This window comes from Ruegeria sp. K5 (genome assembly GCF_056531805.1).
This window is the reverse complement of sequence record NZ_JBQFML010000001.1, coordinates 387,259-442,298: the sequence shown is the minus strand read 5'-3', so window position 1 is coordinate 442,298 and position 55,040 is coordinate 387,259. Positions and strand designations below refer to the sequence as shown.

Below are 55,040 nucleotides of genomic sequence, written 5' to 3'. Positions count from 1 at the left end.
ATAGAAGCCCCCTGCCCGCTATATCCCCTGGTTTTCGCGCCCTTTCCGACATGTCAGCATAAATGAAATCATATGTCATCAGCCTTGGCCCGGGATCACGGTTGCACAAAACCCATCTGCGGCATTGTGTATTTGTGATCCTTTGATGACAGGCGCGTTCTAAGGCATTATGTGGGGGCCAACCCGCCACGGAATCGGAGCTGCCGGTCTTGTTCTTTGTGTTTTCATCTGCGTGCGCCGCATCGATGATTGGCCATCTGGCTTTGGAAACACACCCAATCCCGCGTCTGGCGCAGGCCATCCGATCCTACATGCCGGTCAAACCTCTCGTCACAACGTCATAGAAATTGGAGCCCGTACATGTGTGGGATTTTGGGGATCGCAAGCCGGACACATGATGTGTTTGCGGAAATCTATGACGGGCTGCTGATGCTGCAGCACCGGGGTCAGGATGCCTCGGGGATCGTCACGTATAATGGTGAGTTTTTTCGCGAGAAAAAGGCCAACGGTCTGGTCAAGGACGTCTTCAACGCAACGGACGCTGAAACCCTGCTGGGCAAGGTTGGCATGGGCCATGTGCGCTATCCGACCGCAGGTTCGCTCAGCGCGGCTGAGGCGCAGCCATTCTTTGTGAATGCGCCCTACGGGATCTATCTGGTCCATAACGGCAACATCACCAACACCGCCGAGCAGCGTGAGAAGGTGACAGGCAAATACAGCCGCCACCTGCGCACCACGTCGGATTCCGAGATTCTGCTGAACGTGCTGGCCGACAAGGTGGCCGATGCGATCAAGGTCAACGGCAATGTCGAACCCATCCGCAACATCTTCGCGGGCGTGAAGATGACGATGGAGCGGGTGCAGGGTGCCTATTCAGTCATCTGCCTGATTGCAGGAGTCGGGATGCTGGCCTTCCGCGATCCGTACGGCATTCGCCCCCTGTCTGTGGCTGTGCGCGAAACCGATGGCGACGGCAACGACTATGCCTTTGCCTCCGAGGATGTGGCCTTTGGCATCAACGGGTTCAAGAAACTGCGCGACCTGCGCGCGGGTGAGGCGATCCTGATCGATCTGGACGGCAACATGCACGAATTCCAGGCGGTCGAAGGCAAGCTGACCCCCTGTATCTTCGAATATGTCTACCTGGCCCGTCCGGATTCTCTGCTGGATGGCGTATCGGTCTACAAAACCCAGATGCGCATGGGTCAAACGTTGGCCAAGCAGATTCAGGATTCCGGGCTTGAGATTGACCGGATCATCCCGGTTCCCGACAGCGCCCGCCCCGTGGCGCTTGAAGCGGCCAAGATCACCGGCATCCCCTATCGCGAAGGTCTGGTGAAGAACCGCTATGTCGGTCGGACATTCATCATGCCCGGTCAGGAGGAACGCCAGAAATCCGTCCGCCGCAAGCTGAACGCCATTCCGCTTGAGTTCAAGGATCACAATGTCCTGCTGATCGACGACTCGATTGTGCGCGGCAATACCATCAAGAAGATCGTGCAGATGTGCCGCGAGGCCGGGGCCAAAAAGGTCTATATCGCCAGCGCGTCGCCTCCGGTGAAATATCCCAATGTCTACGGCATCGACATGCCCACCAAGCATGAGCTGATCGCCAACGGCAAAGAAATCGAAGAAATCCGCGAGGAACTGGGCGCGGATGCCCTGTTCTATCAGCATCTCGACGATCTGGTCTGGGCGGCCAAGGAAGGCAACCCCGAGATCGAAGCCTTCGATTGCTCCTGCTTTGACGGCGATTACATCACGGGCAGTGTCAGCGACGATTACCTCGACAGTCTGGAAAACAGCAGCCGGGTCAGTAAAAAGCGCGAAGATATGGAGGTCGTTGGCGGATCTTGGAACGGGGCCAAGCTGGCCTCGGGCTGAGGTCAGCGGCGAATCAAGTTGAGGCATTCAGGTCCGGGTTTTGCGCGATTTGGTCGATGACGGGCCGATCACGAAAAGTTGCCGCCACACCCCCAAGTTGAACCCTTTGGTTTTGCAAAGGTTTCGGTGGAACGGAATTTTATGCCGAAACCTGCGACGCGGCGGCAGTCTTTTGTTCCCCTTTGGCCTTTGTTAACCACCGTTCTGCTACCACTCACCAAAGGGGTCCGGGTCCTGCCCTGACCGCAGTTCATGTCCAACGCTACCGTCAAAAGCGCGGCCACCCAAAAGGGCGCGCTGAAGAAAAACTCTGTGTCTGTTCTTGGGATCTTTGGCCCCAAGGCCGAATTGCGCGCCCTGATGCGTATGGCGTCGGGTCGTGTCAAAGAGGTCAAGACCGGCAGCCGGGTCGGCTCGGGCACCATTGTTGCCATCGATGAACATGGGATCATGCTGCGACAAAGCGGCCAGACCCGGCGGATCGCGATTCCGGGGGGCTAACCCCCTCTTGACGCCCTGCGCGATGGGGTTCAAACCGCTGCCATGACCGATCAGACCAAAATTGCCCTCATCACCGGGGCCTCACGCGGGTTGGGCGCAGCCCTTGCCGAAGCGCTGGCCCCCGACTATCACATCGTCGCCGTTGCCCGCACCACCGGCGGGCTGGAAGAACTGGACGACCGGATCAAGGCAAAGGGCGGATCCGCCACCCTAGCCCCAATGGACATCACCGATCCAAACGCCATGGCGACCCTGTGTCGGGGCATTCACGATCGCTGGGGCAAGGTTGATCTCTGGTTGCACACGGCCGTTCATACATCGGCCCTGACACCGGCGCATTTCGTTGATCCGAAAGAGTGGACGAAGGCGATGAACACAAACGCCAATGCCACCTCGGTCCTGATCCCTTATGTAACGCCTTTGCTGGGTGAAGCCGGTCACGCAGTGTTCTTTGACGACCCCAAGGCGGGCGAGAAGTTCTATGGCATCTACGGGGCCACTAAGGCTGCACAGATGGCACTGGCCCGCAGTTGGCAGGTCGAGACCGAACGCACCGGCCCACGGGTTTCCATCGTGGAACCTGCGCCGATGCCGACAGCCGTACGCGCGCGGTTTCATCCCGGCGAAGATCGGGATGCACTGACCAGCACAGCAGATGAGGCGGCGCGGATTTTGGCACTGCTATAGGGGAATGGCCCGTTCCGGGCAATGCCTCCGGCGGAGATATTTTTGGCCAGATGAAGCTGGGATCAGGCGATATGGACGCCGTTGCGCCCTGCCAGATCGACGAAGAATTGCCAGGCGACGCGGCCCGAGCGCGCGCCTCGGGTGGCCTGCCATTCGATGGCTTCGGCGCGCAGGGATTCTGGGTCGACTGAAACCCCGTAGGCACCGCAGTAGCGGCCGATCATGGCAAGGTACTCGTCCTGATCGCAGGGGTGGAAGCCCAGCCACAGACCAAACCGGTCGGAGAGCGAGACCTTTTCCTCGACCGCTTCGGACGGGTTTATGGCACTGGAGCGTTCGTTCTCGATCATGTCCCGCGGCATCAGGTGGCGGCGGTTTGAGGTGGCGTAGAAGACCACATTCTCGGGGCGGCCCTCGATACCGCCATCCAGCACGGCCTTGAGCGATTTGTAGTGCTGGTCATCATGGCTGAAGGACAGGTCATCGCAGAACAGGATAAACCTGTACGGCGCGGCCCGCAGATGATTCAGCAGGCGCGCGACCGAGCCCATATCCTCGCGCTGCAATTCCACCAGTTTCAGGTTTGGGTGATCTGCCTGCAGCGTGCCATGCACTGCTTTGACCAAGCTGGATTTCCCCATCCCCCGCGCCCCCCAGAGCAAGGCGTTATTGGCCTTATACCCGTCGGCAAACCGGCGCGTATTGTCCAGCAATGTGTCGCGTGAGCGGTTGATGCCCACAAGCAGATCCAGATCGACCCGGTTGACTTGCGTCACCGGCTCCAGCCGGTCCGGCTCGACATGCCAGACAAAGGCCGGGGCCTGGTTGAAATCCGGGGCGGCCAATGGGGCGGGTGCCATGCGATTCAGCGCGTCGGCGATACGGTTCAGGGCTTGATCGTCCATCGGGGCCTCCGGGTCAGGGTCTGGCGGTTTCAAACCATGATCCGCCCACTACGACAAGAGCCGCCAATGAAAAAGGCGCGCCAACCGAGGCGCGCCTTTGTCCGGGATCAGGGAAGGTTACTTGCCTTCTTCTTCCTGAATGATCTCTTCATCCGCTTCGGCTTCGTCATCATAATAGCCATCGGCACGCAGTTGTTCTTCGCGCTTTTTCTCGACACGGGCGACGAGGAAGATCGACACTTCGTAAAGGCCATAGACGACCACGAACAGGATGACCTGAGTGATCACGTCGGGTGGCGTCACCAGCGCGGCCAACACCAGAATGCCAACAACCGCATATTTGCGCACCGCACCCAACCCTTCGGCGCTGACCAACCCGGCTTTGCCCATCAGGGTCAAAAGGACTGGCAGTTGGAAGCACAACCCAAAGGCCACAATGAATTTGATCGTCAGGTTCAGGTATTCCTGTGCCGAGCCCTGGAACACGACGCTTAGCGGAGCAGCAGTTGCACCATCGACCACAGCCTCACCTTCCGCGCCAAACTGCTGGAAGCCAAGGAAGAAATCGTAAGCCAAAGGCGTGACAACATAGAAGGCAAAGCTAGCACCCAGCAGGAACATGAAGGGTGACGCGACCATAAAGGGCAGAAACGCGTTCTTTTCCGACCGATACAGCCCCGGTGCCACGAACCGCCACATCTGCATTCCGATATAAGGGAAAGCCAGAATGAACCCGCCCAGCAGCGAAACCTTGATGGCGACAAAGAAGCCTTCCTGCGGTGAGATGAAGATCAGCCCGCAATCCTGCCCACGTTCGTTCAGCACCTCACACAGCGGGTGCGTCAGGAAGTTGAAAAGCGGCGTTGCCACGGTGAAGCAGATGATCATCCCGACCAGAAACGCCACAACGCAATGAATGAGCCGCGTACGCAGTTCCGCCAGATGCTCGATCAACGGGGCCGAGCTGTCTTCGATTTCGTCGGTCTTGCTCATGTCTTGTTCTCGGAATTCAGCGCCGCTTCGGCCTCTTCCGCCTTGGCCAGCGCATCAGCGGCTTCCTTGGCCTTGCGCTCGGCCGTGGCGCGGGCGCTCGTGGCCTGAACCTTCTTGGCTTGTTCGGCCCGCTCGGCCGCCAGTTTCCCGGTTGCGCTGTCGGGATCGTATTTGGTTGGGTCGATGCTTTTGGCCATGTCCTGCGCCGCCTGTTTCACACCATCCATGGCCGTGTTCACAGGGTTCGTCGCAGCATTAAGACCCTTCTTGATCTCGTTCACACCCGCCTGATCCGCCGCTTCGTTCATGGCGCTGCTGAATTCGCGCGCCATGCCCCGCGCCTTGCCGACAAAGCGCCCGACATTGCGAAACAGCACCGGCAGGTCCTTGGGCCCCACCACGATCAGCGCAACGATGCCGATGACCAGAAGCTCGGTCCAGCCCAGATCAAACATCTGCGCTTAGACCTTGTCTTTCTCGGTTTCGGGCGTGACATCCTTGGCCAGCTCGGACGCGTCCTGTTCGATCTCTTCCGAACCGTCCTTGACGCCTTTCTTGAACGCGGTGATGCCCTTGCCGACTTCACCCATCAACGAGCTGATCTTGCCGCGACCAAACAGCACCAGCACCACAACCGCAATCAGCAGAAGACCGGGAAGGCCGATATTGTTGAGCATGTCTCTTCTCCTTTGCTTGGGCGCCGTGCGCCCGGAATATGATCTGAGCCTGTGTTTACGCCGCAAACCTGCCCGTCAAAAGGGAACTGGCCCCAATTGGTGCTCAAATTTGATGTGATCGGATGGATTCATGGGGCTCGCATTTCTCAACTGACAGGTTTATGTCAGTTGTAAGGGACTAGGCAGAGGTCATCGAAACCTGGTCAACGGAGAATCAAATGACCCATGTTGCGGAAATCGTCACCTTCAGCCTCGCCAATGGCACCACGGCGGAAGAGTTCGTGAAACTCAGCCAGGCGTCCGAGGCATTTGTCCGGTCGGCCCCCGGCTTTGCCCATCGTCAGCTGAGCCAGGGCGAGGATGGCCGGTGGACCGACTATGTCGTCTGGACCGATATGAATGCCGCGCAAGATGCCGCTGCGCAATTCATGCAGCAGGATTGCGCCGCCGCCATGATGGCGGTGATCAATCCCGACAGCGTCCAGATGCGCCATGAGACTGTGCTATGGAACATGACCGCGTAACCCCGGTTAGATCGGCGTGTCATGCGCCGCACTGACCGTCTGTTCGACATCATACAGATCCTGCGCGACGGCAAACTGCACCGCGCGCAGGACATCGCGGATCGGCTCGAGGTGTCAGTCCGCACCATCTACCGCGACATGGATACGCTGGTCGCCTCGGGCGTTCCGGTCGAGGGCGAGCGCGGCGTGGGCTACATGGTGCGCGAGCAGATCACCCTGCCCCCGCTGAACCTGACACCCTCCGAACTCGAAGCCCTGAACCTCGGCATGGCCATCGTGGCCGAGGCTGCAGACTCGGACCTCAAATCAGCCGCCGAGTCGCTGGCGGAAAAGATCGACGCGGTTCTGCCCACGCAGGTCGTAGCCGAAGCGGATGCCTGGAAATTCGCGGTCTACCCCTTTGCTGACGCCGCGCGCGGACTGGCCCATATGGCCCCGATCCGCGCCGCCATCAAAGCACGACAGAAACTGCACCTCGTCTATCGCCGCATCGACGGCACCCTGACCGACCGCATCATCCGCCCGCTGCACATGGAATACTGGGGCCGAGTCTGGACCCTTACAGCATGGTGCGAACTACGCGAAGGCTTTCGCGTCTTCCGCATCGACCTGATCGAATCCATCACGCCCCAACCGGAACTCTTCACAGATGAACCCGGCAAACGCCTGAGCGACTACGACCCAAACGCGTAATCCCGGCTTCATCTGGCTAAAAATACCTCCGCCGGAGGCATGGCCCGGAACGGGCCATTCAACGTCACTTCAGATATGGCTCGGGATCAACCGACTCGAACCCCTTACGCACTTCGAAATGCACATAGGCGTTGTCGCCGCCCCGCAGTGCCGCAATCTTCTGCCCGCGCCGGACCCGATCGCCTTTCTTGACGGCAATATTATCTACATTGGCATAGACCGTCAGCAGGTCATTGTTGTGCTTGACCACGATGATCGGCACCTGATCCGCATCTGCTGTGATGGCCGCAACAGTCCCCGCCTCAGCCGCCTGAACGGATGTACCCGGCGCGGCAGCGATATCGATGCCTTCGTTTTTGCCCTTCTCATAGGTCCGGATGATCTTGCCGGATACCGGCAGTGACAGCGCCGATGTGCCCGTATTGCTGGGGGCTTCGGCAGTAACGTCCGGAGCTTCGGGCGACTCGGTCAGCGGTGCGACCTGTTCATCCGGCAGCGGCTGCGTAGCGCTTGGGGGTGTCGGAGTGGGCGAGCCCTGCCCCGGTTGCGTCACGTTGGTTGCCTCAGCCGCCGGGGCCGCCGCAGCCGCGCGCGGCGCAGGCTGGTTCTTGACAGGGATCAACAGGTACTGACCTTCGCGGATCGCAAAATCCGGACCCAACCCGTTCCATTCTGCCAGCGATTCAACCGGAACCTGATAAAGGCGCGATACCGTATAAGCTGTTTCGCCCCGTTTGACCTTGTGCTGGATCGGTTCAGGCCCAGCGGGCACTGGGGCCGGGGCTGGCGCGGTTCTGGCCGGTTCCAGCGTTGTAGTCTGAACCGAGCCCGTCTCGGGCGCCTGATCAATGGCCGAGCCCGCGATTGACGCGATATCGACACCGCTGGATGCCCCGACCGAGCGCGGCAGAGCCAAGACCTCGCCCTCGCGCAGCTTGTCTGTTGTCTGCAACCCATTGAACCGCGATAGCTCGCCTTCGGGCAGGCCCACACGCGCGGCCACGTCGCGGACGGTATCGCCCCGGCGGGCCACGGCGACCTGATAGTTCGGATAGGTGATCACACCACGCGCATCCGGTGCCGGACGGCTGGCCGTGGCGCTTTGCGCGGCACCGGTGGTCGAAAACCCACCGATCTGCCCCCGCAGGTCATAATCCAGCGGCCCTTCGCACCCGGCAAGAATTGCCAAGGCAGCGACCCCGGTAACACAGCGGCGCATTGCCGATTTGGAAACTGCTCTCATCACGTCGATCCTCAACACCTGCCCCTGTTCTCCGGGGTTTTGGCGACAAAACTCTAAGACCTGTTATGCCTCGTCCTTTCCCAGCCCCTCAAGCAGGGGCACGAAACGAACGGACGTCAATTCGTCGTAATCCAGTCCATCCTCGGTGCGCGTCACCTTGATCAGCTGCTGCACTGCATCCGACTGTCCTACGGGTAGCACCATGATACCCCCGATTTTAAGCTGCGCCAAGAGCGGGCCCGGAGGATCCTCGGCCGCCGCTGTCACGATGATACGATCAAAGGGCGCTTGTTCCGGCAGACCAAACGAGCCGTCCGACAACATCGCGGTTACATTGGTCAGTCTCATATCGCGAAACAACTGACCGGTTTCGTTGACCAGCCGGCGGTGCCGCTCGACCGTATAAACCCGGCGTGCGAGTTTCGACAGGATAGCCGCCTGATAGCCCGATCCGGTGCCGACCTCCAGAACCGTGTCCCGGGGGCGTACCTCCAGCGCCTGCGTCATCAGCCCAACGACCGAGGGCTGGCTGATCGTCTGCCCGCAGGCGATAGGCAGCGGCATGTCCTCATAGGCGCGGTCCGCGAACAGACCGGTCACAAAGCGGCCCCGGTCGACCTGCTCCATCGCGGCCAGCACGCGCGCATCTGTCACGCCCCGTTTGCGCAGGGCAAACAGGAACTGCATTACGGTTTCGGGGTCCAGTCCGCTCATTCGATCGACTTCAACGCCTCAAGCGCATCATGCGCTGTCAGATCCGCCCGCATCGGCGTGACCGAGATATACCCGGCCAGATTGACCGCCGCATCCGTGCCGGGCGCGGTCGGATTGTGCTGATACCCGCCCTTGATCCACAAAAACCGCCGCCCCGAAGGTGAGCTGTGCGGCTCGACCGAGAACCGCGTGTCGCGGCGAAAGCCTTGGGGCGCGATGCGGGTGCCCAGAACCTCATCCGCCGGGACCGGCGGGAAATTCACGTTGTAAAACAGGCGGTAATCGCTTTGCTCAGCGGGGGTGGCATCCAGAATACGCCGCACCAGATCGGCCCCAAAGCGCGCGGCAGCCTCGAACGGATCGTCCAGCCCCAGATTGCGCGGCCCGAAATATTGCGACAAGGCGATTGCGGGTACGCCTTGCAAAGCGGCCTCCATCGCGCCGCCAATTGTGCCGGAATAAAGCGTATTCTCGGCAGAATTATTACCCCGGTTTACCCCAGACAGCACCAGATCAGGCGGCGCGTCCTTCATCACATCATGCAGCCCCGCCAACACGCAATCCGCCGGAGAGCCTTCGGCCGCAAACCGACGCTCGCCCAGTTTGGCGACCATCATCGGATGGGTGTAGCTGATGCAATGCCCGACGCCTGATTGCTCGAACGCCGGGGCGACAACCCAAACCTCGCCGTCCGGCCCGGCCAGGTCTTTGGCAATCGCCTCAAGCGTAATCAAACCCGGCGCGTTGATCCCGTCATCATTGGTCAAAAGAATACGCATGTGCCCGATCATCCCCACGTTTCGCCCTTGATAGACCCGCCCTTGCGTTGCGGCAAGCAAAGCGCATACGCAATCTGAGGCTTTCGCGCACCACTTTGGCGGAAATTGCGGCCTAGACCGGGAATACGAAGCAGCGGTCGCGCCGGATGGTCAGCCACATAACGCGCCCGGGATTGGGCACAAACACGTTTGGCACCGTCACTTTCAGGATCGAGCCGTCATGGTCCATCCGAAACTCGACCAGGCTTTCATTGCCCAGAAAACGCGCACGTTCCACGGTGCCGCGTGCGGCAACCCCATCGGTGGCGGTGGGCGATGGACCTTTGCCGTTGCGGTCGAAATCCAGCTTTATGTGTTGCGGGCGAAAGACGATCTCGACATCGGTGCCATCCGGGATGCCGGGGGCAAGGAACTGACCAAATGGCGTCTGCGCCAAAGCGCCATTCACTTCGGCCCGCAAAACATTGACATCGCTGAAGAAAGCAACCGCCGCCTTGTCGGCTGGTCTTGTGTAGACGTTATAGGGCGCGCCTTGCTGTACGATCTTGCCACGGCGCATCAGGGCGATCTCGTCGGCCATGCGCATCGCCTCTTCGGGTTCATGCGTGACCAGCAGAACGGCGGCATCCTCTTCTTTCAGGATTGCCAGCGTCTCATCCCGGATACCGTCGCGCAGACGATTGTCGAGGCCCGAGAAAGGCTCGTCCATCAGCATGATGCGGGGACGCGGCGCCAAAGCGCGGGCCAGCGCGACACGTTGCTGTTCGCCTCCTGACAATTGATGCGGAAACCCGTCGATGAAGCGCATCAGGTCGACTTTGCGCAGCAACTCCTCAACCCGGGCGCGTTTTTCGTCTTTGCTGCCCTTCAGGCCGAAGGCGACGTTCTGGGCCACGCTCAGATGCGGGAACAGGGCAAAATCCTGAAACATCAGCCCGATCTCGCGCCGTTCGGGCGGCACCCGGAACACCGTGTCGCAGATCAGCTTGCCATCGACATAGATTTCGCCCGAGTCCTGCATCTCGACCCCGGCAATCATGCGCAAGGTGGTGGATTTGCCGCAACCCGACGGCCCCAGCAGGCACGTCACCTGCCCAGCCTGAATGGTCAGCGACACGTCATCGACAACGACCCGCCCTTCGAACCGGCGGACCATATTGCGAATTTCCAGACGTGGAGGAGTTGCGTCTTCTGTCACCAAGGGACCCCGTTGCCTTTCCCGATCAAAAGCATCGGGCTTGGGCGGGGATAGCAACCCCGCCCCGCAGGTTCAAGGGATCAGCAGCACCCGCCCGACGATGCAGCCTCGCCAACCGCTTCAAACGGGCTTTCGCCGCCGCAGCCATCGAAGATGCCATAATGGGTCGAGAAATCGCCGATAAAGTCGAAATGACGCGCAAAACGCGTGTCTTTCAGCATCATCCAGGTGTTGCCGCAAACCGGAAAGACCTTGCCTGTTTCAATCGCGTGGTGGTCGTCCAACTCGAACAGATGCGGCGCGTTGGGGATGGTGCCCTTGTAGATCACGGCCTGCCCGTAATCCTCGCAGGCCGGTTCCAGTTCGGGCAGTTTGAACAGCCGATAGGTGGCAGACAGGAAGTTCAGCGGTGCAACCCGCTGCTCCAGCACCGGGTTTTCGATGGTCAGCGGACGATGGGTGACACGACGCGGATCACCAAAGCCTGCTTTGCGCGAGATCGACAGGAAATCGTTCCAATACAGCGCGCCCGACAGGCATTCGCCATACAGAACCTCATCCTCGGCCATCGCCTGCGGGATACGGCGGTCGGCGTAGACGTCCGAGAAATACATCTCGCCGCCGTCTTTCAGCAAACGATGCGCGCCCCGCAGAACGGCCTCTTTGTCGGTTGCCAGGTTGATGACGCAGTTCGAAACAATGATGTCGAAGGAACCGGGCTCCAGGTCCAGCTCGTCAAGTTTTTCGATATAGCCGTGGTGAAATTCGACATTGCTGGCCACGTATCCAAATGCCTCGGCGTGATAATCCTGATGGGCGCGGGCCACAACCAGCTGTTCGGGTGTCATGTCCACGCCAACCACCCGGCCTGTTTCGCCCACCATCGCGGACAGGGCATAGACGTCCCGACCCGCGCCGCAACCCAGATCGAGGATGCTCATCCCCTCCAAATCAAGCGGCGCGATCAGACCGCAGCCGTAGTAGCGGGTCAGCACCTCATCGTGCAGTTTAGACAGGATACGCTTGAGGTGATCCGGCATGTCATCCGGCGTGCAGCAGGCATTGGTTTGCAGATCCGCACTGCTTTGCAGCACTTCGCCATAGTAGTTCTGCACCGATTCATGCTTCATCTCAGCTTTCCTTTCGCAAACAGCTGCACCGCAGCTAGTGCACGGCTGCGCCCGGTGCAATCCGGCATGTGGGGTTTTGACGAAAGCGTGAGGGGGGATTTAACCCAACAGATCGAAATCGATCCCCGCCCGCACCCTGCCATTGACCTGAACCTCAAGCCGGTGCGCGCCGGGCACCAGCTTGAACGTCGTGGCATCTCCCTTCAGCTTGTGCCGCTTGTCCAGTCGCAGCTTTCCATCTTTCAGAACGGCTTGTTTCAACTTGTGCACCTTGGCTGAGGTTTTTCCACCAGGGCGTTGAAAGTGAATGATATAATCCACAAGCACAGGCTGCCCATCCGGGCCTTTCAGATCCACCGAGAACTCCAGTGCCTCGCCAATCCGGGCCTGCGTGTTGAGGTCAATCGTCACTGCCACGTCGGCGTCAGGATCATAACCCAGCATCGCCATCGCCCCCGGATGACCAGCCTTAACAAGGCCCCGCAGCGTGTGCGATGTCATCCAAGCCAGTTCATCCGCGTCCTGCGCGCCCGCATCCCGCCACTGTTGCAGCCGCGCCAGCACCTGATCAGGCTGTTTCTTGGAAACATCATTCAAATGGTTTGCGACCGATCGGGTGACATAGCGTGTCGGATCGCTGTGCAGCCGGTCCAGCAAAGGCAACGGATCATCCAGTTCCAGCCCGATGGCCTGCCCCCATGGCAGACGCGGACGGGTGCCTTCGCTGACCAACCGACGCACGTGATAGCTGTCATGCGCGCACCAGTCCTGCATCCGGGCCAGAACCTGATCGGGCCAGCGGTTCAGAAACGGGCGGATCGCCCACTCCATCGAAAAGCGCTGCGTGATCTCGGCCAGCAGGTCCAGCGACTGATCAGGGTTTTCCAACCCAACCGACACCACCCACTCACCCAAAGGGGCAAAGATGAAATCGCCGAAATCATCATCGGTTTTTGTCGGATCCAAAGGCGGAGGAAGCGCGCGCAGGATTACGGGCGCGACCTGCGGCAGTTCACCCGGAACAACCTCTTGCAGGCAGTCCGCGATCCACGTCATCCGCTCTTTCAACTCAAGCTCAAGCAGGCGCGACATGACCCGTGCGTGAAATGCATCCGCGTCAAAGGATGCATCGGCCTTGGCGAACAACCCCGCGAGATAACGGGTTTTTTCATCGTTAAACAGCTGGTCTTTCAGCGAAAACCCTTGCGTCATGGCTACATTGTCAGATTGGTTGCGCCACCGTCCAGCAGGATATTCTGCCCGACGATGAACCCGGCATGTTGCGAACACAGGAAGGCACAGGCGGCCCCGAATTCGGCGCGTGTGCCGTAACGGCGCGCGGGGATCGTGGCCGCGCGCGCAGCACGCGCTTCATCCATCGAAATCCCTTGCTGCGCCGCCACGCCGCTGTCGAGCGAATCCGCCCTGTCCGTCGCATGAATGCCCGGCAGCAGGTTGTTGATGGTCACCCCGTTTGGCGCGACCTGCCGGGCCGTCCCGGCAACATACCCTGTCAGCCCGGTGCGTGCGGCATTCGATAGGCCAAGCACCGCAATCGGCGCACGCACGGATTGCGAGGTGATGTTGACCACCCTGCCCCAGCCCTTGTCCATCATCCCCGGCAACAGCGCTTTCATGAAGGCAATCGGTGTCAGCATGTTGGCGTCCAGCGCCTTGATGAAATCTTCGCGGTCCCAGTCTGACCACATTCCCGGCGGTGGCCCGCCTGCGTTATTCACCAGAATATCCACGCCCTGCGCGGCCTCGATCACCTGCGCCTGCCCCTGGGCCGAGGTCACATCGCAGGCCACCGTCTGAACATCCACGCCGTGGTCCGAACGAAGGCGGGCCGCTTCGGCCTCCAACGCCTCGGCCCCGCGGGCGTTCATCACCAAATCAACGCCTGCTTCGGCCAAGGTTTCGGCGCACCCAAGACCCAATCCCTTGCTGCTGGCACAGACCAGCGCGCGTTTGCCGCGAATTCCAAGATCCATTCTGATCCTCCCTGTCCTGCCTTATCTTGCACCGGCCCGACCGGAAGGACCAGACGAGCTTTGTCAGTAGAAAAACTCCTCGCGCACGATTTTTCCGTCCGCGACGTGGTAAATCGCCACCTCGCGCATATCAAAGCTTTCGCCGCTGTCTTTCACCGTGCCCTGAACCTCGAAGATCACGGCAAAGCGGTCGTCGCCGTGCAGAAACGGCCCACCAACCGTTGCGCCAGAGACGTCGTGCGCGTTTTCCCACCAATCGTGCTTGCCTCGAATGCCTTCGAGGCCCTGGGTTTCCCGGCCCATACCCGACATGTCCTGCGCCTCGACCGAAACTGCGTCAGGTGCGTAGAGCTTGCTCAGGTTTTCCTTGGCCCGGTTCTCGCGGCATCCCGCGACCAGTTCTTCGGCGATTTCTTTCAAATTCATTGGTCCACTCCATATTTTGTTCACTATATGTTCCTTCTGTCACAACCCGCCGATTCGAACCACCCCTTTGTCTTGCCTCGGCGGGATTCCCCGCCTATACGCGCGTTTATGCTTGATACCTCGAACCAACCCTCTCTGCCGCCCGAGATCGCCCGGCGCCGGACATTCGCCATCATCTCGCACCCGGATGCGGGTAAGACGACGCTGACGGAAAAGTTCCTGCTGTACGGGGGCGCGATTCAGATGGCCGGTCAGGTGCGCGCCAAGGGTGAGGCACGGCGGACCCGGTCGGACTTTATGCAGATGGAAAAGGATCGCGGCATCTCGGTCTCGGCCTCGGCGATGTCGTTCGACTATGGGAACTTCCGGTTCAATCTGGTGGACACGCCCGGCCACTCGGATTTTTCCGAGGATACCTATCGCACGCTGACCGCCGTGGATGCCGCCGTGATGGTGATAGACGGCGCGAAAGGTGTGGAAAGCCAGACGCAGAAACTGTTCGAGGTTTGCCGCCTGCGCGATCTGCCGATCCTGACCTTCTGTAACAAGATGGACCGCGAAAGCCGCGATACGTTCGAGATCATCGACGAAATTCAGGAAATGCTGGCCATCGACGTCACGCCTGCCGCGTGGCCGATTGGCGTGGGTCGCGACTTCATCGGCTGCTATGACATGCTGCGTGACCGGCTGGAACTGATGGACCGCGCCGACCGCAACAAAGTGGCCGAAAGCATTGAAATCGACGGGCTGGACGACCCGAAACTGGCCGAGCACGTGCCCGAGCACCTGTTGGAAAAACTGCTGGAAGAGGTCGAGATGGCGCGCGAATTGCTGCCCGCGCTGGACCCGCAAGCGGTGCTTGAGGGGCATATGACCCCGATCTGGTTCGGCTCGGCCATCAACTCGTTCGGCGTCAAGGAACTGATGGAAGGCATCGGCGCCTATGGCCCCCAGCCGCAGGTGCAATCGGCAGAACCACGTCAGATTGCGCCCGACGAGAAGAAAGTCGCAGGCTTTGTGTTCAAGGTGCAGGCCAATATGGACCCCAAGCACCGCGACCGGGTGGCGTTCGTGCGAATGGCAAGCGGCCATTTCAAGCGTGGCATGAAGCTGACCCATGTGCGGTCGAAAAAGCCGATGGCCATTTCGAACCCCGTTCTGTTCCTCGCCTCCGACCGCGAACTGGCGGATGAGGCTTGGGCCGGGGACATCATCGGCATCCCCAACCACGGTCAGCTGCGCATCGGTGACACCCTGACCGAGGGCGAGGCGCTGCGTGTGACCGGCATCCCGTCCTTTGCGCCGGAACTACTGCAGGGCGTCCGCGCGGGCGATCCGATGAAGGCCAAGCATCTGGAAAAAGCCCTGATGCAATTTGCCGAGGAAGGCGCGGCCAAGGTGTTCAAACCCTCGATCGGGTCAGGCTTTATCGTCGGCGTCGTCGGCGCGCTGCAATTCGAAGTGCTTGCCAGCCGGATCGAGATGGAATACGGCCTGCCCGTGCGCTTCGAGGCGTCGCAATTCACTTCGGCCCGCTGGGTCAGCGGTGACAAGGCCGAGGTCGAAAAGTTCGTCAACGCCAACAAGCAGCACATCGCCCATGATCATGACGGCGACATCGTCTATCTGACGCGTTTGCAATGGGACATCGACCGGGTCGTGCGCGACTATCCGGCGCTGAACCTGACTGCGACCAAGGAAATGATGGTCTGACCAAGGCTAGGGGTTTATCGCCTTGAGATACGTGGAAAAGACGTAGCCGATATACCCTTGCCTAGTGCGAACGCGCCACCACTCGCCATCGACACCCAGTCGCTCCACGGTTGTACGTTCGGGCAGCGCCCCGATTTTTTCACCGCCGGGTGTGCGGCGCAAATTCAGTGTTGAAGGCGCGACACCCGTCACACGGTATCTTGGGGCCTTCGCGTCTTCGGGCATCGCGTCCGCAGCAATCAACGGGCCATCATCCAGCGCGGCGGCGACGCTGGACCGCAGCAACTGTCCGACTTCTTCATACCCCTTGACCGACAGGTCAAAGGCCAGCCGCACAATGTCCCATTTGCCGTTTTGCGGGACGTTCAGATTGGGCTCGACCTCGGCATGGGTCAGGATCTTGGTGGGCGTGACCAATATGTTATATTTCTCGGCCAGATCCGCCACGACCAGCATTCCCTGATCCCACTGGGTTCGCGTCATGGGATAGTTGCCGGGATCGAAAGGCGACCGTTCAGCCCCGAGCATGCAGCACAGCGACACACCAATCGCGCCTGTGTTGGCACCGCGTGTGTGCCGCGCATAGTTCGAGCTCATGGGGCGTGCATTTTCGGCAATCGACTTATTTCCGCGCACAAGGGTGCCGTCGGATTCGACTAGAATGTGATAGCTGTTCTTATCATTGGCATTGGCGCTATGCGCTCCGGCCGTCCAATGAAGATGGATGCGCTCCATATTGACATCGGGCATCCATGACGCGGGAACAACACGAGGCATTGTAATCTCCTCAATAACAAATGTAAGAACTCTTAAAGTGGCGCTATCGTATCACATTTCGGCACAGGCTCAAAAACAGACCCCGCCACAATGACTTGCATGGCTTCAGACCAAGACAATCACACGCACGTTCCCACCTGGGGTATCGTGTCTATGGTGCGGGGGTCTGCCGAGGACATCCTTGGCTTTGTCGCGCACCATCTGGAGCTTGGGGCGGACCAACTATACATCTACCTTGACGAACCCAACCGGCGCGCCTTTCGGGCACTTCGCGCGCATCCAAAGGTTCAGGTGCGGCTTTGTGACGACGCGTTCTGGGCGAAACGAAAACGCACCCGGCCGGAAAAGCACCAGATCCGTCAAACCGTGCACGCCACCCATATCTACAAACGTACCAATCTGGACTGGCTGGCCCATATCGATGTGGATGAGTTCCTGTGGTCGTCCGAGCCGATTGCGGATGTTCTGCGCTCGGTTCCGGCCGACATTCCCGGTTTTCGGGTGCGCCCGATCGAGGCGCTGGCCGGGGGCGACGACCTGTACAAAGCGCACATTCCCAAGGGGCCAGGCCGCGAGGCGCTGGTGCAGGACCTCTACCCCACCTATGGCGGGTTCGTGCTGGGTGGATTTCTAAGCCACGTGCAGGGCAAGCTGTTCGTGCGGGCCGGATTGCCGAACCTGAGCTTTCGAATCCACAACCTGTTCCAGAACAAGAAACTGCTGCCCTGCAAAACCGAACTGCACCAGCTTGAGCTGTGCCACCGCCACGCACCGGACTGGGACCATTGGATCGGTCACTATGATTTCCGAATGAATCGAGGCTCTTACCAGCCAGGAATGTCGCCCAACGTACCGCGTTACAAAGGCGGTCTGAGCAAGAACGAACTGCTCAGCTGGATCGAGGCCGAGCAAGGCATGGACGGGCTGCGGGCCTTCTACGCGGAGATGAGCGGTCAGAACCCGGACGTGCGTGCGCGGCTGGAACAACACGGGCTGATCCGGCACAGGCCCTTGAACCTGCCCGACAAGATCGCGAAACACTTTCCCGGAAGGGCCTGAATTGTTGCGCAAAATCCCGATTTGACGCAACCGCGTAACGTCAGACTGGTCTTCATTTGACCCTGACCTACCTTTTTGTTATGTCCGCGCCCAAAGCCGAAACGCGCCTGTTGCGCGTGGCCATCCGGGCCCGGCAGATTTTGATGCGCGGGCCAGGTCAAGTGTCCGCTTGAACCGGACATACATGACAAAGTTTAACGAACTGAACCTGAACCCGAAGGTCCTCAAAGCCATTGAGGAAGCCGGATACGAAACCCCCACTCCGATCCAGGAAGGCGCGATACCGCCTGCGCTTGAAGGCAAGGACGTTCTGGGCATTGCGCAAACCGGCACAGGTAAAACCGCCAGCTTCACGCTGCCGATGATCACCCTGCTGGCCCGTGGTCGCGCCCGCGCGCGGATGCCGCGCTCGCTGGTGCTGTGCCCGACGCGCGAGCTGGCCGCGCAGGTGGCCGAGAATTTCGACACCTATTCCAAGCACCTGAAACTCACCAAGGCGCTGCTGATCGGCGGCGTCAGCTTTAAGGAGCAAGAGGCGCTGATCGACCGGGGCGTCGACGTCCTGATTGCCACTCCGGGCCGCCTTTTGGACCATTTCGAGCGCGGCAAGCTGCTGCTGACAGGCGTTCAGATCATGGTGGTAGACGAAGCCGACCGGATGCTGGATATGGGCTTTATCCCCGACATCGAGCGCATCTTCTCGTTGACGCCTTTCACCCGTCAAACCCTGTTCTTCTCGGCCACCATGGCGTCCGAGATCGAACGCATCACCGACACGTTCCTGTCCGCCCCCGCCCGGATCGAAGTTGCCCGTCAGGCCACCGCCTCCGAGACCATCGAACAGGGCGTCGTCATGTTCAAAGGTGGGCGTCGGGATCGCGAGGCCAGTGGAAAGCGCAAAGTTCTGCGCGCATTGATCGATGCCGAGGGTGAGAAATGCACCAACGCGATCATCTTCTGCAACCGCAAGACCGATGTGGACATCTGCGCCAAGTCGCTGAAGAAATACGGCTATAACGCCGCCGCGATCCATGGCGATTTGGATCAGTCCCAGCGAATGAAAACGCTGGACGGGTTCCGCGATGGATCGCTGCGTTTGCTGGTGGCATCAGACGTGGCCGCGCGCGGGTTGGACATTCCATCGGTCAGCCATGTGTTCAACTTCGACGTGCCCGGCCATGCCGAGGATTACGTGCACCGTATCGGCCGTACCGGTCGCGCGGGCCGCGAAGGCAAGGCTGTTACAATCTGCTCGGGCCGTGATGAGAAGGCGCTGGATGCGATTGAGAAGCTAATCCAGAAGGACATTCCGCGCATCGACAACCCGGTAAAGGACGAGCCGAAGCCGGACACGCCCAAGCCCGAGAAAAAGGCCAAGCCCGCGGACGAGAAAAAGCGCGACCGCAAGAAGGATGAGCGTAAGCAGGACAAGCCCGCCAAGGGCCGTGGTCGCCGGGACGATACTGGCCCAGCGGTTGTCGGCATGGGTGATCATCTGCCCAGCTTCATCGCGCTGAGCTTCGACGAACGCCGCGCCAGCTAGATCGTCAGCACCAGCGTCAGTATCGAGACGCCCAGCAAACCCATCCCGGCGATTTCGCGCCGGGTGATGGTCTCGCGGAAGAACAGGATCGAGGCCAGAAGGCTGAGTATCAGCTCAACCTGCCCCAGCGCTTTGACATAGGCCGCGTTTTGCAAGGTGAAGGCCAGAAACCAGCAGAACGACCCACCGAGGCTGGTCAGCCCGACGAAAACGCCGGTGGATCGGGTTTCCCAGACCGCACGCAACTCGGCCCGGTCGCGCCACAGTAGCCACAGGCCCATGCCGAGAAACTGGAACGTGACCACAGCCGCCAAGGTCACTAAGGCGCGGAACCAGGCGTCAATATCCCCGAGTTCCAAAGACGCACCGCGATAGCTGACGGCTGAGAAGGCAAACAGAACGCCAGAGCCAAGCCCCAGCTGCGACGCGCGGTTGGTCAGATGACGCCACCACGCCCCGTCCCCGCCCGGTGTTTTGGACAACAAGAGAACCGCCAGCAATCCCAACAGGATCGCGCCAAGCGCCCCGGCTGAGACCTTATCCCCAAGGATCAGAAACCCGACAATTGCGGTCTGGATGACCTCGGTCTTCTTAAAGGTAATCCCCACCGCAAAATTGCGCTGTTTGAACAGGGCGACCACACAGACCGTCGCCAATATCTGTGCTGTTCCACCGATGGCAACAAACAGCCAGAACTGCGCCGTCAGCGGTGGCATCGCCGCACCGGTCACCCACAGCGCTACGGCCAGCCCCAAAACCGCCAGCGGCATTGAATAGGCAAACCGCGCAAAGGTTGCACCAGCCGCAGACAGTTTCACGCTGCTCAGCGATTTTTGCAGCATGAACCGCACCGTCTGGAACGAGGCGGCTGCGATGGTGACGGGAATCCACAAGCTCATGGCTTCCCTTCTGTCGCGAAATCAGGGCTTTGGCCAGAGCGGATGGGCCACCGGGTCTTTCGCCCGCCAGAAATACTCTTTGAATATCTGTGCGTAAGACCGATAGACATACGCCTCGTTGCACGCCTGATACCGCTCTTTCCCGGCCCGATAGAGCGCAGGCAGCTGATACCAAGGCGCGGATGGGTTCATGTGATGAACAACGTGCAAGTTGTTGTTCAAAAACAGAAAGGACAACAACCCTCGATCTTCGATTATCACGGTCCGGGCGCGCGATTTCTCATGCGCGCGGTGTTCCAGGAAGGTGCGGATTTTGACCAGCCCCAAACCGATATAGGCCGACAGGAGAAATCCCCAGACCGGCATGGCCGACTGCGCAACAACCCACAAAACCACTGCGACGCCCGGAATATGCAGCGCCCAGGCCAGCAGAACCGCGCGATCCCCCCGGATCATCCCCTGCCATTCGTCCCGAACAAACATCACCTGCCCAATAGCCGGGCCCAGCACGATCCGGCCCAGAAGCGTGTTGTTGATTGCGAACAGCCGCTTCTTCCACCCGGATAATTGCGCCCAGATTTTGGGGTCCAAGTAATTCGTCTCGGGGTCGTCATAAGGATCGGTCAGGTTGGCATCCTGATGATGCGCAAGATGCAGATCGCGGAAGCGATTGAACGGGATGAACAGTGTCAGGGGCAAGGCCAACAGCGCCTCGTTCAACCATTTGGCGCGGAAAGGATGGCCGTGCAGCGCCTCATGCGTCAGCGAAGAATGCAAGGCCCCAACCAACCCCATCGCCGGAATCGCCAGCCATAACGACCAGGCGGCCAACCAAAACAGCACCGCAAGCCAAGTGGCATAGCACGCGACGATCAGCGCAAACGTGCCCCATTCGGGCGTCTTCGGCGTCGTTGGCTCACCCATGGCGGCCCCACGAAATCGCGGCCCAAATGCGCTCGTAGAGCACATAAAGCGTCAAACCAATGGCCGTATTGACCAGCGCCAGCGCACCACCAATGGCCGCCGATCCGGTTGCGACAAGACCGACCAAAGTCATGACCGCCAACCCAACAGCATTCCAAATGATTGCTTTCACGACCGATCTTCGTCGCGTTTCCATTCCGGACCCCAGTTTTTTTGTTCTCACAAAAGTGTTACTTACTGGTCCGGGCGTTGGGAATTCTGAATATGATTAACAAAATTCATCACCTGTGATATTTTCAAACATATGGATGAAAAACTCGACAAACGCGTCCGCGCTGCGCAGTTTCGCCTGCGACTGACCCGCGCGATGGAGGACCGCCATGTCAGCCAAAGCGCTCTGGCCCGCAGTATCGGGGTAGACCGGTCCACGGTGTCTCAACTACTGGCCGATGAAGGCGCGCGCTTGCCCAATGCGCATGTGATCGGCGGCTGTGCTTCGGCGCTTGGGGTTTCAGCGGATTGGCTGCTGAGCCTGTCGAACCGCCCCGAAAGCGCGGCGGAACTACTGGCCAGTTCCCTGACCATGACCGAAGCCCCCCGCGCACTGGTGGATGAGCGGATTTTTCAATGGCATCAAGAGGCTGCGGGCTACAAAATCCGCTATGTGCCGGCTACTCTACCCGACATGCTCAAGACCCGCGCGGTGCTGGAATGGGAATACGCCCCGCATCTGGGTCGCACGGCAGATCAGGCCATCGGTGCCTCCGAGGATCGTCTGTCCTGGATGCGCAGCGCGCAGTCAGACTATGAAATCGCCATGCCGCTGTTTGAAATGCGCAGCTTTGCGCAGGCCGAGGGATACTATCAGGGCCTGCCGCTTTCTGTCCGCCTGGAACAAATCGACCACCTGCTGAGCCTCTGCGAACAGCTCTACCCACGTTTGCGCATCTATCTGTTCGACGCAAAACGCCTGTATTCCGCGCCGGTCACAATCTTCGGCCCGCTGCTGTGTGTTTTCTATGCTGGCGGTCACTATATGGCCTTCCGGGACCGCGACCGGATCGAGGTTTTCACCCGCCACTTCGACACATTGATCCGCGAGGCGGATATGACAGCGCGCCATTTTCCAGAACATCTGCGCCAGTTGCGCGCCCAGATTGCCGACGGCTGAGGGCTAAAGGAAATCCCCCAATCGTGCGATTTGGCGGGTCGTGTAGTATAGTGACCGCGCGAACCCTCAGACATTCCATGGAGGATGACAGGAATGGACGCATTACAGACTGCCCAATATGCACGCGCATTGTACACGGCCCATGGCGACCAGGCCGAGGCGGAAGCCGCTAAAAAGATGCGCGAATGTGAGGCCGCCGGAAACACGCAGGAAGCCAAAGACTGGCAGGCCGTGCGCAGCACAATCCGCCAGATCCGCGGCCCGAATCAAGGCTGACAAAGCAGATCAGAGTTTCGGGTCAGGATTGACCGTGTGACCATCCACCGCGATGACCTGCCCCGAAACCAGCCGCGCCGCGTCCGAGGCCAGAAAGACCGCCATTTCAGCAATATCATGCGCCTCGACAAAGCGCCCCATTGAGGTGCCCGAGGCATAGCCCGCATAGACCTGATCCCGTGTCATGCCCTTTGCGGCGGCTTCGCGCTGCAGGACGCCTTCCATGCGCGGGCCTTCAACAGCGCCCGGACAAATCACGTTGCAGCGCACGCCATGGGGCCCAAGTTCCATCGCCAACGTCTTGCCCAGCCCGATCACACCCCATTTGGCAGCCGCATAAGGCGCGCGGTTCGGATAGCCATATTGCCCGGCCGTGGATGATGTGATGATCACCGCACCGCGCCCGTCACGTTTCAGCATCGGCACTGCGTATTTTGAACACAGAAACGCGCCTTCAAGATTGACGGAAAGGCAGTTTTTCCAATCCGTTAAAGACACATCCTCAACCAGTGCGGTTGGCCCGGCCACACCTGCATTGGCGCACAGAACGTCCAACCCGCCCCAGGCCTGTTCCAGTTGCGCGAAAACCTCGGCGACATGCGCCTCGTCCGACACATCTGCCTTGGATGACTGCCAATGGTCCGGGCAACCCTGCAAAGCGTCCTCGTCGACATCCACCACCCAAACCTGCGCCCCTGCGGCATCAAACGCCTCGGCCATCGCCCGCCCGACGCCCGAGGCGCCTGCGGTGATCAACACCCGCTGCGTCATGCGGGTTTTCGGATCGCGGCACCCGCTCCTTCCGGATACGGCAAATCAGCCTGCGCGCTGGTAATCCGGGCCATGGCGGCTTCGATCTCGGGCGACGGCGGGCTTGGGCGGCGGGTCTGCAGGCTGACATGCAGCAGGAAACTCTCACCCGTGGCCAAAAGCGTGTCGCCTTCATACATGCTGTGGAACAGGTGCAGCTTCTTGCCCTGCCCCAACAGCATTTGCGTGCGCACCTCGATCTTCGCGCCTGCATGTGCCTCATCATGATAGCGGATGTGGTTTTCGGCGGTGAAATAGCTGCCACCCGAGGCGATATAGTCCGCATCGCAGCCGATGATTTCCATGAACCGGTCGGTTGCAGCGGCAAACGCCTCCAAATACTTCGCCTCGTTCATGTGGCCGTTGTAATCTGTCCAATCCAACGGCACCGCACGCGACAGGGTCAGGATTGGCTGGCTCAGATCCGCCTGATCCAGCGTCGGCAACGCGCCCGGTTTCAGCAGCGCGTCATGCCGGTTCAACACCGCCCCTGCGCCGTAATCCTGCGCCTTCAGCGCCCGCATCATGCCCACAAGGTTATTGTCGCGAATGCGTTCAAGTTCCCGGATCGAATGCATCCCGGACTGCGCATCCGACTGATCCGCGATCATATCGACCAGTTCATCAGTGAACTCGGGCACATCCATCAGCTTGGTCCACGGCCATTTCAAAGCAGGCCCGAACTGCGCCATGAAATGCCGCATCCCGGCCTCACCACCGGCCACGCGATAAGTCTCGAACAACCCCATCTGGGCCCAGCGAATTCCAAAGCCCATGCGGATGGCCTCATCCACCTCTTCGGTCGTGGCGATCCCGTCCTTGACCAGCCACAGCGCCTCGCGCCAAACCGCCTCCAGAAAGCGGTCCGCGATATGCGCGTCGATCTCTTTCTTGATGTGCAGGGGGAAGAATCCAACCGATTTCAACAGCTCCTGCGCACGCTCCACCATCTCGGGCGGGTTCTTGGCGGTCGGCACCAACTCGATCAAAGGCAGCAGATAGACCGGGTTGAACGGATGCGTCACCACAATCTGCTCGGGCCGCAGCGCGCCTTCCTGCAATTCCGACGGCTTGAACCCGCTGGTCGAAGAGCCAATGATCGCGCCCGGATCGCACGCCTCCTGCAACCCTTTGTAAACCTTCAGCTTCAAATCCAGGCGTTCCGGCACGCTCTCCTGAATCCAGATCGCACCCCGAACGGCGTCCCCAATTTCATCGTGGAAGGTCAACGCCCCCTCGGGCGGCAAAGGTACATCGCTCAACCCCGGCAAAGACCGCCGCGCATTGTCCAGAACCTCACCAATCTTGCGCTCGGCTTCCGGGTCCGGGTCGAATACCCGCACATCCCAGCCATTGAGCAGAAACCGGGCAGCCCATCCGCCGCCGATCACACCACCGCCGATGATCGCCGCTGTTTTCATCGCACCACGCCTCATTCAAATCGCGTTCTTCATCTTTTTCCAAATACTCCGGGGGTTTGGGGGCTGGCCCCCAATTTCCCCGCAGGTGTCACTTCGCAACCGGTGCCCGCTTCACCAGGCCCAGCTTCTCGCGCACCTCCTGCGGTCCAATCACCCGCGCGCCCATGTTCTCGATGATGGTGCCCGCGCGTTCGACCAACTGCCAGTTCTCAGCCAAGACGCCCTTGTCCAGCCACAGATTATCCTCAAGCCCGACACGCACATTGCCCCCTGCCAGCACCGTTGCCGCCACATAGGCCATTTGGTTCCGCCCCAGCGAAAACGCGCTGAACGTCCAGTCATCCGGTACATTATTCACCATCGCCATGAACGTGTTCAGATCATCCGGCGCGCCCCAGGGCACCCCCATGCACAGTTGCACCAGCGCATTCGGCTCCAGAATCCCCTCTTTCACCAACTGCTTGGCAAACCACAAATGACCGGTGTCAAAGGCCTCGACCTCAGGCTTCACGCCCATATCGGTCATCATCTGCCCCATCGCCCGCAGCGCACCGGGGGTGTTGGTCATGACATAGTCGGCCTCGGCAAAGTTCATCGTGCCGCAGTCCAGCGTGCAAATCTCTGGCAGACACTCAGCAATATGCGCCACCCGTTCCGAGGCCCCGATCATGTCGGTTCCGGCTTCATTCACCGGGAACGGGCTCTCGACCCCGCCAAACACGATGTCCCCGCCCATACCCGCCGTCAGGTTCAAGACCACATCCACGTCGGCATCACGAATACGGTCCGTCACCTCGCGATACAGATCCAGCCGACGGCTGGGTGCGCCGGTCTCAGGGTCGCGCACATGGCAATGCACCACCGCCGCACCGGCCTTGGCGGCAGCAATTGCGCTATCGGCAATCTGTTGCGGCGAGCGCGGCACATGCGGGCTGCGATCCTGCGTTCCACCCGAGCCGGTAACAGCGCAGGTAATGAAGACATCGCGGTTCATTTCCAGAGGCATGGTGTTTTCCCCAAGTTATACCCGGTTTCGCCCTGAGTTTTCCCCAGGCTTCTCCCCGGCAATCGATTTGCGTTCACCCCCGACTCTGACGCAGCCTTGGGGAAACACTTGCCAGAATGCGAATCGAACTTGATGAAATCCGCAAAAAACATACTCCAGCCCGAACATCGCGCCCTGAAAACGGCGGTGTTGGTGCTGGATGAATGCAACACGCTCAGCTTCGCCTCGGCGGTTGATCCGATGCGCGCCGCCAACCGTCTGGCGGACCGCCCGGCTTTTGACTGGGACTACGTGACCGCCACAGCGGAACCCGCGATGCTGACCAGCGCGCTGAGCGTCCCCGGCATCCCCTTGGCGCGGCTGCAAAGCTGCGACCTGATGATCGTCGTGGCCGGGTTCCAACTGGCCCGCCACGCCACCCCCAGCCTGCTGGCCGGTCTGCGCCGTATTGCCAGCACGGGTGCCACAATGGCCGGCATTGACGGCGGCCCCTGGTTGCTGGCCGAGGCTGGTCTGCTGGATGGCCACGCGGCCACAACCCACTGGGAAGACCTCGACAACTTCGCGGCCCGCTTCCCCGAGGTAGATGTCCGCCCCGACCGCTTCACAGTATCCGAAAACCGCCTGACATCCGGCGGCGCGATCCCGGCGGTCGAGATGATGTTGCACATCATCGCCGCGCGTCACGGCGCAGGCTTTGCCGCGCGCGTCTCGGGCCTGTTCCTGTACGAAGGCGCGCCGGAACCCACCAAACCGCAAAGCCGCACGGGTGCTCCGCTCCGCCATACTGCGCTGACAGCCAAAGCGAACAGCCTGATGGAATCGGCGCTCGACGACCCCCTGCCGCTCGCCTATATCGCCGACCGTCTGGGCACCAGCCCGCGCACGCTGCAACAGCAGTTCCGCCTGCGCCTCAACACCACGCCGCAAGACCACTACCTGCAACTGCGCCTGGCCGAGGCCCGCCGCCTTGTCACCGACACCGACATGCCACTGATGGATGTGGCACTTGCGACAGGCTTCACCTCACAATCCAGCTTCGCCCGCGCCTTCCGCACCGCCCATGGCCAATCGGCCCGCGACCTGAGGCAAGAGCGCGCGCACCCCACCCATCACTGACCGGATCCGCTTCATCTGGCCAAAAATACCTCGGGGGAGTCGCCAAAGGCGACGGGGGCAGAGCCCCCTAAAACGGCATCGGATGCGCGCGATGCGCATGTCCAATGTCCTTCAGAACCTCAGCGGAAAGCTGCAGGTCTGTCCCGGCGATGATATGTTCCAACTGCGCCACCGAAGTCGCACCGAAAATGGCCGACATCATGAAGGGCCGCGTCCGGCACCATGCCAGCGCCATATGGGTGGGGTCCAGACCATGCGCCGAGGCAACCTCGAGATAGGCTGCCACCGCATCAAACACCCGGTCCGACTTGCGCCCGCCCATCTCGGCCGAGATCGACATGCGCGATCCTTCGGGCACCGCGCCGCCCTGATACTTGCCGGTCAAAAACCCCGCCGCCAAAGGTGAAAACGCCATCAGGCCCACGTCTTCATGAACGCTCAGCTCGGCCATGTCGGTGTCGAAATGCCGGCACAGCAGCGAATACTCATTCTGCACCGACGCGACCCGAGGCGCGCCCATCTGTTCGGACAGGCGCAGCCACTGCGCGATGCCCCAGGCGCTTTCATTCGACAGGCCGAAGGCGCGGATGTTGCCCTTATCGACCTGCGTCTGCAGGGCCTCAAGGCACTCCTGCATGTTCTCCAGAACCTCGTTGGTGTTGTGACCCGACGGGGAATAATTCCAGTTCTGCCGGAACATGTAGCTGCCGCGATTGGGCCAGTGAAACTGATAAAGGTCGATATATTCAGTCTGCAACCGCCGCAGAGAGCCTTCGATTGCCTCAGGGATGGTCTGCGCCGAAATCGGCGCGCCGTCGCGCACGTAAGACATGCCCGACCCCGAATGCTTGGTGGCCAGAACATAGTCGCCCCGGCGCGCCGCGTTGGCCGCGTTCCAGTTGCCCAGGATCTCCTCGGTTCGCCCGATGGTTTCCTTCGAGACCGGATTCACCGGATACATCTCGGCGGCATCGACGAAATTGATCCCTGCCCCCAGCGCCAGATCCATCTGCGCGTGCGCATCCGCCTCGGACGTCTGCATCCCGAAGGTCATCGTTCCCAGACACAGATCAGAGACCATGATGCCGGTACGACCCAATGGCTTCATTTCCATCCGTCACCCTCCTGAAATTTGCGACAGCCGCGCGTTACGCCTCGGCTTTCTTTTCCCAACGGCCCGATTCTTCGGACCAGTACTGTGCCGAACACCCCGCGCCGGTCAGGGCTTTCCACTGTCCGCGCGCTTGGTTAACGGCCTGTTCGTCATTGCCATCAAACAGGATGCAGACGCGGTCAAGTGCTGCAACCTCATCCGGTTCCACCGCAGCCCCGTCCACCGACATAACGCATGTGGCGTCATTTGCCGCCTGCATGTCCGAGGTCAGCAGGATCGGCTGCATCGCATCATGTGGCCCGCCTGCGCGGCCATGGGGCAGGAACGCTTCCTCGGGCCCCAGCCACAGCTTTTCATCCAGCCAGTCCAGCCGGGCGGGATCGGTGCCCCGCACGGCAATCCGCCACCCGGCCTGCCGCGCTTTGTCCAGCAGCACCGGCAAAGTGTGCTCCAGCGGCCTCTGGGTCAGGTGGTAGAAATAGACGGCCCCCATGGTTTACTCGAAATTGTCCTGCACAAAGCGGCTGAGCGCACGGACCCCCCAGCCAGTGGCCCCCTTGGGCGCGTAGGAGGTCTCGGACGCGACCGAGGCCACCCCGGCAATGTCCAAATGAATCCACGGCGTGTCATCCTTGACGAACCGTTGCAGAAACTGTGCCGCCGTGATCGAGCCTGCGGGCCGTCCGCCCACATTCTTCATATCGGCAATGCGGGATTTCAATTGCTTGTCATACGCCTCACCCAGCGGCATCCGCCATGCGCCCTCATCCTCGGCCCGCGCCGATTTCAGGAAGGCATCGCAGAACGTGTCATTGTTCGAGAAGACACCGGCATTTTCGTGCCCAAGCCCGATGATGATCGCACCAGTCAGGGTCGCCAGATCGATCATGCCCACCGGTTCGAACCGCTCCTGCGCGTACCACATCACGTCGCACAGCACCAAGCGCCCCTCGGCATCGGTGTTGATGATCTCGACCGTGTCGCCCTTCATCGATTTGACCACATCGCCGGGACGTGTGGCGTTGCCCGAGGGCATGTTCTCGACCAGACCAACAAGCCCCACAACATTGGCCTTGGCCTTGCGTTTGGCCAGCGCCCGCATGGTGCCCGCAACAACACCCGCGCCGCCCATATCCATGGTCATGTCTTCCATGCCACCAGCCGGTTTCAGCGAGATACCACCGGTATCAAACACCACGCCCTTGCCGACCAGCGCCAGAGGCGCATCGTCCTTGTCACCGCCATTCCACTGCATGACGACCACTTTCGACGGGCTGTCCGAGCCCTGCCCGACGCTCAGCAATGTGCGCATGCCCAGTTCGGCTAGCTTGTCCTCGTCCAGCACTTCGACCTCAAGACCCAGCTCGGCCATCTCGGCCAAACGATCCGCGAATTCGGTGGTGGTCAGCACATTTGCGGGCTCGTTGGTCAGGTCGCGGGTCATCCGCACACCGTCGGCGACCGCATACATCGGCGCAAAGGCGGCTTCGACTTCGTCCGGTTTCTGGTGACTGATCGTGACCGTGCCCGGCGCGTCGCTTTCCTTGGTTTTGTGCGCGTCAAAATCATAGCAACGCAGGGCAAAGCCCAACGCCAGATCCTCGGTGCGGGCAAGATTTCCGGCCATGACCAGCAAAGGTTGATTGTCCGACAGCTTGGCCAGCTTTGCCCCGGCCTTTCGCGCTTCATCTGCATCAGGGCGGCGCGGCAGGATCAGGATATCCAGCGCCTCGGCCGCCATTCCGCTTGGCCAGGCCAGCGACACCACATCCCCGACATTCACCTTTTCAAACCGGTCGCTTTCCAGCAGCCGCGCCACGGCCCCGCGCGTCAGGCGATTGGCGCGTTTGGCCGCCGGGCTCAGCTTTCGGTCCGCGGGAATGACGACGACGACACGCCCCTCGGCCTGTGCCATCGCGTCCACGTCGAAGGCCTGAAACTGGATGGGGACTAGACTGCTCATTGCGCGCTCCTCAAAATCTGTTCCCCAAGACCTAGCCCGCGTCGCCCGGCTTGACCAGATAGCAGTTTTCCCCGACCACCAATTGCATTAAAGTCCTGAAAAAATATTCGGCAGGCTCGAGGGGAGACGACAGTGGCACTAAACGGCAGGCACACGCCGTCGCGCATGACCATATGCGGGACAGGCCTTGGCCAGACTGCCTGTGATGCAAGCCCAGCGGGGCTGTGCCCGTGATACTGGACCGCTACTTCGCCCGCCGCTTTTTGCAAAGCTTTCTGGTCATCGGCGGCATCTTTCTGACCCTGATGATTCTGATCGACCTGATCGAACAGGTACGTCGGTTCAACGAGGTTGACCTTTCCTTTGGCCGCTTGTTGCAACTGACCTTGTTGAACACGCCCGCCGCGATCAGCGAAATGCTGCCCCTGCTGGTGATCCTGGCCACTATCGCGCTGTTCGTGGGGCTGGCGCGCACCTCTGAACTTGTGGTGACGCGGGCCACGGGTCGGTCCGGCATCCGGGCGCTGGTGGCCCCTGTCCTGCTGGCGCTGATCATCGGTGCGCTTGCCGTGACCTTGCTGAATCCGATCGCGGCAGCCACCTCCGAGGAATATCAGCGCCTGTCCGATTCCTACCGCAACAACGGCAGTTCCGCCCTGTCGATCAGCAGCGAAGGCCTGTGGCTGCGTCAAAGCACCGACACAGGTCAGGCCGTGATACACGCCCGAGGCACGTCGAACGGGGATGAGTTGCGCCTGCGTGATGTCACCATCGTCTCGTTCGATCCGGACGGCAAACCGACCCAACAGATCGTTGCAGACCGTGCCAGGCTGATCGATGGAAGCTGGGTTCTGATGCAGGCCAAGGTCTGGAACTTTGAGGACGGCCAGAACCCTGAACTGAACGCGGTCGAGCATGACCGGCTGGACCTGCCCACCTCGCTGACCCGTCAGCGCATTCTGGACACTTTGGGCCAACAGGACTCCGTTTCTGTGTACGACCTGCCGCAGCTCATCAAGGATCTGCGCGAGGCCGGATTCTCGACCAAACAGTACGAGGTCTGGCTGCAAGTCCAACTGGCGCGCCCCTTCTTTCTGGTGTCGATGGTTCTGATCGGCGCCGCATTTACCATGCGCCACGTGCGTTTTGGTGGAACCGGTGTGGCGGTTCTGACGGCGGTTCTGTTGGGCTTTGCCATCTATTTCGTACGCAACTTTGCGCAAATTCTTGGGGAAAACGGTCAATTGCCCATCTACGTCGCTGCCTGGGCCCCGCCCGTTGCCGCCATATTCCTGTCACTTGGCCTGTTGCTGCATGCGGAGGACGGGTAATGCCGCGCCTCGTATCTGCGCTGCTGGCAGGTGTCCTGGTCTTTGCAGTCCCGACCACCGGGTTGAAGGCGCAAACCGCGCCTGGAACCGCGCCTTCGGATGGAGCGGCGCAGCAGCAACAGCCCGCCTTGCTTGTGGCCGACAAAATCTTCATCACGCCCGAGCGAAAGCTGGTCGCCGAAGGCAATGTCGAGGCGTTTCAGGGCGATGTGAAACTGACCGCCCAACGGGTCACTTTCGATCAGGAAACCGGGCAGCTTGTCCTTGAAGGTCCGATCCGCATCGATCAGGCCGGACAGACCACGCTGCTGGCGGATTCGGGCGAGTTGGATGAAGGTATTCAAAACGGCCTGCTGATCGGCGCACGAATGGTGTTTGACCAACAGGTGCAGATCGCCTCAGTTCAGGCCAATCGGGCGGCGGGGCGTTATACGCAATTCAGCAAGGTCTCGGCCACGTCGTGCCATGTCTGCGCAAATGGCAGACCGCCTCTGTGGCAGATCAGGGCGCGCAAGGTAATCCACGACCAGCTCGAACGACAGTTGTATTTCGAAGGCGCACAGCTTCGGGTGCTGGATTTCCCGGTGTTCTATTTCCCCTATCTGCGCTTGCCGGATCCGACACTTGACCGGGCAACCGGGTTTCTGGTGCCGTCGATCCGCAGCACCTCGCAACTGGGGACCGGCGTGCAGGTTCCGTATTTCTTCAAAATCGGCGATCACAAGGACCTGACGCTGACGCCTTATGTATCGGCCCAGACCAAAACGCTGGGTTATCGCTATCGTCAGGCCTTCAAGAACGGCCGCATTCAGATCGAAGGGGCATTCACCCGCGATGATGTGCAACCGGATCAGGATCGCGGCTATTTGTTCGCCAACGGTTTCTTCAACCTCAAAAACGACTACCGGCTGAGCTTCAATCTGCGCACCACATCCGATGACGCCTATCTTGCCGATTACGGCCTGCCGGATTTCGACCGCCTGCGCAGCGAAATCGCGCTGACCCGGATCAAACGCGACACCGCGTTCCGCACCAGTTTCATCCACTACAAGACCCTGCGCGACAGCGAGGATCAGGATGAGATTCCCTCGCGCGTGTTCGATCTGAATTATGAAAGGCGCTATTTCCCCAACGCCATCGGCGGTGAGGTGCGACTGGGCTTTATCACCCACGCCCATGAACGCACCAGCGACGAGGATATTGTTGGCCGTGACGTTGCGCGTGCGACCTTTGACGCAGAATGGTTGCGCAGTTGGACCTTTGCCACCGGACTTCGGGCCGACGTGCAGCTGGGCACATCGGTGGATACGTTCGACATCCGCAATGACAGCGCGTTCCCGGATCAGGTCACACGTGCCACGCCACGCGCGGCACTGACCCTGCGCTATCCGATGACACGCCGGGAACAATCCGGCGCGACCCAGTTTCTGGAACCGATCGCGCAATTCGGCTGGACCGATGTGTCCGATACCGATGTGCCCAACGACGAAAGCACGTTTCAGGAATTCGATCAGGGCAACCTTCTGTCCCTGTCCCGCTTCCCGGCAGAAGACCAGCGCGAGGATGGGGCCACCGCCGTCTTTGGCGTGAACTGGGCGCGGTACAAGGCGAACGGCTGGCAGGCGCTGGCCACCGTGGGTCAGGTCTTTCGCAGCGAAGCCGACCCGAATTTCAACCTGACCTCGGGCCTACAGGGCACAACCTCGGATCTGCTGCTGGCCGGTCAGATCAAAACAGCCAACGGTTGGTCGCTGGCCGGGCGTGGGCTGATCGATGGTGATTTCAGCTTTACCAAGGCCGAGCTGCGCGGCGGCTGGACCGGAGAAGGCAGTGCGATCACCGGCAGCTATGTCTGGCAAGAAGCGGATCCCGCCGAAAATCTGGATGACGAGATTTCGGAAATCTGGCTGCGCGGGCGCTACCGGGTTGACGAAAACTGGCTGACCCGCGCCTCGGCCCGCTATGATCTGGCCGCCTCGGAACCCATTCGTCTGGGGCTGGGCGTGACTTATCAGAACGAGTGCGTGCAGGTTAACATGTCCGTAAGCAGGCGCTTTACATCGACAACAACTATTGAGCCTTCGACCGAATTCGGGTTTACCCTTTCGCTGACAGGATATGCCGTTGAAGGCGGCGGAAAGACATACAAGAGAAAATGCAGTTGATTACAGGTTTCGTCAGGTTTCTCCGTTCCGGTTGCTCCAAACCGGTTACTTTGGCATTGGCAGCAGCCATCTTGGCCTTGTCCGCCCCTCAGTCGGGCGCCCAAAGCCTGTTCTCACCCGCGATCCGCGTCAATCAGGACATCGTCACCTGGTACGAACTGGAACAGCGGATCCAGTTTCTGAACGTTCTGGGCATCCCCGGCGGCACCGAGGCCGAGGTCCGGCAGGCCCTGATCGATGAACGTCTGCGCAAACAAGCCATGCGTGAGGCCGGAATTCAGGCCGCCCCCGAAGACGTGCAGGTCGGCATCGACGAATTCGCCGCGCGCGGCCAACTCAGCACCGATCAGTTCCTGCAATTGCTGGGCGATGCAGGCGTTGACCCCGAAACGGTACGCGATTTCGTGGCCGATCAGTTGGCCTGGCGCGATTATATCAGCGCGCGTTTTCTGTCTCAGGCCCGCCCCACCGAAGACGAGATCAACCGCGCCCTTGGTCAGGGCGGCGGTGGCGGCCTTCAGGTCCTGCTGTCCGAGATCATCATTCCGGTGAACCAGCAAACCCTGGCACAAACCGAGTTGTTGGCCGAAGAAATCTCGCGCCTGCAAGGGTTTGACGCGTTTTCCTCAGCCGCCGCGCAATACTCGGCAGCTGCCACCCGCAACAATGGCGGACGGCTGGACTGGCTGAACATCACCAACCTGCCACCTGCGCTGCAACCCTTGATTCTGGGACTGGAAAACGGTGAGATCACCGAGCCCGTGGGCCTGCCCAACGCCATCGCGCTGTTCCAGATGCGCGGTATTCGCGAGGTCTCGACCGGCGCACCCCGATATTCGAAAATCGACTACGCGATCTACTACCTGCCCGGCGGGCGCAGCGGTGACACGCTGGCCCAGGCTGCCCGCCTGCGCGAGGATATCGACACTTGCGACGACCTGTACGGCATCGCCAAGGACCAACCCGCCGAGGTGCTGGAACGGATCGAGGCCGCGCCATCGGAAATCCCGCAGGATGTTGCCGTGGAACTGGCTAAGCTGGACCGCAACGAGGTGTCTACGGCGCTGACCCGCAACAATGGGCAAACGCTGATGTTCCTGATGCTGTGCAACCGCACCCGCGATCTGGGTGAAGATACCTCGCGCGTTGATGTCGCCAACGCCCTGACCCAGCAACGCCTGCAAGCCTTTGCCGAAAGCCTGCTGGAACAGCTGCGCGCCGACGCATCCATAACCGAGCAATGACAGCCCCCATCGCGCTCAGCTGCGGTGATCCGGCAGGCATCGGCCCCGAAATCGCTGCCAAGGCATGGGCTGAGTTGCGTGGCACCTGCCCGTTTTTCCTTATCGGCGATGCATCCCACCTGCCTGCGGGCACACCAACCCAACACATCGCAGACCCGGCCGAAGCTATTCAGATCAGCCCAAACGCGCTGCCGGTACTGCATCTGGACTTCCCGGCCCAAAACACACCCGGACAGCCCGACCCCGCCAGCGCCCCAAGCGTGATCGACGCGATCGAACGTGGCGTGGCGCTGGTGCAATCTGGCGCGGCCTCGGCGCTCTGCACCGCGCCGATCCACAAAAAGGCCCTGATCGACGGGGCCGGGTTTGCCTATCCGGGCCATACCGAGTTTCTGGCCGCACTGGCGGGGCGACAGCGCGTTGTGATGATGCTGGCCAGCGCGCAGTTGCGGGTTGTTCCCGCCACCATTCACATCCCCCTGTCACGGGTGCCACAGGAACTGACGCCCGATCTGCTGACCGAAACAATCGCGCTGACCGCCGACGGGCTGCGCCGCCAATTCGGCATCGCGCATCCAAGGATCGCTATTGCGGGGCTGAATCCCCATGCCGGTGAAGGCGGCAAGATGGGCACCGAGGAGTTGGATTGGATCGCGCCCCTGATCGCCGGTCTGGACAGCAAGGATTGCTCCGTCACCGGCCCGCATCCGGCAGACACGCTGTTCCACGCCGCCGCCCGCGCCCGCTATGACGCGGCCATCGCCATGTATCACGACCAGGCCCTGATCCCGATCAAGACGCTGGATTTCGACCGAGGCGTCAACGTGACGCTCGGCCTACCCTTCATCCGAACATCCCCCGACCACGGCACCGCGCTGGACATTGCCGGACAAGGCATCGCCAACCCCACCAGCCTGATCGAGGCCCTGAAACTCGCCCAACAGATGGCACAAACCCCTTGATCCTTCACCTGGCTGAAAATATCCCCGCCGGAGGCAAAAAATCTCTGGCGCTCCCCCATCAACCCGCGCCACGGTAACCGGATCATGAGCGCTATCGACACCCTCCCCCCCCTGCGCGAGGTCATCGCGACCCACCAGCTGTCGGCCCGCAAATCGCTGGGCCAGAACTTTCTGCTGGACCTCAACCTGACCGCCAAGATCGCACGTCAGGCCGGGGATCTGACGCAATGCGACGTTCTGGAAATCGGCCCCGGCCCCGGCGGCCTGACGCGGGGGCTGCTTTCGGAAGGTGCGCGCAAGGTTGTGGCAGTGGAAAAAGACACCCGCTGCATCGCCGCCCTGAACGACATCGCTGCGGCCTATCCGGGCCAGCTAGAGGTGATCAACGGCGACGCGCTGGAAATCAACCCGCTGGAACATCTGACGCCACCGATCCGCGTCGCCGCCAACCTGCCCTATAACGTGGGCACCGAGCTTCTGGTCCGCTGGCTGACCCCGCCCGAATGGCCGCCCTTCTGGCAAAGCCTGACCCTGATGTTCCAGCGCGAGGTCGCCGAGCGCATCGTCGCCCAACCCGGCAGCAAGGCCTATGGCCGCCTTGCCATTCTCGCCCAATGGCGGGCCGAGTCGCGCATCGCCATGTCACTGCCCCCCGGCGCATTTACGCCCCCGCCCAAAGTCTCCAGCGCCGTGGTCCACCTGACCGCCCTGCCCGAGCCGCGCTATCCGGCCGATGCAGCCACGCTGTCGCGCGTTGTGGCCGCCGCCTTCAACCAACGCCGCAAGATGCTGCGCGCCTCGCTGAAAGGCGTGGCCCCCGACATCGAGGACCGCTTGATCGCAGCCGGGATCAAACCCACAGAACGCGCCGAACAAGTCCCGCTTGAAGGTTTTTGTGCGCTGGCGCGCCAAATTACGAACCGCTGAGCAAAAAAGCCCCGGACAGTGTCCGGGGCTTTTTGAATTCGTCTATCGGGATTTACTCAGCCGCTTCCGGGGTATCCCCATCCGTTTTGGGCGCACCCTCTGACGCAGGCGCGGCCTTGGGCTTGCGGGCACGCGGTTTGCGGGCGGGTTTTTCTTTTTTCTCGGGCGCTTCAGCCGTTTGGGCGTCGCCTTTGCTTTCCGGTGTTTCGACCAACCCGCTTTCAGGCGCCGACGCCTCGGGCGAGAAATCCATCACATCGGGTTGTGGTGCCTCGGCCGGGTCGGCCTGACGGGCGGCTTCGCGTTCCTGCCGTTCGGCGCGTTCGCGGTCACGCTCGGCCTGACGCTCGCGGTTCTGGCGCTCCTGCTCTTCGCGGCGGGCTTCGATCTCGCGCTGTGCCTCGCTCAGCATCCGCAGATAATGTTCCGCGTGCTGCTGAAAGTTCTCGGCTGCGACACGGTCGTTTGACAACTGAGCGTCGCGGGCAAGCTGGTTGTATTTGTCAATGATCTGCTGCGGCGTGCCACGCACCTTGCCCTCGGGGCCCGAGCTGTCAAAAACACGGTTCACGACGTTACCGCCGGAAGGACGATTGCGGTTGTTCTTGGCCCGCGAGCGGGATTTGGAAGATCTCATCTTACTTTACGTCAGCCTTGTCATTCGCTGTCGACCAACCCGTGTTCTGCACTGCTCTGCGGCGTTTGCCATGACGGGAAGTCAACTTTTTTGGGCTTGGCGTCAGGGGTGCGCTGCAACAGCGTCAACCTCGCCGACTAATCCTGAGTAAACATGTCCTGCCCCGGCAGACAAGAGGATTCTCGGATATTTCGCAGCTTTTTTACCTAAACCGGCGTTTTTCGGCCTCATACTGTTGATTTCAAGCAGGCAGACGTGCGCCCACGACGCGGTCACGCCCGTCCAGATCCGGGATCACGCGGATATCCGCCAGACCAGAGGCGTCAAACAACGCGGCAACCTGCGTGGCCTGTGTAGGGCCGATTTCAACCAGAATGCGCCCGCCAGGCAGCAGAAAATCCGGCGCATCGGCGGCCAGATGGCGGTAGGCGTTAAGCCCGTCGCCCTCATCTGTCAGGGCCATCCGGGGTTCATGCTCGCGCACTTCCGGGGACAGGTCCGGCATTTCCGTCAGCGCAATGTATGGCGGGTTCGAGACGATCAGGTCGAACTTGCCCTCGACCACCTCGAACCAGTCCGAGCGCAGCACTTCGGCACGCGCCTGCACATTGTGCTGCACTGCATTGGCGCTGGTTTGCAGGCAGGCGGCCTCGCTCAGATCCACGCCCACCCCGCTTGCGCTGGTGCGTTCAGCCAGCAATGTGATCAGTATACAGCCCGAGCCGACACCAAGATCCAGCACATGGTCGAACGGCTCGCTCAGCGCGGCTTCGATCAGCGCTTCGGTCTCGGGGCGCGGGTCCAGAACGTCGCGGCTGACATGGAACCGGCGACCATAGAATTCACGCTCACCCAGAAGATGCGAGACTGGCACCCGGATGGCGCGCAGCGAGATCAACTGGTCGTAGCGTTCGGCAATGTCGGGCGGCAGTTCTTCGGGCGCGATCAGAGTGACCCGACTGGCTTCAATCCGCGCCGCATGGGCCAGCAGAACACGGGCGTCCCGCGCCGGATCTTCCACGCCCGCAGCCCGCAGGCGCGCCGTGGCGGCCACCATGGCCTGTGCCGCTGTTTGCACCCCGGTCATTGCGCCATCTCGGCCAGCAGCCGGGCCTGATCATCGGCGGTCAGTGCGTCGATCACTTCATCCAGATCGCCCTGCATCACCTGATCCAGCTTATAGAGCGTCAGGTTGATGCGGTGATCCGTCATGCGGCCTTGCGGGAAGTTATAGGTTCTGATCCGTTCCGACCGGTCGCCCGACCCCACCTGACTGGCCCGATCGGCCGAGCGTTCGCTGTCGATCCGCTGCCGCTCCAGATCATAAAGCCGCGTTTTCAGCACCTGCATCGCGATCTCGCGGTTGCGGTGCTGCGACTTCTCGGAACTGGTCACCACAAGGCCTGTCGGCAAGTGGGTGATCCGCACCGCCGAGTCGGTCGTGTTCACGTGCTGCCCACCCGCACCGGAACTGCGCATCGTGTCGATGCGGATGTCATTTGCGTCGATCTGGATGTCCACATCTTCAGCCTCGGGTAGAACCGCCACCGTCGCTGCCGAGGTGTGAATACGCCCGCCGCTTTCGGTTTCAGGCACGCGCTGCACCCGATGCACACCGGATTCGTATTTCATCCGGGCAAAGACATTGTCGCCCTTGATGTGGGCCACAACTTCTTTGACGCCCCCCAGATCCGAGGCCTGTTCCTCGATAATCTCGAACCGCCAGCCGCGACTTTCCGCATAGCGCTGGTACATGCGCAGCAGGTCCCCCGCAAACAACGCGGCCTCGTCCCCGCCGGTGCCGGGTCGGATTTCCAGCATCGCCGGGCGGGCGTCCGCCTCGTCCTTGGGCAGCAAGGCCAGTTGCAGCGCATGTTCGGCTTGCGGAATCTGCGCCTGCAATTCCGGGATTTCTTCCTCGGCCAGTTCCTTCATATCCGGGTCGGACAGCATCGCCTCGGCCTCGGACAGATCGGCAACCAGCTGACGCCACGCCATGATCTGGTCAACCACCGGCTTGAGGTCCGAATACTCCTTGGCCAAAGCCGCAATGTCCCCGCCCGAGGCACCATCAGCCATGGCCGCTTCGAGGTATTGGAATCGCTGGGTTATCTGCTCAAGGCGTTCTTCGGGGATCATCCCGGCGGTGTCTCTTAATCCGGGGCTTTGGTCAAGGGCTAGCCTTGTGCTAAGATTCTGCCCATGAAACGGTTTGTTCTTGGATTACTGCTGTGTGCCTCGCCTGTTATGGCGGATGTGACCGGCCCGAATGGCAAGGTTCAGGACTGTTATTGCACCGACAAAACCGGCACGCGCGTTGAACTGGGTGAGATGATCTGCCTGCAGGTCGATGGCCGCATGTTCATGGCGCAATGCCAGATGTCACTGAATGTGCCCATGTGGCGCGAGGTGCAGGAAGGGTGCTTGTCGTCTGGTTTGCCGTCCGACTGGCCGGATCTGGAACCTGCGCCCGACACCGCCGCGTCCTAAGCGACACCTGCGGCGTCACATCTGCCCCAACCACCCATCAACCCGCGCCTTGTTCACTCCAAAATCCTTGCGGCCAAAGCGCAAACGCCCGTGAATGCGCAGGACATCCCCATCCTGCTGTACCGTCGTGTAGTCCGGGAAGCCGATCACCTTGGTGCGGGTGATGTAGGTGATCATCCCGTCCCCAACCGATCCGGCCAGAACCGTGGTGCGCGGTGCCGCCCTTGCAATCGCATCCAGACGCGCCAGGCCATCCGGACCCGCCTCAACCACGCGCAAAACGCCGCCCTGCAAGTCACGATCCGCATCGGCCTGAGGGGCCACGTGCCAGCGCTTTGGGTCTGACGGTGCCAATCGGATATACGCCGCCATCCCAACGGCCAGAAAAAGAAGCAAACCAAGGGCTATCTTCATCACCTACCTCAACCTTTTCCCGTCAGCCTATCCCGATCCGCCACCGGAACAAGGTGCCCCGTACGGCTTTACCGCGACGTCACGCCGGGCAGGATGCACAACAGCTCGAACAGCAGGTTCGCCGCCGTCAGCGCCGTGTTGCCCGACGGGTCGTAAGGCGGAGAGACCTCGACCAGATCACAGCCCACCACATTCACCCCCTGCAAGGCGTGGATCAGTTGCAACGCCTGCGGGGTGGTCAATCCACCGATCTCGGGCGTTCCGGTGCCGGGGGCGTAGGCGGGATCGAGACTGTCGATGTCATAGGTGATGTAAACCGGGTGATCCTCGACCGTCTTGCGGATCTGCGAGCCGATCTGGGTCAGGTTTTGTTGCCACAACTCCCACGCCGGAAACTGGCGAAAGCCCCAGTCTTTGGCCTCGGTAAAGTCGGTGGCGGCGTAGCCCGAGCCGCGAATGCCGATCTGAAAAGTTTTGTCGGGGACGATCAGCCCCTCTTCATAGGCGCGACGGAAGACGGTGCCGTGGGTTTCCTTCTCACCAAACATCTCATCGTTCACATCCGCATGGGCATCCACATGGACCAGGGCCACCGGCCCGTGTTTCGCCGCAATCGCCCGCAGGATCGGCAAAGTGATCGAGTGATCCCCGCCCATCGCCACCGGGATCACGTTCTTCGCCAGAATACCGTCATAGCTGTCCTTGATGATCTTCAGGCTTTCGGACAGCGAGAAGGTGTTGATTGCAAGATCGCCAATATCGGCAGTCTGCAAACTGTCGAACGGGGCGGCAGATGTGGCCATGTTATAGGGCCGGATCATCGCGCTTTCGCTGCGGATCTGCTTGGGACCAAACCGGGTGCCTGAGCGCCACGAGGTGCCGATATCCATCGGGATCCCCAACAGCGCAATATCCAGCCCCGCCAGCGAGGTCGCCTGCGGCAGACGCATAAAGGTGTTCGGCCCGGAAAACCGCGCCAGATCATTGCCGCTGATCGGTTGATTATACTCAGTCATGCGCGTTTGGTTCCCACTCCATCAGATCACGTCCCTCAGCACATACCGGATGTATGGCTAACCATTGGTTAACGCCCGAGGGGTCGCGTTTACGTTTTGCCAGCCATCAGGCGTTTCCACCCCAGCAGGCAGATGATCTGCGTGGCCACATGCGCCCCGGCAATCGCCGTCGCACCGGATGTATCGAAAGGCGGCGACACCTCGACCACATCCCCGCCTTTGATGTTGATCCCGGCAATGTCGCGCAGGATGATCTGCGTCTGGATTGAGCTCAGGCCACCCCAGACCGGTGTTCCCGTGCCGGGGGCAAAGGCCGGGTCCAGACCGTCAATATCAAAGCTCAGGTAGACGGGATTGTCGCCCAGAATGCCCTTGATCTTCTGGGCCACGGCGGCGGGGCCGGATTCGTAAACCTCGCGCGCGTCGATGATGTTGACGCCCAGAGTGTCCTCGTTATGGGTGCGGATCCCCACCTGGACCGAGCGTTTGGGGTCCACGATCCCTGATTTCACCGCCTTGTAGAACATCGTCCCGTGATCCACGCGCGACATATCATCATCGGCCCATGTGTCGGTATGCGCATCGAATTGCAGCAGGGACATCGGCCCGAATTTCTCGGCATAGGCTTTGAGGATCGGAAAGCTGATATAGTGATCCCCGCCCAGCGTGACCGAGGCCACGTCGGCGGCCAGGATAGTCCGGATATGATCGGTCAGCGTGTCCGGAAAGGCCGGGATATTGGCATAGTCATAGGCCATGTCGCCATAATCAACGATGGCCAGTTCGCTGAGCGCATCAAACGGCCAGCCATACGGCGCATCGGGCGATTGCAGGGCGCTGGCTTCGCGGATTGCGCGGGGGCCCAGACGTGTGCCGGGGCGGTTGGTCACGGCCTGATCGAACGGCACCCCGGTCACAGCGATGTCCACGCCCTTTAGCTCTTTGGTGTAAAGCCGCCGCAGGAACGAGGTCGCGCCGCCGAATGTGTTCTCATAGGACAGCCCTTTTAGGTCAGGGTTGGTGAACGCCTCGTCCACCTGTGTTTTTGCGTCTTCCAGTGCCATGTCTTGATCCCATCAGCCCAGCGGCTGGGCCTTTTCGACAATCCGCGCGAAGAAAGAAGCTCCCACCGGCGCGATCTCGTCGTTGAAGTTGTATTTCGGGTGATGCAGGCCCGCGCCCTCGCCCTGTCCCAAGAACAGATACGCGCCGGGGCGTTTCTGCAGCATGTACGAGAAATCCTCGGCCCCCATCTCACGCCCGGTATTTGCGGTGACCCGGTCGGGTCCTGCAACATCCCGCGCAACCTCGGCCGCAAAACCCGCCTTGTCGGCATCATTGATCGTTGCGGGATAGCTGACGACATAATCCAGCCGCGCCTCGACCCCGTACGAGGCCGCCTGCCCCTGCACGATCTGCTCCATCCGCTGCATCACCATTTTCTGAACGGCAGGGTCGAAGGTGCGGACGGTGCCGTTGATATAGGCCGTATCGGGGATCACGTTGTTGACCGTCCCGGTATGGATTTGCGTGACCGAAACGACCAGATCGTCCAAGGCATAGTGATTGCGGCTGACAATCGTCTGAATCGCCTGCGCAATGGCGCAGGCGGCCATGACCGGGTCGCGGGTCTCATGCGGCATCGCACCGTGGCCACCGACGCCCTGGATATGCACCTCGAACGTATCGACCGCTGCCATGATCGGACCGGGCGTGGTGTAGAACGCGCCTTCGGCAAAGCCCGGCGCGTTGTGCAGCGCGTAGACCTGAGCGATGTCGAACTGCTCCATGATGCCTTCCTGAACCATGACATTGGCCCCGCCACCCTCTTCCTCGGCGGGCTGGAAAATCAGCGCAACGCGGCCGCGGAAGTTTCGCGTCTCGGCCAGATAGCGCGCGGCGCCCAGCAGCATCGTGGTGTGCCCGTCATGGCCGCAGGCGTGCATCTTGCCGGGGTGTTTCGAGGCGTAGTCTACGCCCGTCTCCTCGGTAATTGGCAGCGCATCCATATCGGCGCGCAGGCCAATGGTCGGCCCGTCGCCCTGCCCGTTGATGATCGCGACCATCCCGGTTTTCGCAATACCTTCGTGCAGTTCATCCACCCCGAACTCGCGCAACCGTTCGGCCACAAAGGCGGCGGTTTCAAAGCACTCGAACTCCAGTTCGGGGATCGTGTGCAAATGCTGGCGCCATGCGGCCATGTCGGCTGAGAAATCGGCAATTCGGTTGACGACGGGCATCTGGGGTGGACTCCTGATCGGGACTGCGGAATGGATGCATCTGACACCGGAACGAAAGGGTTCGCAATGGCCGAAAATCCTCTGATCCACGACAGCGATGCGGGTATCGAACGTTTGCTGGAAATCATGCGTCGCCTGCGCGACCCGGATTCAGGCTGTCCGTGGGACATCGAACAGGATTTTTCGACGATTGCCCCCTATACCATCGAAGAGGCCTATGAGGTTGCCGACGCCATCGAACGTGAGGCCTATGATGAGCTGCAAGGAGAGCTGGGCGATCTGCTGTTCCAGTCCGTCTTTCACGCCCAGATGGCCGAAGAAGCCGGGCATTTCACCTTTCAGGACGTGGTGCGCACCATGTCGGACAAGATGGTCGACCGCCATCCGCATGTGTTCGGCGACGAATCCCGCGACAAATCGGCTGAACAGCAGACGCGCGACTGGGAAACCATCAAAGCGGCTGAGCGTGCGGGAAAGGAACAGAAAGGCGCGCTGGACGGTGTCGCCGCCAACCTGCCTGCCCTGTTGCGCGCGCATAAGCTGCAAAAACGCGCCGCCCGCGTGGGGTTCGACTGGCCCGATGCCAGCCACGTACTGGCCAAGATCACCGAAGAGGCCGCCGAACTGGAAGAGGCGCGCAACAGCAAAGACGCCGATGCGCTTGAGGATGAGTTCGGCGATCTGCTGTTCGTGATGGTCAATCTGGGCCGTCATCTGGGCATCGAGCCCGAAGCCGCCCTGCGCCGCACCAACGCCAAGTTCACCCGCCGGTTCGAACAGGTTGAGGCGCGCCTCGCCGCCCGTGGCAAAACGCCGTCGCAAAGCGATCTGGCCGAGATGGATGCGCTGTGGGATGAGGTCAAGATCGAGGAACACCGCGCCAACGGCAAACTCCCGCCTGTGGACGCACCGACCGGGGCCTGAAACCGCTGGACAAGTGCGGTGACACTTGCGAGTGTCCGCGCTTCAAGACCCCGGAGGCACAGCATGGCACCGCGCAAGATCATCATCGACACCGACCCGGGACAGGACGATGCCGTCGCCATCCTGCTGGCGCTGGCCAGCCCCGAAGAGATCCAGGTTCTGGGCATCACCGCCGTCGCCGGAAACGTCCCGCTGGCGCTGACCGCCAAGAACGCGCGCATCGTGTGTGAACTGGCCGGGCACACGCATATCCCGGTCTATGCCGGGTGCGACCGCCCGCTGAACCGCCCTCTGATCACCGCCGAGCATGTGCATGGAAAAACCGGGCTGGATGGCCCTGTATTGCCGGACCCGGTGATGCCGCTGGCCGAGGGCCACGCGGTCGATTTCATCATCGACACCCTGCGCGCGCAGGAACCGGCAACGGTTACGCTGTGTCCGCTGGGACCGCTGACAAACATCGCCTCGGCGTTCCAGAAGGCGCCTGACATCATCGACCGGGTGCAGGAAATCGTGCTGATGGGCGGCGCCTATTTTGAGGTCGGCAACATCACTCCGGCTGCGGAATTCAACATTTACGTCGACCCGGAAGCTGCTGAAATTGTGTTCAAATCCGGCGCTCATATCGTGGTCATGCCGCTGGACGTAACCCATGACGCCCTGGTCACGCCCCATCGCAACGATGCGTTCCGGGCGCTGGACAGCAAGGTTGGCCATGCGGTTGCCGAAATGACCGATTTCTTCGAACGCTTTGACAAGGAAAAATACGGCTCGGAAGGCGCACCGCTGCACGACCCTTGCGTGACGGCCTATCTGATCCGGCCAGACCTGTTCTCGGGCCGCCACATCAATGTTGAGATCGAAACCCAGTCAGAGCTGACGCTGGGCATGACCGTGGCCGACTGGTGGCGGGTCACGGATCGTGCGCCGAACGCGATGTTCATGGGGGATGTCGACGCCGAAGGATTTTTCGACTTGCTGACAGAAAGGCTGGCCCGCCTATGAGCGCCGCACTGAGACTTGCCCGCCCCGAGGATCTGGATCGCCTGATGGGTCTGGTCACCGCTTTCCATACCGAGGCACAGATCGCGCAGGATGCCGATCAACGACGCGAGGCGTTGCTGCCGTTGCTGGAAGGCATCCCGCATGGCTGCATCTATCTGATCGGTCCGGGCCGCGCGCCTTTGGGCTACATCATCCTGACCTTCGGCTGGTCGGTCGAGTTCGGCGGCATGGACGGCTTTGTCGACGAGATCTACATCCGCCCTGCCGTCCGGGGCCGTGGCATCGCAACCGAAGTGCTGTTGGACTTGCCCAAAGCGCTGGCCGAGGCCGGGCTGACTGCGCTGCATCTGGAAGTCGATCGCACCAATGAAACGGCGCAAAAACTGTATCTGCGCACGGGCTTCAAACCGCGTGAGCGTTACATGTTGATGAGCAAGCCGCTCTAGCGGGATTCCCCACGGAAAATCAGGCCCGGATTGTACATCTCTTGAACCGGGTCATCCTGAGAGATCTCTGCCCCCGTAATCGGATAGGTTCCGGGCTCGGTGCAGGCAGATAGAACGCCAGCAGAAATCACTGAAAAAATAAGAAGGAATCTTGAAGCAGACATCGCGTCCCCCTTTCTGTAATATGTTAAGGATTACCGCGATTATTGTACCTCATATAGGAACAAGTTCACATATGAGCATGTTATTGTCAGTTTTTTCGCATCAAAATGGTGAAAAATCAGATGTTTTTGACTTGCCAAGGTTCTTTGTCGCCACCTCGTTCCCACCCAACCGGTGCCGTCGGTTTCACCTGAAATTTGGATTTTAGCAGGCAGCCCTGATAAGCTGTTGTGCATGCGCTTCGGCTGCTCGGTGCGCTTTTGATGATGTCATGCCCACACCTGTGCAAGCACATTATCCATTTGAATTCGTGTGGCGGCAAAATCTGAAGCCATCCATGCGGTTTTTGGGAAGCCAAAGTAAGACTTGGAACGAATCTCGCTTTGGTGTCCTGTATCCGCATTTAGATTAAGAGGTAAGTTAATATGAAATCAGTCTATTTTTCTCTTTCGGCGCTGTGCCTGGCGGCCTTGGTAGGATGCGGAGAAACCGTTCCTATCGCAGATGAAACCGGCGGTCGTGAACTGAAACCCCCGCGTGAAGGCATCCGTGTCGGATCTTTGTACTACGTCCGCGAAAACCCCACCAACGACCTGACCCGCCCTGCCAACCTGGAAAGCCTGTGTTTCTTTGACTTGCCTTTGTCCGATGTGACGCTTGAAGCGGACCAGCGCGTCGCTGATATCGACCTTCTGAAAAAGCTCGAAGCGTCCGGTGAGTTGGGTGGGATAGAGACCAAATTCGCCTCGGCCGGGCTGAATGGCGGCATTGATCGCTACTATTCCTACAAGCTGACCAATGCCAGGAAGTCATCCGTGACACTGCAGGACGCATCCCGGTTGTTCAATGAACAGGGCGACGGGCCCAAATGCAGTGGCTGGCGGGAAAATGTCGGACAGTTTGACTGGGCGGCCTATCAGATTCAGTCGGTGATTTCCGGGGACATCGTCTTTGCGCGCAAGTCGACCTCGAACGCGTCAGGCGATTTGTCGGCGGCCCTTGAAGTGCTGGAACCCGAACTGGTTGCCGAACTCAGCAAGGAAAACTCGGCGGGTGTGACGGGAACCGGGCTGGTCGTCAGCTTCGTTCCGATCAGCCGACAGTAATGTGGCCGACCCCGTCGCGGTGTGCGCCGCCACGGGGTCAGCCCTGTTCGTTCAGCGTTTCAGGATCGACGCGCCCGCGTAATCCGCGACCTCACCCAGAGATTCCTCGATGCGGATCAACTGGTTGTACTTGGCCAACCGGTCCGAACGTGCCAGCGAGCCGGTCTTGATCTGACCGCAATTGGTCGCCACCGCCAGATCGGCAATGGTGGCGTCCTCGGTCTCGCCCGAGCGGTGCGACATCACGTTGGTATAGCGCGCGCGATGGGCCATATCGACGGCGCGCAGGGTTTCGGTCAGCGAACCGATCTGGTTGACCTTGACCAGCATCGAGTTCGCGCAACCACGCTCAATCCCTTCGGCCAGACGCGCGGGGTTGGTCACGAACAGGTCGTCGCCCACCAGTTGGACCTTGTCGCCGATGGCGTCGGTCAGGGCTTTCCAGCCATCCCAGTCATCTTCGGACATGCCGTCTTCGATGGAGATGATCGGATAGTCGTTGACCAATGCGGCCAGATAGGCCGCGTTTTCCTCGGATGACAGCGAGATCCCCTCGCCCGCCAAAACGTATTTGCCGTCCTTGAAATACTCGGTCGCGGCGCAATCCAGCGCCAGATGGATTTCCTCACCCGGCTTGTAGCCTGCCTTTTCGATGGACTTCAGGATGAAATCCAGCGCCTCGCGGGTCGATGCGATGTTGGGCGCGAACCCACCCTCGTCGCCCACACCAGTTGCCAGACCAGCCGCCGACAGCTCTTTTTTCAGCGTGTGGAACACTTCGGATCCCATGCGCACGGCTTCGCGGATATTCGCGGCCGAGGTCGGCATGATCATGAATTCCTGAATGTCGATGGGGTTGTCGGCGTGTTCACCGCCGTTGATGATGTTCATCATCGGCACCGGCAGAACGCGGGCCGAGGTGCCGCCGACATAGCGGTACAAAGGCTGCGTGGTGAAATCTGCCGCCGCCTTGGCGGTTGCCAGCGAGACACCTAGAATGGCGTTGGCCCCCAGACGGCCTTTGTTCTCGGTCCCATCCAGTTCGATCATGGCCTGATCGATGGCGACTTGTTCGGTGGCGTCAAAGCCAACCAATTCCTCGGCAATCTCACCGTTCACCGCGGCAACAGCTTCCAGCACGCCCTTGCCCATGTAACGCGCCTTGTCGCCGTCGCGCTTTTCCACGGCCTCATAGGCGCCCGTCGATGCGCCCGAAGGCACGGCAGCGCGGCCCATGGTGCCGTCTTCCAGAATCACGTCCACCTCAACGGTCGGATTGCCCCGGCTGTCCAGAATTTCGCGTGCGTGGATGTCGATGATGGTGCTCATGAGGCCCGTCCCTGTGGCTGCGTTCAGTTGCACGCCTCTTAGCATCACAGGGCAAAAAGTAAACCGTTGATGTTATCGCTAACACGACTCTTGGCAAATGTTTGCGCCAACCTGCGACGATCCGTCAGGCGGCGACAGCCAATGCGCGCGCCAGCCTGCGTTCTCGGATGAATGTATACATGCCCGATCCGATGATCAGCGTGGCACCGGCCAGCGTCATCGTATCCGGGCGCTCGCCGAACATGAGCATCCCTGCCGCAATCGAGAAGATCAGGCGGGTATAACGAAACGGTGTCAGGGCCGAGGCTTCGCCGATCCGCATTGCGGTGACGATGCTGTAATAAGCCAGAAAGCCAAAGCCGACCGCCCCGACAAACGGCCAGATTTGTGCCGACCCCATCGAGGCCACCGGCTGCGCGTTCAGAACCATCAGGGTCAGCCCGGCCAATGCCACCGCGACATAGGCCTGCAAGGCCACGACGGATGAGGCAATCCGCGCGTCCAGCCGCCGCGTGATCAGGTCTCGCGCAGCGATGGCAATGACGCTGAGCACGACGAACAGCGTTTCCGGCTGAAACCCGTCCAATCCGGGCCGAATGATCATCAGGACACCGATGAAACCCAGACCGATAGCGCTCCACCGTCGCCAGCCGACCTGTTCGCCCAGAAACAGCGCCGCGCCCATCGTCACCGCCAAAGGCATCGCCTGAAACACAGCCGCCACGGTCGACAGATCAACCAGGGACAGCGCGGTCAGGAAAGCCACGGCCCCAACCCCTTCGCACGCCGCGCGGATCAGCGGCAGGGGTTGCCATGCTTCTGTGTTGAAGATGCGTTTGCGTGTTGCCACAGCCATCAGGGCAAACAGCACCGCACAGGCCAGACCCAGCATTACCATGATCTGACCGGTCGGTACCGTCGCCGACATGTGCTTGATGAACATATCCTCAAGCGAGAACGCCGCCATCGCGCCGACGACCAGCAAAATGCCGTGCACGTTGTTCATGATCACATCCGTTGAAACCAGCGGCCCGAATTACCGCTCTTTGACTCACCCAAATCGTAAGACGCCCGTTCAGACAAGCCTTAACCGCCCGGAATATATGATATCCCGTGCGGCTGACCTTCGCGATTGGTGATGAGTCAGTCTTTGTCCAGCGGAACGCCGTACAGTTCCAACCGGTGGCCTTTGAGCTTGTAGCCCAGTTTCGCAGCGATCTTTTCCTGCAGCGCCTCGATTTCGGGGTCGACGAATTCGATCACCTCACCCGACTGCATATCGATCAGATGGTCGTGGTGGTCGCGCTCGGCATCCTCGTAGCGGGCGCGCCCGTCGCCGAATTCCAGACGGTCGAGTATCCCGGCCTCTTCAAACAGCTTTACCGTGCGATAGACCGTGGCAATCGATATCCCCGCATCGATGGCCGAGGCGCGTGCATACAGTTCCTCGACATCGGGGTGGTCTGCGCTCTGCTCAAGCACCTGCGCAATGGTGCGCCGCTGGCCAGTCATGCGCAGGCCCTTGGCCTCGCACCGCGCGATGATCGTGTCGGACATGCTGCCCCTCAGAAGTTACTTGGGGTGCTGTCTTAAACCGTCTCAGCGCCCAGCGCCACAGGGATTCGACGCCCAAGGCGCAGATCATCCGGCGCGCTGCAAATCCGCCCAGATCGGCAGATGGTCCGAGGCGATATGGGCGGGCCGGTCCAGATGTGCGCCGTGGTTCAGCGCCTCGATCCCCTGCCCCAGCGCAATCCGATCCAACGCGCCCAACGGTTGCGCCGCCGGAAAGCTGGCCACAGGTGGTAGAAACCGCATCTCGGGCGCCAATGTGTCCAGCACAGGCTGGCGCGACCATTCGTTGAAATCCCCGGCCCAGACAGTGGGCATCTGGTCCAGATCGTCGTCGAAGCGCCGGATATGCGTGATCTGTTGCCGCCTGGATGCGGGCAGCAGCCCCAGATGCATTCCCATCACACGCAGCGGTCCGATCTGCGTATCAAACTCGACCCGTACAGCGCCACGCGGCTCAAACCCCGGCAGGTCGTGGTGGCCGGTCTGACGGACCGAGATCTGATCCCCGCGCCAGATCACAGCATTGCCATGCCAGCCCAGACTGCCGGCCCCGCCCAGATCGACGATCTGCCATCCGGCCTCATCCAGCATGAAATGCGGCAAAGCGGCCGGGCGCGGCGGCAAGCGCTTATCCGCCTCTTGCAGAACGACAATATCGGCCTGCATGCCGTTCAGAACCTGCATGATCCGCTGCGGTTGACGCCGAAAATCCAGCCCGACACATTTCTGAATGTTGTAGCTGGCAAGGCGCAGGGTCGGTGGTTTTTGGAAGTCGTTTTTGATGTTCACTGCCCCCGACAAGCGCCCCGCCCCGAGATTGTCACAAAACGACCGGGATTAACCCGCATTTGTGGTGTTCTGCGCGTCTTGCGACTTGCAATACCGGGGGCGTATATTCAATGGTCTAAGATTATTAGATTAAGTCAGTGTACACAAAATTCTGCGGGGTTAAACTGCCGCAAAAAGGAACCGCGCTATTGGACGTTGAATCCACATTCGCCACGATGATCATTGCCGATATCGTGGGCAGCACGCCGCTTTACAAAGCTGTAGGCGATGATGAGGCCCAGCGACTGATCCAGCTTGAGATCGACCGGCTTCGCTCGGTTCTGCTGGAGTTCGGCGGCGTACCGGTTGGGCAGAAGGGCGACGATGTTCTCAGCTATTTCGAAGACCCAAGCGCCGCGTACCAGGCCGCGCTCAAGCTGATTGAACCTTCGACCCACACGCCTCTGTCCGTACATATCGGTGTGCATTGCGGCCCCATCGTGATCGGCCAGCGCGGGATATACGGCGAGGCCGTCAACGTCACCGCCCGGTTTGCGACTGCAGCCAATCCGGGTGAGGCCTGTTTCAGTCAGGGCGTTGCGGTGTTGCTGCCAAATGAATTGCGGCAAACTCTGATCCCCTTGGGCCAGCTGAGCCTAAAGGGCCTTAACGAGCCGCAGACTGCTTATTCACTGATCCATCCGGACTCGGATTCGATCATGCAGACAAGGCTGCCCCAGAACTTTGGCCGGTCCGAGGAAAACTGGCAGCCGCGCGAAGGGCTGACGCTGATCCTGCGCCATGAAGACCGGGTCTGGCGGTGTCTGGGCAATGGCGAGTTCAATATCGGCCGCTCTCCGGATTGCCATGTGGTTCTGTCGCAACCCTGGATTTCGCGCCTTCACGCCGTGCTTGCAATGAAGGCGGGCAAACTGATCCTGACCGATCGCAGCACGTCGGGCACCTATGTGAAATCCGAGTCGGGGCGTGAAATCCAGCTAAAACGCGAATCCGTCATGCTGGCCGATAGCGGCCTGATTTCTCCGACCCTGCCCATCGAAATGTCCGAGACCTGTTTGCAGTTCGAACTGCTGGGCCGCAATCAGGTGCCGCAGAACGTGGCGTGAACCACCTCGCCTTGCGTCGGTGGGCGCGTCAGGTCGGCCTCATCCGGCTGGTCGTCATAGGGCCGCGACAACACCGTATCGAGACGCTGGAACAAAGTGTAATCCCCCTGCACCGCCGCTTCGATCATCTGCTCGATCCGATGATTGCGTGGAATGAAGGCGGGGTTTGCCGCGTTCATGACCGTTTGCGGCTCCGGCTCGCGCTGCAACCGCGCGGTCCAGCCCTCAGCCCAACTGTCAAAGGCCTGCGGGTCGGTGAATTGATCCCGCGCCGCCTGACCGCTGAGCGCGCGGAACGTGTTGGTGAAATCCGCCTGTTGCTCGGCCATGCGTTTCAGCAGATCGGAAATCAACTCAAGATCCCCGGCCTCAGCACCTGAAATCCCGATCTTGGCGCGAAAGCGGGTCAGCCAATGATCCTGAATCTGCTCAGGCATCGCATGGACAATCTCGGTCGCCTCTTCCACGGCGGCCTCTTTGTCCTCCATCTGCTGGATCAGGGCGGTCGCCAGTTGCGCAAGATTCCACACGGCTATGTCAGGCTGGTTGGAATAGGCATAGCGCCCCATCCGGTCAATCGAACTGAACACCGTGTTCGGGTGATAGGTGTCCATGAACGCACACGGCCCGTAATCGATGGTTTCACCGGCAATCGAGCAATTGTCGGTGTTCATCACCCCATGGATGAACCCGACGCTCATCCAATGCGCAATCAGCCGCGCCTGCACATCGCGCACCGCGCGCAGCAAGCCCATCGGCCCATCGGCCTCGGGATAGTGGCGCTCGATGGCGTATTCCGTCAGGCGTCGCAAACTGTCGAACTGCCCCCGCGCCGCGAAGACCTGAAACGTCCCCACGCGCAAATGGCTGCGCGCCACGCGTGTCAGAACCGCCCCCGGCAGTGGGGTTTCGCGAAACACCTGCTCGCCCGTCTCGACCGCGGCCAGCGCGCGTGTGGTCGGCACGCCCAGCGCGTGCATCGCCTCGGACACGACATATTCGCGCAATACCGGCCCCAACCACGCGCGCCCGTCACCCCGTCGGGAAAACGGCGTGGGACCTGAGCCTTTCAACTGAATATCCCGCCGCACCCCATCGGCCCCGATGGTCTCACCCAGTAAAACCGCACGCCCGTCGCCCAGTTGCGGGTTGTAGGTGCCGAATTGATGCCCGGAATAAAGCTGTGCCAAAGGCTCGGCCCCGTCTGGCAGGCTGTTGCCTGCAAAAGCCTCGGCCATTTCCTGCACATCCCCGGGTGAGATCTGCAGCAACCGGGCCAAATCGGTATTGAACACAATCAACCGAGGGGCACTTACCGGAACCGGTGCCTGCCGCGCAAAAAACGTATCCGGCAGGCGGGCATAAGAATTATCGAACGGGATCGTCAGGGTCATGCGCCAAACATATGACCTGAACCGACAATTGCCATAGCGGATCACCTGCACCCGTGCATAATCACCTCAAACCCCCGAGGATACCATGACCGCACAAGAGATCATCGACCACCTGAACCTGCAACGCCATCCGGAAGGTGGCTGGTTCAAGGAAACCTGGCGCGCCAACAATGCGGGCCGCGCAACGGGCACCTGCATCTACTTCCTGCTGCAGGAAGGTGAGAGCAGCCACTGGCACCGCGTCGATGCGACCGAGATCTGGCTCTATCACACCGGCGCGCCACTGGTGCTGTCGCTCAGCGAAAGTGATCAGGGGCCGGCGACCGATCACCTTCTGACCCCCGATCTGAACGCAGGTACCCCGCAACTGATCGTGCCCGAAGGCCACTGGCAAGCGGCGCGCAGCACCGACGATTACACGCTGGTCAGTTGCACCGTCTCGCCGGGGTTCGAGTTCGATGGCTTCGATCTGGCCCCACCCGGCTTCGACATTCCGAGAGAATAGGCACATGGACCACCGCGCCCTCATCGCCTTAATTCCGGCCGAGACCAAGGACAAGCTGCAACGCCGGTCCGACGCGGCAGGATTGAAACATCTGGCGGTCTATTTCGCGCTTTTGGCCCTTTGTAGCATCGGTATCGCCGCGCAAATCCCACTCTGGCCGCTCCTTATGGTCCCGCAAGGCGTCCTGCTGGTCTTTCTGTTCACGCTCAGCCACGAATGCACCCACAAGACACCGTTCAAAACCGGGTGGATCAACGATACGGTTGGTCACTTGGTCTCGGTACCGATCGCTCTGCCTTTCACATGGTTTAGGTATTTCCATTTGGCCCACCACAAATGGACCAACCACCCGGACAAAGACCCCGAACTTGGCGGAAAACCGCGCCCTGACAGCTGGCGCAGTCTTGCACTCTACCTCAGCGGTGCACCTTACTGGTCCGGCATGGGCAAAGTGCTGGCTCAAAACGCCTTCGGACAGATCGACGCCCCCTACCTGCCCGCGCGACAGCATCCCGCGATCCGAACCGAAGCGCGCATATTGCTCACACTTTACGCACTGGCCCTGCTCAGCCTGCTTTCCTCAACGCTCCTGCTCTGGCTTTGGATCATCCCCGTCCTGATCGCCCAGCCCGCGCTGCGCCTGTACCTTCTGGCCGAACACGGCCTCTGCCCACCGGTCGCCAATATGCTGGAAAACTCGCGCACCACCTTCACCAACCGGATCATACGGTTTCTGGCCTGGAACATGCCCTACCACGCCGAACATCATGCCTTTCCGAACGTGCCCTTCCACCAGCTACCCGCATTCCACGACTGGACCCGGACCCACCTGAAATCCACATCCGACGGCTATTCAGGCTTCACCAAAGATTACGCCCGCACGCTCAACTCCTAGGATCCGTTCTTCATCTGGCCAAAAATACCTCGGGGGAGTCGCGCCTGCGCGACGGGGGCAGCGCCCCCTATTTCTCGGTCCGGCTTTTGATCAGCATATTGATCAATGGCACCAAAACCGCCGTCAGAGACCCCAGTGGATTCGCCCCAATGCCTTTGACCGCACGCACCACTTCGCGTGCCTCGGTCGCCATATCCTCAAGCTCATCCTCGATATCCGCAATTGCCATATCACG

Annotated in this window: 59 protein-coding genes (1 of these 59 running past the window's edge); 24 read left to right on the top strand and 35 right to left on the bottom strand. The window is 60.7% G+C overall.

Annotation, left to right across the window (positions count from 1 at the left end):
- Positions 1-360: 360 nt before the first annotated feature.
- From purF to ACR0MO_RS02300, 3 genes are all read left to right on the top strand, one after another.
- Positions 361-1,884, top strand: a complete 1,524-nt coding sequence (purF, locus tag ACR0MO_RS02310) for an amidophosphoribosyltransferase (RefSeq protein WP_480580911.1) — start codon at positions 361-363, stop codon at positions 1,882-1,884.
- Positions 1,885-2,136: 252 nt separating this feature from the next.
- Positions 2,137-2,385: a hypothetical protein gene (locus ACR0MO_RS02305; RefSeq protein WP_170734915.1), complete on the top strand. Its 249-nt coding sequence runs from the start codon at positions 2,137-2,139 to the stop codon at positions 2,383-2,385.
- 42 nt (positions 2,386-2,427) lie between these two features.
- On the top strand, positions 2,428-3,072 hold the full coding sequence (locus tag ACR0MO_RS02300) for an SDR family NAD(P)-dependent oxidoreductase (RefSeq protein ID WP_170450209.1): 645 nt from the start codon (positions 2,428-2,430) through the stop codon (positions 3,070-3,072).
- Between the two features lie 62 nt (positions 3,073-3,134).
- On the opposite strand, the gene ACR0MO_RS02295 is transcribed toward ACR0MO_RS02300, so the two are convergent.
- From ACR0MO_RS02295 to ACR0MO_RS02280, 4 genes are all read right to left on the bottom strand, one after another.
- The gene (locus ACR0MO_RS02295; protein ID WP_480580907.1) at positions 3,135-3,977 is read right to left on the bottom strand and encodes an ATP-binding protein; all 843 of its coding nucleotides are present in this window, start codon (positions 3,975-3,977) and stop codon (positions 3,135-3,137) included.
- A gap of 117 nt (positions 3,978-4,094) precedes the next feature.
- The gene (tatC, locus tag ACR0MO_RS02290; RefSeq protein WP_170519024.1) at positions 4,095-4,970 is read right to left on the bottom strand and encodes a twin-arginine translocase subunit TatC; all 876 of its coding nucleotides are present in this window, start codon (positions 4,968-4,970) and stop codon (positions 4,095-4,097) included.
- The gene (gene tatB / locus ACR0MO_RS02285) at positions 4,967-5,425 is read right to left on the bottom strand and encodes a Sec-independent protein translocase protein TatB (RefSeq protein ID WP_170450203.1); all 459 of its coding nucleotides are present in this window, start codon (positions 5,423-5,425) and stop codon (positions 4,967-4,969) included. Before tatB ends, tatC begins: the two co-directional genes overlap by 4 nt.
- Before the next feature lie 6 nt (positions 5,426-5,431).
- Positions 5,432-5,647 carry a twin-arginine translocase TatA/TatE family subunit gene (locus tag ACR0MO_RS02280; protein WP_170450201.1) on the bottom strand — a complete coding sequence of 72 codons (216 nt, stop codon included), beginning with the start codon at positions 5,645-5,647 and terminating at the stop codon, positions 5,432-5,434.
- Between the two features lie 218 nt (positions 5,648-5,865).
- Here ACR0MO_RS02280 and ACR0MO_RS02275 point away from each other — a divergent pair, with 218 nt between their 5' ends.
- Together ACR0MO_RS02275 and ACR0MO_RS02270 are read left to right on the top strand one after the other, a co-directional pair.
- Entirely contained in the window at positions 5,866-6,171 is a 306-nt protein-coding gene (locus ACR0MO_RS02275) for a hypothetical protein (protein ID WP_170450198.1), read from the top strand.
- Positions 6,172-6,192: 21 nt separating this feature from the next.
- Positions 6,193-6,864: a helix-turn-helix transcriptional regulator gene (locus ACR0MO_RS02270; RefSeq protein WP_170621904.1), complete on the top strand. Its 672-nt coding sequence runs from the start codon at positions 6,193-6,195 to the stop codon at positions 6,862-6,864.
- Between the two features lie 64 nt (positions 6,865-6,928).
- Here the strand turns inward: ACR0MO_RS02270 and ACR0MO_RS02265 are convergent, their stop codons facing one another.
- The 8 genes from ACR0MO_RS02265 to ACR0MO_RS02230 form a co-directional block, all read right to left on the bottom strand.
- Positions 6,929-8,107 (bottom strand): peptidoglycan DD-metalloendopeptidase family protein, encoded by a 1,179-nt coding sequence (locus ACR0MO_RS02265; RefSeq protein ID WP_480626087.1) that lies wholly within the window; start codon positions 8,105-8,107, stop codon positions 6,929-6,931.
- A gap of 63 nt (positions 8,108-8,170) precedes the next feature.
- Entirely contained in the window at positions 8,171-8,821 is a 651-nt protein-coding gene (locus ACR0MO_RS02260; protein ID WP_170621906.1) for a protein-L-isoaspartate(D-aspartate) O-methyltransferase, read from the bottom strand.
- Positions 8,818-9,600, bottom strand: coding sequence for a 5'/3'-nucleotidase SurE (gene surE, locus ACR0MO_RS02255; protein ID WP_480889499.1), 783 nt, complete (start codon positions 9,598-9,600; stop codon positions 8,818-8,820). Before surE ends, ACR0MO_RS02260 begins: the two co-directional genes overlap by 4 nt.
- A gap of 112 nt (positions 9,601-9,712) precedes the next feature.
- Entirely contained in the window at positions 9,713-10,756 is a 1,044-nt protein-coding gene (locus ACR0MO_RS02250) for an ABC transporter ATP-binding protein (RefSeq protein WP_480582206.1), read from the bottom strand.
- A 122-nt stretch (positions 10,757-10,878) separates the two neighbouring features.
- Positions 10,879-11,928 carry a methyltransferase domain-containing protein gene (locus ACR0MO_RS02245; protein ID WP_480889496.1) on the bottom strand — a complete coding sequence of 350 codons (1,050 nt, stop codon included), beginning with the start codon at positions 11,926-11,928 and terminating at the stop codon, positions 10,879-10,881.
- A gap of 99 nt (positions 11,929-12,027) precedes the next feature.
- A complete protein-coding gene (locus ACR0MO_RS02240; protein ID WP_480889494.1) occupies positions 12,028-13,140 on the bottom strand; it encodes a hypothetical protein in 1,113 nt (370 codons plus the stop codon).
- A 2-nt stretch (positions 13,141-13,142) separates the two neighbouring features.
- Positions 13,143-13,922, bottom strand: coding sequence for an SDR family oxidoreductase (locus ACR0MO_RS02235; RefSeq protein WP_170450182.1), 780 nt, complete (start codon positions 13,920-13,922; stop codon positions 13,143-13,145).
- Positions 13,923-13,985: 63 nt separating this feature from the next.
- Positions 13,986-14,348: a nuclear transport factor 2 family protein gene (locus ACR0MO_RS02230; RefSeq protein ID WP_170450180.1), complete on the bottom strand. Its 363-nt coding sequence runs from the start codon at positions 14,346-14,348 to the stop codon at positions 13,986-13,988.
- A 108-nt stretch (positions 14,349-14,456) separates the two neighbouring features.
- Here ACR0MO_RS02230 and ACR0MO_RS02225 point away from each other — a divergent pair, with 108 nt between their 5' ends.
- Positions 14,457-16,061: a peptide chain release factor 3 gene (locus ACR0MO_RS02225; RefSeq protein WP_480889492.1), complete on the top strand. Its 1,605-nt coding sequence runs from the start codon at positions 14,457-14,459 to the stop codon at positions 16,059-16,061.
- Positions 16,062-16,067: 6 nt separating this feature from the next.
- Here ACR0MO_RS02225 and ACR0MO_RS02220 read toward each other — a convergent pair whose 3' ends face one another.
- Entirely contained in the window at positions 16,068-16,838 is a 771-nt protein-coding gene (locus tag ACR0MO_RS02220; protein WP_170450176.1) for an amidase, read from the bottom strand.
- Positions 16,839-16,937: 99 nt separating this feature from the next.
- Between ACR0MO_RS02220 and ACR0MO_RS02215 the strand changes: the two genes are divergently transcribed.
- Both ACR0MO_RS02215 and ACR0MO_RS02210 read left to right on the top strand, forming a co-directional pair.
- Positions 16,938-17,897, top strand: coding sequence for a glycosyltransferase family 2 protein (locus ACR0MO_RS02215; protein WP_480889490.1), 960 nt, complete (start codon positions 16,938-16,940; stop codon positions 17,895-17,897).
- Between the two features lie 184 nt (positions 17,898-18,081).
- Complete coding sequence (locus ACR0MO_RS02210) at positions 18,082-19,440, top strand: DEAD/DEAH box helicase (RefSeq protein WP_170519057.1); 1,359 nt, start codon at positions 18,082-18,084, stop codon at positions 19,438-19,440.
- On the opposite strand, the gene ACR0MO_RS02205 is transcribed toward ACR0MO_RS02210, so the two are convergent.
- Genes ACR0MO_RS02205 through ACR0MO_RS02195 form a run of 3 tightly spaced genes read right to left on the bottom strand, consistent with a single transcriptional unit; the run spans position 19,437 to position 21,459 of the window.
- Positions 19,437-20,339: an EamA family transporter gene (locus ACR0MO_RS02205; protein ID WP_170450172.1), complete on the bottom strand. Its 903-nt coding sequence runs from the start codon at positions 20,337-20,339 to the stop codon at positions 19,437-19,439. The two genes, ACR0MO_RS02210 and ACR0MO_RS02205, sit on opposite strands and share 4 nt — an antisense overlap.
- A gap of 21 nt (positions 20,340-20,360) precedes the next feature.
- Positions 20,361-21,263 carry a fatty acid desaturase gene (locus ACR0MO_RS02200; RefSeq protein ID WP_170450170.1) on the bottom strand — a complete coding sequence of 301 codons (903 nt, stop codon included), beginning with the start codon at positions 21,261-21,263 and terminating at the stop codon, positions 20,361-20,363.
- Positions 21,256-21,459 (bottom strand): DUF2061 domain-containing protein, encoded by a 204-nt coding sequence (locus ACR0MO_RS02195; RefSeq protein WP_170450168.1) that lies wholly within the window; start codon positions 21,457-21,459, stop codon positions 21,256-21,258. Before ACR0MO_RS02195 ends, ACR0MO_RS02200 begins: the two co-directional genes overlap by 8 nt.
- Before the next feature lie 108 nt (positions 21,460-21,567).
- Here ACR0MO_RS02195 and ACR0MO_RS02190 point away from each other — a divergent pair, with 108 nt between their 5' ends.
- Both ACR0MO_RS02190 and ACR0MO_RS02185 read left to right on the top strand, forming a co-directional pair.
- Positions 21,568-22,434: a helix-turn-helix domain-containing protein gene (locus tag ACR0MO_RS02190; protein ID WP_170450166.1), complete on the top strand. Its 867-nt coding sequence runs from the start codon at positions 21,568-21,570 to the stop codon at positions 22,432-22,434.
- Between the two features lie 93 nt (positions 22,435-22,527).
- Entirely contained in the window at positions 22,528-22,710 is a 183-nt protein-coding gene (locus ACR0MO_RS02185; RefSeq protein WP_170450164.1) for a hypothetical protein, read from the top strand.
- 9 nt (positions 22,711-22,719) lie between these two features.
- On the opposite strand, the gene ACR0MO_RS02180 is transcribed toward ACR0MO_RS02185, so the two are convergent.
- From ACR0MO_RS02180 to bcoG, 3 genes are all read right to left on the bottom strand, one after another.
- Complete coding sequence (locus tag ACR0MO_RS02180; RefSeq protein WP_480780670.1) at positions 22,720-23,481, bottom strand: SDR family oxidoreductase; 762 nt, start codon at positions 23,479-23,481, stop codon at positions 22,720-22,722.
- Entirely contained in the window at positions 23,478-24,941 is a 1,464-nt protein-coding gene (locus tag ACR0MO_RS02175; protein ID WP_480889487.1) for a carnitine 3-dehydrogenase, read from the bottom strand. Before ACR0MO_RS02175 ends, ACR0MO_RS02180 begins: the two co-directional genes overlap by 4 nt.
- Positions 24,942-25,029: 88 nt before the next feature.
- Positions 25,030-25,947 (bottom strand): 3-dehydrocarnitine:acetyl-CoA trimethylamine transferase BcoG, encoded by a 918-nt coding sequence (gene bcoG / locus ACR0MO_RS02170; protein ID WP_170450158.1) that lies wholly within the window; start codon positions 25,945-25,947, stop codon positions 25,030-25,032.
- A 132-nt stretch (positions 25,948-26,079) separates the two neighbouring features.
- Between bcoG and ACR0MO_RS02165 the strand changes: the two genes are divergently transcribed.
- Complete coding sequence (locus tag ACR0MO_RS02165) at positions 26,080-27,066, top strand: GlxA family transcriptional regulator (RefSeq protein ID WP_170450156.1); 987 nt, start codon at positions 26,080-26,082, stop codon at positions 27,064-27,066.
- A gap of 67 nt (positions 27,067-27,133) precedes the next feature.
- Here ACR0MO_RS02165 and ACR0MO_RS02160 read toward each other — a convergent pair whose 3' ends face one another.
- Genes ACR0MO_RS02160 through ACR0MO_RS02150 form a run of 3 tightly spaced genes read right to left on the bottom strand, consistent with a single transcriptional unit; the run spans position 27,134 to position 30,143 of the window.
- A complete protein-coding gene (locus ACR0MO_RS02160) occupies positions 27,134-28,180 on the bottom strand; it encodes an aldo/keto reductase (protein WP_480889485.1) in 1,047 nt (348 codons plus the stop codon).
- Positions 28,181-28,214: 34 nt separating this feature from the next.
- Positions 28,215-28,673 carry a DNA polymerase III subunit chi gene (locus tag ACR0MO_RS02155; RefSeq protein ID WP_170629375.1) on the bottom strand — a complete coding sequence of 153 codons (459 nt, stop codon included), beginning with the start codon at positions 28,671-28,673 and terminating at the stop codon, positions 28,215-28,217.
- Between the two features lie 3 nt (positions 28,674-28,676).
- The gene (locus tag ACR0MO_RS02150) at positions 28,677-30,143 is read right to left on the bottom strand and encodes a leucyl aminopeptidase (protein ID WP_480708297.1); all 1,467 of its coding nucleotides are present in this window, start codon (positions 30,141-30,143) and stop codon (positions 28,677-28,679) included.
- A 230-nt stretch (positions 30,144-30,373) separates the two neighbouring features.
- Here ACR0MO_RS02150 and lptG point away from each other — a divergent pair, with 230 nt between their 5' ends.
- The 5 genes from lptG (at position 30,374) to rsmA (ending at position 36,772) form a co-directional block, all read left to right on the top strand.
- Complete coding sequence (gene lptG / locus ACR0MO_RS02145) at positions 30,374-31,474, top strand: LPS export ABC transporter permease LptG (RefSeq protein ID WP_170453017.1); 1,101 nt, start codon at positions 30,374-30,376, stop codon at positions 31,472-31,474.
- Positions 31,474-33,639: an LPS-assembly protein LptD gene (locus ACR0MO_RS02140; protein ID WP_480889483.1), complete on the top strand. Its 2,166-nt coding sequence runs from the start codon at positions 31,474-31,476 to the stop codon at positions 33,637-33,639. The genes lptG and ACR0MO_RS02140 overlap by 1 nt, the downstream gene beginning before the upstream one ends.
- Positions 33,630-34,883, top strand: coding sequence for a peptidylprolyl isomerase (locus ACR0MO_RS02135; RefSeq protein ID WP_480626103.1), 1,254 nt, complete (start codon positions 33,630-33,632; stop codon positions 34,881-34,883). Before ACR0MO_RS02140 ends, ACR0MO_RS02135 begins: the two co-directional genes overlap by 10 nt.
- The gene (gene pdxA / locus ACR0MO_RS02130; protein ID WP_480580867.1) at positions 34,880-35,845 is read left to right on the top strand and encodes a 4-hydroxythreonine-4-phosphate dehydrogenase PdxA; all 966 of its coding nucleotides are present in this window, start codon (positions 34,880-34,882) and stop codon (positions 35,843-35,845) included. Before ACR0MO_RS02135 ends, pdxA begins: the two co-directional genes overlap by 4 nt.
- Positions 35,846-35,929: 84 nt before the next feature.
- Positions 35,930-36,772, top strand: coding sequence for a 16S rRNA (adenine(1518)-N(6)/adenine(1519)-N(6))-dimethyltransferase RsmA (gene rsmA, locus ACR0MO_RS02125; RefSeq protein ID WP_480626105.1), 843 nt, complete (start codon positions 35,930-35,932; stop codon positions 36,770-36,772).
- 52 nt (positions 36,773-36,824) lie between these two features.
- Here the strand turns inward: rsmA and ACR0MO_RS02120 are convergent, their stop codons facing one another.
- From ACR0MO_RS02120 to prfA, 3 genes are all read right to left on the bottom strand, one after another.
- Positions 36,825-37,409, bottom strand: a complete 585-nt coding sequence (locus tag ACR0MO_RS02120; protein WP_170450140.1) for a DUF4167 domain-containing protein — start codon at positions 37,407-37,409, stop codon at positions 36,825-36,827.
- Positions 37,410-37,650: 241 nt separating this feature from the next.
- Complete coding sequence (gene prmC / locus ACR0MO_RS02115; RefSeq protein ID WP_480626106.1) at positions 37,651-38,496, bottom strand: peptide chain release factor N(5)-glutamine methyltransferase; 846 nt, start codon at positions 38,494-38,496, stop codon at positions 37,651-37,653.
- Positions 38,493-39,548, bottom strand: coding sequence for a peptide chain release factor 1 (gene prfA, locus ACR0MO_RS02110; RefSeq protein WP_170621922.1), 1,056 nt, complete (start codon positions 39,546-39,548; stop codon positions 38,493-38,495). The genes prmC and prfA overlap by 4 nt, the downstream gene beginning before the upstream one ends.
- A 63-nt stretch (positions 39,549-39,611) precedes the next feature.
- Between prfA and ACR0MO_RS02105 the strand changes: the two genes are divergently transcribed.
- The gene (locus ACR0MO_RS02105) at positions 39,612-39,899 is read left to right on the top strand and encodes a hypothetical protein (protein ID WP_170450133.1); all 288 of its coding nucleotides are present in this window, start codon (positions 39,612-39,614) and stop codon (positions 39,897-39,899) included.
- Positions 39,900-39,914: 15 nt separating this feature from the next.
- Here ACR0MO_RS02105 and ACR0MO_RS02100 read toward each other — a convergent pair whose 3' ends face one another.
- The 4 genes from ACR0MO_RS02100 to ACR0MO_RS02085 form a co-directional block, all read right to left on the bottom strand.
- Positions 39,915-40,313, bottom strand: coding sequence for a DUF1499 domain-containing protein (locus ACR0MO_RS02100; protein WP_170621924.1), 399 nt, complete (start codon positions 40,311-40,313; stop codon positions 39,915-39,917).
- 68 nt (positions 40,314-40,381) lie between these two features.
- On the bottom strand, positions 40,382-41,329 hold the full coding sequence (speB, locus tag ACR0MO_RS02095; RefSeq protein WP_170621925.1) for an agmatinase: 948 nt from the start codon (positions 41,327-41,329) through the stop codon (positions 40,382-40,384).
- 89 nt (positions 41,330-41,418) lie between these two features.
- Positions 41,419-42,393 (bottom strand): agmatinase, encoded by a 975-nt coding sequence (gene speB / locus ACR0MO_RS02090; protein ID WP_170450127.1) that lies wholly within the window; start codon positions 42,391-42,393, stop codon positions 41,419-41,421.
- Between the two features lie 12 nt (positions 42,394-42,405).
- Entirely contained in the window at positions 42,406-43,569 is a 1,164-nt protein-coding gene (locus ACR0MO_RS02085; RefSeq protein WP_170450125.1) for a M20 aminoacylase family protein, read from the bottom strand.
- Between the two features lie 66 nt (positions 43,570-43,635).
- On the opposite strand from ACR0MO_RS02085, the gene mazG reads away from it, so the two are divergent.
- From mazG to ACR0MO_RS02065, 4 genes are all read left to right on the top strand, one after another.
- On the top strand, positions 43,636-44,493 hold the full coding sequence (gene mazG / locus ACR0MO_RS02080) for a nucleoside triphosphate pyrophosphohydrolase (protein ID WP_170453015.1): 858 nt from the start codon (positions 43,636-43,638) through the stop codon (positions 44,491-44,493).
- 63 nt (positions 44,494-44,556) lie between these two features.
- Positions 44,557-45,498 (top strand): nucleoside hydrolase, encoded by a 942-nt coding sequence (locus ACR0MO_RS02075; protein WP_170621928.1) that lies wholly within the window; start codon positions 44,557-44,559, stop codon positions 45,496-45,498.
- On the top strand, positions 45,495-45,944 hold the full coding sequence (locus ACR0MO_RS02070) for a GNAT family N-acetyltransferase (RefSeq protein ID WP_170450121.1): 450 nt from the start codon (positions 45,495-45,497) through the stop codon (positions 45,942-45,944). Before ACR0MO_RS02075 ends, ACR0MO_RS02070 begins: the two co-directional genes overlap by 4 nt.
- A 587-nt stretch (positions 45,945-46,531) precedes the next feature.
- Positions 46,532-47,212 (top strand): hypothetical protein, encoded by a 681-nt coding sequence (locus ACR0MO_RS02065; protein WP_480889478.1) that lies wholly within the window; start codon positions 46,532-46,534, stop codon positions 47,210-47,212.
- A gap of 51 nt (positions 47,213-47,263) precedes the next feature.
- On the opposite strand, the gene eno is transcribed toward ACR0MO_RS02065, so the two are convergent.
- The 4 genes from eno to ACR0MO_RS02045 all read right to left on the bottom strand — a co-directional run bounded on the left by eno (position 47,264) and on the right by ACR0MO_RS02045 (position 50,905).
- Positions 47,264-48,541, bottom strand: a complete 1,278-nt coding sequence (gene eno, locus ACR0MO_RS02060; protein ID WP_480889475.1) for a phosphopyruvate hydratase — start codon at positions 48,539-48,541, stop codon at positions 47,264-47,266.
- A gap of 124 nt (positions 48,542-48,665) precedes the next feature.
- Entirely contained in the window at positions 48,666-49,547 is an 882-nt protein-coding gene (locus ACR0MO_RS02055; RefSeq protein WP_480889472.1) for a DMT family transporter, read from the bottom strand.
- A gap of 137 nt (positions 49,548-49,684) precedes the next feature.
- On the bottom strand, positions 49,685-50,098 hold the full coding sequence (locus tag ACR0MO_RS02050; protein WP_170450112.1) for a Fur family transcriptional regulator: 414 nt from the start codon (positions 50,096-50,098) through the stop codon (positions 49,685-49,687).
- 84 nt (positions 50,099-50,182) lie between these two features.
- Complete coding sequence (locus tag ACR0MO_RS02045; protein ID WP_480580848.1) at positions 50,183-50,905, bottom strand: endonuclease/exonuclease/phosphatase family protein; 723 nt, start codon at positions 50,903-50,905, stop codon at positions 50,183-50,185.
- 188 nt (positions 50,906-51,093) lie between these two features.
- Between ACR0MO_RS02045 and ACR0MO_RS02040 the strand changes: the two genes are divergently transcribed.
- Positions 51,094-52,011, top strand: a complete 918-nt coding sequence (locus ACR0MO_RS02040; RefSeq protein ID WP_170450110.1) for an adenylate/guanylate cyclase domain-containing protein — start codon at positions 51,094-51,096, stop codon at positions 52,009-52,011.
- Here ACR0MO_RS02040 and ACR0MO_RS02035 read toward each other — a convergent pair.
- Positions 51,987-53,405 (bottom strand): protein adenylyltransferase SelO, encoded by a 1,419-nt coding sequence (locus ACR0MO_RS02035; RefSeq protein WP_170519130.1) that lies wholly within the window; start codon positions 53,403-53,405, stop codon positions 51,987-51,989. The two genes, ACR0MO_RS02040 and ACR0MO_RS02035, sit on opposite strands and share 25 nt — an antisense overlap.
- Positions 53,406-53,490: 85 nt before the next feature.
- On the opposite strand from ACR0MO_RS02035, the gene ACR0MO_RS02030 reads away from it, so the two are divergent.
- Both ACR0MO_RS02030 and ACR0MO_RS02025 read left to right on the top strand, forming a co-directional pair.
- Positions 53,491-53,910 (top strand): cupin domain-containing protein, encoded by a 420-nt coding sequence (locus ACR0MO_RS02030; protein ID WP_170450106.1) that lies wholly within the window; start codon positions 53,491-53,493, stop codon positions 53,908-53,910.
- 4 nt (positions 53,911-53,914) lie between these two features.
- Positions 53,915-54,805 carry a fatty acid desaturase gene (locus ACR0MO_RS02025; RefSeq protein ID WP_170450104.1) on the top strand — a complete coding sequence of 297 codons (891 nt, stop codon included), beginning with the start codon at positions 53,915-53,917 and terminating at the stop codon, positions 54,803-54,805.
- Between the two features lie 67 nt (positions 54,806-54,872).
- Here the strand turns inward: ACR0MO_RS02025 and ACR0MO_RS02020 are convergent, their stop codons facing one another.
- On the bottom strand, positions 54,873-55,040 hold the final stretch of the coding sequence (locus ACR0MO_RS02020) for a hypothetical protein (RefSeq protein ID WP_170450102.1). 294 nt of this gene lie beyond the right edge of the window; the window shows 168 of its 462 coding nt (coding positions 295-462); the start codon falls outside the window, past its right edge — the gene reads right to left on this strand; it ends in the stop codon at positions 54,873-54,875.

Bases quoted from the DNA above. Each gene is read 5' to 3' on its own strand.
- ACR0MO_RS02175 (WP_480889487.1), bottom strand. From the start codon at position 24,941: ATGAAAACAGCGGCGATCATCGGCGGTGGTGTGATCGGCGGCGGATGG.
- ACR0MO_RS02245 (WP_480889496.1), bottom strand. From the start codon at position 11,928: ATGAAGCATGAATCGGTGCAGAACTACTATGGCGAAGTGCTGCAAAGC.
- ACR0MO_RS02065 (WP_480889478.1), top strand. From the start codon at position 46,532: ATGAAATCAGTCTATTTTTCTCTTTCGGCGCTGTGCCTGGCGGCCTTG.
- ACR0MO_RS02210 (WP_170519057.1), top strand. From the start codon at position 18,082: ATGACAAAGTTTAACGAACTGAACCTGAACCCGAAGGTCCTCAAAGCC.
- ACR0MO_RS02300 (WP_170450209.1), top strand. From the start codon at position 2,428: ATGACCGATCAGACCAAAATTGCCCTCATCACCGGGGCCTCACGCGGG.
- mazG (WP_170453015.1), top strand. From the start codon at position 43,636: ATGGCCGAAAATCCTCTGATCCACGACAGCGATGCGGGTATCGAACGT.
- ACR0MO_RS02205 (WP_170450172.1), bottom strand. From the start codon at position 20,339: ATGAGCTTGTGGATTCCCGTCACCATCGCAGCCGCCTCGTTCCAGACG.
- ACR0MO_RS02105 (WP_170450133.1), top strand. From the start codon at position 39,612: ATGAAACGGTTTGTTCTTGGATTACTGCTGTGTGCCTCGCCTGTTATG.
- ACR0MO_RS02100 (WP_170621924.1), bottom strand. From the start codon at position 40,313: ATGAAGATAGCCCTTGGTTTGCTTCTTTTTCTGGCCGTTGGGATGGCG.
- ACR0MO_RS02295 (WP_480580907.1), bottom strand. From the start codon at position 3,977: ATGGACGATCAAGCCCTGAACCGTATCGCCGACGCGCTGAATCGCATG.
- bcoG (WP_170450158.1), bottom strand. From the start codon at position 25,947: ATGCCTCTGGAAATGAACCGCGATGTCTTCATTACCTGCGCTGTTACC.
- ACR0MO_RS02200 (WP_170450170.1), bottom strand. From the start codon at position 21,263: ATGGGTGAGCCAACGACGCCGAAGACGCCCGAATGGGGCACGTTTGCG.
- ACR0MO_RS02215 (WP_480889490.1), top strand. From the start codon at position 16,938: ATGGCTTCAGACCAAGACAATCACACGCACGTTCCCACCTGGGGTATC.
- prfA (WP_170621922.1), bottom strand. From the start codon at position 39,548: ATGATCCCCGAAGAACGCCTTGAGCAGATAACCCAGCGATTCCAATAC.
- prmC (WP_480626106.1), bottom strand. From the start codon at position 38,496: ATGACCGGGGTGCAAACAGCGGCACAGGCCATGGTGGCCGCCACGGCG.
- ACR0MO_RS02270 (WP_170621904.1), top strand. From the start codon at position 6,193: ATGCGCCGCACTGACCGTCTGTTCGACATCATACAGATCCTGCGCGAC.
- ACR0MO_RS02220 (WP_170450176.1), bottom strand. From the start codon at position 16,838: ATGCCTCGTGTTGTTCCCGCGTCATGGATGCCCGATGTCAATATGGAG.
- ACR0MO_RS02155 (WP_170629375.1), bottom strand. From the start codon at position 28,673: ATGGGGGCCGTCTATTTCTACCACCTGACCCAGAGGCCGCTGGAGCAC.
- ACR0MO_RS02240 (WP_480889494.1), bottom strand. From the start codon at position 13,140: ATGACGCAAGGGTTTTCGCTGAAAGACCAGCTGTTTAACGATGAAAAA.
- ACR0MO_RS02140 (WP_480889483.1), top strand. From the start codon at position 31,474: ATGCCGCGCCTCGTATCTGCGCTGCTGGCAGGTGTCCTGGTCTTTGCA.
- ACR0MO_RS02160 (WP_480889485.1), bottom strand. From the start codon at position 28,180: ATGGAAATGAAGCCATTGGGTCGTACCGGCATCATGGTCTCTGATCTG.
- ACR0MO_RS02305 (WP_170734915.1), top strand. From the start codon at position 2,137: ATGTCCAACGCTACCGTCAAAAGCGCGGCCACCCAAAAGGGCGCGCTG.
- pdxA (WP_480580867.1), top strand. From the start codon at position 34,880: ATGACAGCCCCCATCGCGCTCAGCTGCGGTGATCCGGCAGGCATCGGC.
- ACR0MO_RS02190 (WP_170450166.1), top strand. From the start codon at position 21,568: ATGGATGAAAAACTCGACAAACGCGTCCGCGCTGCGCAGTTTCGCCTG.
- ACR0MO_RS02230 (WP_170450180.1), bottom strand. From the start codon at position 14,348: ATGAATTTGAAAGAAATCGCCGAAGAACTGGTCGCGGGATGCCGCGAG.
- eno (WP_480889475.1), bottom strand. From the start codon at position 48,541: ATGAGCACCATCATCGACATCCACGCACGCGAAATTCTGGACAGCCGG.
- ACR0MO_RS02235 (WP_170450182.1), bottom strand. From the start codon at position 13,922: ATGGATCTTGGAATTCGCGGCAAACGCGCGCTGGTCTGTGCCAGCAGC.
- ACR0MO_RS02085 (WP_170450125.1), bottom strand. From the start codon at position 43,569: ATGCCCGTCGTCAACCGAATTGCCGATTTCTCAGCCGACATGGCCGCA.
- ACR0MO_RS02150 (WP_480708297.1), bottom strand. From the start codon at position 30,143: ATGAGCAGTCTAGTCCCCATCCAGTTTCAGGCCTTCGACGTGGACGCG.
- ACR0MO_RS02025 (WP_170450104.1), top strand. From the start codon at position 53,915: ATGGACCACCGCGCCCTCATCGCCTTAATTCCGGCCGAGACCAAGGAC.
- ACR0MO_RS02265 (WP_480626087.1), bottom strand. From the start codon at position 8,107: ATGAGAGCAGTTTCCAAATCGGCAATGCGCCGCTGTGTTACCGGGGTC.
- speB (WP_170450127.1), bottom strand. From the start codon at position 42,393: ATGGCACTGGAAGACGCAAAAACACAGGTGGACGAGGCGTTCACCAAC.
- ACR0MO_RS02250 (WP_480582206.1), bottom strand. From the start codon at position 10,756: ATGGTCCGCCGGTTCGAAGGGCGGGTCGTTGTCGATGACGTGTCGCTG.
- ACR0MO_RS02070 (WP_170450121.1), top strand. From the start codon at position 45,495: ATGAGCGCCGCACTGAGACTTGCCCGCCCCGAGGATCTGGATCGCCTG.
- rsmA (WP_480626105.1), top strand. From the start codon at position 35,930: ATGAGCGCTATCGACACCCTCCCCCCCCTGCGCGAGGTCATCGCGACC.
- ACR0MO_RS02120 (WP_170450140.1), bottom strand. From the start codon at position 37,409: ATGAGATCTTCCAAATCCCGCTCGCGGGCCAAGAACAACCGCAATCGT.
- ACR0MO_RS02180 (WP_480780670.1), bottom strand. From the start codon at position 23,481: ATGACGCAGCGGGTGTTGATCACCGCAGGCGCCTCGGGCGTCGGGCGG.
- ACR0MO_RS02165 (WP_170450156.1), top strand. From the start codon at position 26,080: ATGAAATCCGCAAAAAACATACTCCAGCCCGAACATCGCGCCCTGAAA.
- speB (WP_170621925.1), bottom strand. From the start codon at position 41,329: ATGACTGAGTATAATCAACCGATCAGCGGCAATGATCTGGCGCGGTTT.
- ACR0MO_RS02075 (WP_170621928.1), top strand. From the start codon at position 44,557: ATGGCACCGCGCAAGATCATCATCGACACCGACCCGGGACAGGACGAT.
- tatC (WP_170519024.1), bottom strand. From the start codon at position 4,970: ATGAGCAAGACCGACGAAATCGAAGACAGCTCGGCCCCGTTGATCGAG.
- tatB (WP_170450203.1), bottom strand. From the start codon at position 5,425: ATGTTTGATCTGGGCTGGACCGAGCTTCTGGTCATCGGCATCGTTGCG.
- ACR0MO_RS02135 (WP_480626103.1), top strand. From the start codon at position 33,630: ATGCAGTTGATTACAGGTTTCGTCAGGTTTCTCCGTTCCGGTTGCTCC.
- ACR0MO_RS02275 (WP_170450198.1), top strand. From the start codon at position 5,866: ATGACCCATGTTGCGGAAATCGTCACCTTCAGCCTCGCCAATGGCACC.
- ACR0MO_RS02055 (WP_480889472.1), bottom strand. From the start codon at position 49,547: ATGAACAACGTGCACGGCATTTTGCTGGTCGTCGGCGCGATGGCGGCG.
- ACR0MO_RS02260 (WP_170621906.1), bottom strand. From the start codon at position 8,821: ATGAGCGGACTGGACCCCGAAACCGTAATGCAGTTCCTGTTTGCCCTG.
- ACR0MO_RS02035 (WP_170519130.1), bottom strand. From the start codon at position 53,405: ATGACCCTGACGATCCCGTTCGATAATTCTTATGCCCGCCTGCCGGAT.
- ACR0MO_RS02225 (WP_480889492.1), top strand. From the start codon at position 14,457: ATGCTTGATACCTCGAACCAACCCTCTCTGCCGCCCGAGATCGCCCGG.
- ACR0MO_RS02050 (WP_170450112.1), bottom strand. From the start codon at position 50,098: ATGTCCGACACGATCATCGCGCGGTGCGAGGCCAAGGGCCTGCGCATG.
- ACR0MO_RS02030 (WP_170450106.1), top strand. From the start codon at position 53,491: ATGACCGCACAAGAGATCATCGACCACCTGAACCTGCAACGCCATCCG.
- surE (WP_480889499.1), bottom strand. From the start codon at position 9,600: ATGCGTATTCTTTTGACCAATGATGACGGGATCAACGCGCCGGGTTTG.
- ACR0MO_RS02280 (WP_170450201.1), bottom strand. From the start codon at position 5,647: ATGCTCAACAATATCGGCCTTCCCGGTCTTCTGCTGATTGCGGTTGTG.
- ACR0MO_RS02185 (WP_170450164.1), top strand. From the start codon at position 22,528: ATGGACGCATTACAGACTGCCCAATATGCACGCGCATTGTACACGGCC.
- purF (WP_480580911.1), top strand. From the start codon at position 361: ATGTGTGGGATTTTGGGGATCGCAAGCCGGACACATGATGTGTTTGCG.
- ACR0MO_RS02195 (WP_170450168.1), bottom strand. From the start codon at position 21,459: ATGGAAACGCGACGAAGATCGGTCGTGAAAGCAATCATTTGGAATGCT.